The following is a 56,226-nucleotide window of genomic DNA, read 5'->3' as shown; positions in this document are numbered from 1 at the left end:
CCGCGGTATTGATGCCCATGTTTTGCAGGCGATAGTTCATCGCCGCGACTTCGACGATGACGGCCAAGTTACGTCCCGGACGGACCGGGATCGTGAGGAGCGGTACTTCGCTGTCGATAATCTTCATCGTGTTATGGTCGAGCCCGACACGGTCATATACTTTCCCCGCATCCCAGTTCTCGAGGTTGACGATGAGACTTATCTTCTTGTGCGAGCGAACGGCCCCGGCTCCGAAGAGCGTCATGACATCGATGATGCCGATTCCGCGAATCTCGAGCAAGTGCCGGATGAGTTTCGGTGCCGACCCGACGAGCAGTTGGTCGCCCGTCTGGCGAATCTCGACCGAGTCATCGGCGACGAGACGATGGCCGCGCTTGACGAGCTCGAGCGCCGTCTCGGATTTCCCGACACCGCTCTGGCCTTTAATCAAGACACCGACGCCGTAAATGTCGACGAGCACGCCATGCATCGCCGTCATCGGTGCGAGCTCCATCTCGAGGAAGTTCGTGATTTGTGACTCGATGGACGTCGTCACCGCGTTCGTCTGCATGAGCGGCACGTTCGCCGCCTCGGCCTGTTCTTGAATCTCTTTTGGGATATCGAAGCCGCGCGTGATGAGAATGCCCGGTGTCAGCTCGGTGCAAAGAATCTTCGCGCGTTCGCGGCGACTCTCCTCGGACAGGCTCGCGTAGAACGTGAGCTCCGTCTTCCCGAGCACTTGCAGGCGGTTCTTCGCATAGTGCGTATAGTAGCCGGCGAGGACGAGCCCCGGACGACTGAGGTCAGGTGTGACGACAGGACGGTGGAGTCCTTCTTCACCTGCAACGACTTTCAACTTGAAGCGTTCAACGAGTTGAGCCGTACGTACGATATTTTGCATGAGTATCTGCCCCTTTCACGCTCATTATTGTATCATAACTCTCTACGATTGGCGTCAGCGAAAGTGAGTCGTGGCGTGTCAGAAAAAATGAAACAAATTCGTCTCGGCATCGTAAATAGGGTATAGACCACTAGGAGGAGGTGAAATTCATGAACTCACTATTTTTGATTGCCGTCATCTTTATCTTCATCGTCGCGATTGCGGCACTCGTCTATCTCATCAAGTCGCTTGTCGACATGTGGCGTGAGTACGCTGCGACGAAAAACGAAACGGTCCTGTTATTATTCATCTTGAACATCGTCGGCTTCTTCTTATCCGGCTCGCTCATCTCGATGATCGTCGCCATCATCTTCTACTGGAACCGGTCGAAAAAGATGCGCAACCTCGGGATTATTCTGCTTATCGCCGGACCGATTCTGTTCATCTTGTTGATTATCGGCTCGTTCACGTTATACGACGCACCGATGATGGACTGGGAACAGATGGAGTATGAGATGAACCTGTGACCAGACGGCACAAACGTCAAACAAAGGAGCGTCGTCCCACTCGGGATGATGCTCCTTTGTTTGATCGTCCTTTAGCCACCCTGGCCGCACGCCGCTTTCCTGAGGGGCGGGCTTTCGGGCGGCGCTGTACGTCTTTCCCGTTACGGACTAAACAGGACGTAACCGACTCAATGGAAAGGGCAATCCTGATGATGTCCGACTTGGACTCGAGGTTTTCGATGATTCTGTCATTCACCCGGCATATAGCCGACCACGGTGTCCGACTCCGGCTCGACTAAAATTGTCGGGACACCAACGACACTGTCCGGTTCAGACGCGAACGACACTGCGAGCACCTCGCTCCCAAAATACGTATCATCTAACAGTTCATAGCCGTGATCGACCGTGACACGCTGTACCTCAGCACTTCCTCCCGCATTGATTGCAGGTTCTTCCCAGTTTCGAGCGGTTACATACGCCCAAGCGACGGCGATGGCTTCGTCGTCAGCCGGCTCATTTCCGTTGACGACGCGCTGCTCCTCGTCACATCCGACGAGCAACAGCACCGCGATCATCATCCATCCGGACACTGAAACAAATCGTCGCATCTCATCCCCCCTCTATAAAAGAACCCGGGGCATCGCCTCCGGGTCGTGTATCACTTCTGATGGAACGGATTGTTCAAGTCACCCGGATTGACCGGGTCGACCGGGTCCACCGGTTCATGCTTGTCTTCTTCGAGGAACGTCGACGGCGTATGCTGCGAGCCGTGCTCGAGGTCGATCGTTCCGGTACGCGTTCCGGCCTCGACCTCGATGCGCGGCGTCTGGCCACGGCCCGAGATGAATTCGAGGCGTCGCTGGGCGACGTCTTTCCGGTCGCGGACGATCTCGAGTTCGTCCAAGTTGCAGTGGAGTCCTCCGAAGTTCGTCTCGAGCTCCCCTTCGACCTCGGCGCCGTGCGGCAAGACGAGACGGATGTTCCCCGCGAGCGAGGCGAGTTCGAACTTGGCCGGACGTGCCGTCGCCAGTTCGGCCCGGATGTTGCCGTTGCCGGTCTTGAGCGAGGCTTTGTCATACTTCCCGCTCACGATGACCGCACCGTTGCCGGTCCGGGCGTGGACGAGCTCGGTCTCGACACCGTCGACCTCGACCGTGCCGTTCCCTGTGTTGAGGAGGAGTTCCGAGGCATGGACCTCATGGAGCACGACGCGACCGTTCGCCGTCTGGACGCGCACACTCTCGACATCGAGCCCGTCGGCACGGACTTCCCCGTTGAGCGTCTGGACGTGCAGGTGGTCGAAATGATGATGCGGGACGTATAGCTCGACGTGCGCCCGGACGAGTTTGTCACGGAGCGAGACGACGAGACGGTCCCCGATGACCGAGTGTTTCACGGCCGATTGCAGCTGTTCGAGCGCCTTGTCCGCATCTTGCTGGCGGAGCGGACGGCCGGTGACGATGAGTTCACATTCGTCGTTGTCCGACGAGACGATCGTCGCCGAGGCGTTGAACAAGTCGAGCGCGATGTCAGTCCCGGTGAACGGGAACGACTTCGAGTACGTCACTTCCGGCCCGAAGTTCGAGCTGAACGAGAAATCGCTGTCCCGCAGTTTCGTGACGAGCCCTTCGACCGCCGACGTCAATTTCGTCGTCAGCGACTCGACCGAGTAGGCGTCGACCTTCTCTGTCTCTTGTTGCGCCTCAAGCGCTTGGACACGCTCGGGCTCTAACCGTTCGAGCCGTTCGAGTTGGGTCATGCCTTCCTCGATCGTCAACTTGCCGTCTTTCACTTGCTGGAGAATCAGTTCACGCATTTCTTGTTTCACGTTCATTTCCCCCTTCGAATTGGATACACGTCAATCATGTTCCCGTTTCTCATCATTTCTATACCTTACTTCCGTTTTCCTGCTTTCGGTTTCGCCCGGGCCGCATCCCGTACTAATACCGGCTTCAAATACTTTCCGGTATACGATGCCGCCACTTCGGCGACCTCTTCTGGTGTCCCCGTCGCGACGATCGTCCCGCCGCCGTCACCGCCTTCCGGACCGAGGTCGATCAAGTAGTCGGCCGACTTGATGACGTCGAGGTTGTGCTCGATGACGAGCACCGTGTCCCCGTTCTCGACGAGGCGCTGCAGGACTTTCAACAGCCGGGCGATATCGTCGACATGGAGTCCCGTCGTCGGTTCATCCAAGATGTAAATCGTCTTCCCGGTCGAGCGTTTATGGAGCTCCGAGGCGAGCTTGACGCGCTGCGCCTCCCCGCCCGACAGTTCTGTCGCCGGCTGGCCGAGCTTCATGTAGCCGAGACCGACGTCAAAGATCGTCTGAATCTTGCGCTTAATTTTCGGAATTTTGTCAAAGAAGTCGAGCCCTTCCTCAATCGTCATGTCGAGGACGTCGGCGATCGTCTTCCCTTTATACTTCACTTCGAGCGTCTCACGGTTATAGCGTTTCCCGTGACACACCTCACACGGCACGTACACGTCCGGAAGGAAGTGCATCTCGATTTTGATAATCCCGTCGCCGCGGCACGCCTCACAGCGCCCACCTTTGACGTTGAAACTGAAGCGGCCTTTCTTATAGCCGCGCATCTTCGCTTCGTTCGTCGAGGCGAACACGTCGCGGATATCATCGAACACGCCCGTGTACGTCGCCGGGTTCGACCGCGGTGTCCGTCCGATCGGGGACTGGTCGATGTCGATGACTTTGTCAATCTGGTCGAGCCCTTCAATCTTCTTGTGTTTCCCTGGCTTCGCTTTGGCCCGGTTGATGTGATGGGCGAGCGACTTGTACAGAATCTCGTTGATGAGCGTCGACTTCCCGGACCCGGATACCCCGGTGACGGCGATAAACATGCCGAGCGGGATCGACACATCGACCCCTTTCAAGTTGTTCTCTTCCGCCTTCAAAATCTTGAGGAAGCGCTCGTCCGGTACTTTTCGTTCGGTCGGCAGCGGGATGAACTTTTTGCCCGCTAAGTATTGACCGGTGAGCGATTTCTTATTTTTCATGAGCTGCTTCGGCGTCCCGGCGGCGATGACTTCCCCGCCATGTTCTCCGGCCCCAGGCCCGATGTCGATCAAATAGTCGGCTTCCATCATCGTGTCTTCGTCGTGTTCGACGACGATGAGCGTGTTGCCGATATCGCGCATCTGTTTGAGCGTCGCGATCAAGCGGTCGTTGTCACGCTGGTGTAGCCCGATGGACGGCTCGTCCAAGACGTACAAGACGCCTGTGAGGCGCGACCCGATTTGCGTGGCGAGTCGAATCCGTTGCGCCTCGCCGCCTGAGAGCGTCCCGGCTGCCCGTGACAGCGTCAAATAGTCGAGTCCGACGTTGTTCAAGAAGCTGAGCCGCTCACAAATCTCTTGCAAGATGAGGCGGGCGATGGCGATGTCTTTCTCACTCAACTCGTTCGTGATGGCGTCGAACAAGTTGATCGCGTTGACGACCGACAGCTCGGTCACTTGCCCGATATGGTGGCCCGTGATTTTCACGGCGAGCGTCTCTTCTTTCAACCGGTAACCGCTACACGTCGGACAGGCGTGCGTCGCCATATACATCTCCATCTGTTCGCGGATATAGTCGGACGTCGTCTCTTTGTAGCGGCGCTCGATGTTTCGGAGCACCCCTTCGAAGAAAATCGTGTTCGTCCGGACTTGGCCGAAATCGTTCTCGTAGCGGAACAGGAACGACTCTTCGTCCGTCCCATTCAAAACGAGGTCCTGGTCGCGTTTCGACAACCGCTCGAACGGGACGTCCATGTCGATTTCGAAATGGTTGCACATCGCCGCGAGCAGTTGTGGGTAATATTGCGAACTCGTCGGCTGCCACGCGGCGACCGCGCCTTCTTTCAACGTCTTCGTCGCGTCGGGGATGACGAGTTCCGGGTCGACGTCGAGTTTCGTCCCGAGTCCGTCACACGTCGGGCATGCGCCGAACGGTGAGTTGAACGAGAACATGCGCGGTTCGAGTTCCCCGATCGAGAAGCCGCAAATCGGACAGGCATGATGCTCGCTGAAGAGGAGCTCCGTCCCGTCCATCTTGTCGATGATGGCCCGGCCGTCCGCGAGGCGGAGCGCCGTCTCGAGCGAATCGGCGAGCCGTCCTTCGACGTCAGGTCGGACGACGAGACGGTCGACGACGACTTCAATCGAATGTTTCTTGTTCTTGTCGAGCTCGATCTCGTCCGTCAGTTCGATCGTTTCCCCGTTGACGCGGACACGGACGAACCCTTCTTTCTTGAGCGAGTCGAACACTTTCACATGCGTCCCTTTTCGTCCGGAGACGATCGGGGCGAGAATTTGCAGGCGCGTCTTCTCCGGTAGCTCCATCACTTGGTCGACCATCTGCGAGATCGTCTGGCTCGAGATCTCGATGCCGTGGTTCGGACAGACCGGTTTCCCGATCCGGGCGAACAAGAGCCGTAAGTAGTCGTAAATCTCCGTCACCGTCCCGACGGTCGAGCGCGGGTTCCGGCTCGTCGTCTTCTGGTCAATCGAGATGGCCGGACTGAGACCCTCGATCGTGTCGACGTCCGGTTTGTCCATCTGCCCAAGGAACTGCCTTGCATACGCGGACAAGCTCTCGACGTAGCGGCGCTGCCCTTCCGCGTAAATCGTATCGAAGGCAAGCGAAGACTTCCCGGAACCGGACAGACCCGTCAAGACGACGAGTTGGTCCCGAGGAATCTCGATATCAATGTTTTTCAAGTTGTTGACGCGCGCCCCTTTGATGACGATCGCATTTTTCTTCTCAGCCATTTAACTCCCTACCTTCAACTCCAAGATTAAGTCACGCAATTCGGCCGCCCGCTCGAACTGGAGGTCGCGGGCCGCTTGTTTCATTTCTTCTTCTAGTTTGGCGATTGCCGCCTCGCGCTCGGCCGGCTTCATCGAGCTGAGCGACTCGAGCACTTCCTCCTCGGCATCGACCGTCGCCCGGATGACACCGCGTACTTCTTTTCGAATCGTCTTCGGGGTGATGCCGTGTTCTTCATTATAAGCCAATTGGATCGTCCGCCGTCGGTCGGTCTCATCGATAGCGCGTTGCATCGAATCGGTCATCTTATCGGCGAACAAGATGACATGTCCGTTCGCGTTTCGGGCCGCCCGGCCAATCGTCTGGATGAGTGACCGGTCCGAACGGAGGAACCCTTCCTTATCGGCGTCAAGGATCGTGACGAGACTCACTTCCGGGATGTCGAGCCCTTCCCGGAGCAAGTTGATTCCGACGAGCACGTCATACTTGCCGAGACGGAGGTCGCGGATGATTTCGATCCGTTCGAGCGTCTTGATCTCCGAGTGCATGTAGTTGACCTTGATGCCGGCCTCACGAAGATAGTCAGATAAGTCCTCGGCCATCTTTTTTGTGAGCGTCGTCACGAGGACACGTTCGTCCCGTTTGATGCGCTCGCGGATTTGATCCATCAAGTAGTCAATTTGCCCTTTGATCGGATGAATCTCAATCGTCGGGTCGATGAGGCCCGTCGGACGGATAATCTGTTCGACCATGTGCGGCGTATGTTCGAGCTCATACGGACCCGGCGTCGCCGAAATGAAGATCGCCTGGCTCAACTTCTTCTCGAACTCCTCGAACTTGAGCGGACGGTTGTCTTTCGCCGACGGCAAACGGAAGCCGTGGTCGACGAGCACTTGTTTCCGCGCCTGGTCGCCGTTGTACATCCCGCGCACTTGCGGGAGCGTCACGTGCGACTCGTCGGCGACGAGCAGAAAGTCTTTCGGGAAGTAGTCGATGAGCGTGTACGGTGTCGCGCCCTCGGGCATCAGGTTCAAATGCCGGGAATAGTTCTCGATCCCGGAACAGTAACCCATCTCGCGCATCATCTCGAGGTCGTAGTTCGTCCGTTGTTCGAGCCGTTGCGCCTCGAGCAGTTTTCCTTCCTCGCGGAACTTCTCGAGCTGTTCTTCGAGCTCGGCTTCGATGTTGACGATTGCTTTTTGCAATTTCTCGTCACGCGTGACGAAGTGGGACGCCGGGAAGATGGCGACGTGCTCACGGTCGGCGATAATCTCGCCCGTGAGCGGGTCCATCTCGCGAATCCGGTCAATCTCGTCACCGAAAAACTCGACGCGCATACAATGCTCGTCACGCGACGCTGGGAAAATCTCGACGACGTCGCCGCGGACACGGAACCGTCCGCGCTGGAAATCGATATCGTTCCGTTCATATTGGATGTCAATCAACTTCCGAAGCATCTCATCGCGTCCCATCTCTTTTCCGACACGGAGACTGAGGACGAGACTGCGGTACTCTTCCGGGTTACCGAGACCATAGATGCACGACACCGAGGCGACGATGATGACGTCGTCCCGCTCGAACAAGGCGGACGTGGCCGAGTGACGCAATTTATCGATCTCATCGTTAATCGACGCGTCTTTCTCGATGAACGTGTCCGTCGACGGAACGTACGCTTCCGGCTGGTAATAGTCGTAATAACTGACGAAGTATTCGACGGCGTTGTTCGGGAAGAACTCTTTGAACTCCGAGTAGAGCTGGCCGGCGAGCGTCTTGTTGTGGGCTAAGACGAGCGTCGGCTTCTTCACTTCTTGGATGACGTTCGAGACGGTGAACGTCTTGCCGGTGCCGGTCGCCCCGAGCAACGTCTGGTAGCGGTCGCCACGGTTGACGCCTTCGACGAGCTGTCGAATCGCTTCCGGTTGGTCACCTCCCGGCGTATATTCCGATTGTAATGCGAACGGGATCGATTCCATGATGATTCCTCACTTTCTGTTCCTACATAATTGATTTGATTATAGCACATACACGAACAAATATTCGCTTCTGACATGTCGCCCATTCCGTTATGATAAAGGATGAATCTATGTAGAAACGAGTTGGTCGACATGTGGTCTCTCCTCTTCATCCCGCTCGGCGCCGTCGTCGGCGCCTTGTCCGGGTTCTTCGGCATCGGCGGCGGGGTCATCATCGTCCCGGTGCTGTTGTTCAGCGGTTATACGGCGGCCGAGGCGGTCGCGACGTCTCTGCTCTTCGTCGTCGGCACGAGCCTCGCCGGTGCGAAGCGGCATACGTCGCTCGGCAACGTCTCCTGGACGACCGGGCTCCTCATCGGACTGACTGGTGCCGTGACGGCCCAACTGTCGAGCCGGCTCGTCCTCGCCTTCTCCGGTACGAGTGATTGGCTGCTGAACGTGTTCTATCTCGCTATCCTATCTTATTTTGCCGTTACGCTCTTAAAGAAAACATCGAAACGCCGACCGAAAGAAAACACGACCGTCGCCGCGGGTGTCATCGGGGCGATCGCCGGGCTGTTGTCTGCGCTCCTCGGCATCGGCGGCGGCTTCATCATCGTCCCGCTCCTCGTCAGCTGGCTCGGCTACTCGACGCACCGGGCTGTCGGGACGAGCCTCGCCGCCGTCTTGTTCATCGCGTTCGGAGGACTCGTCAGCTATTTGCCGTCGCTCACGCTCGACTTCCTTGTCCCGGCCGCGCTCATCCTCGGCGCGTTCATCGGGGCCCCGCTCGGCGCGACGGTGACGAGCCGTTATCGTGAGAAAGAGATTTCACGCCGCCTCGCCTTGTTGTATGGCGTGGTCATCGTCTCGATCACACTCGACTTGATGACGCAACTTTGGATGCCGTTCACGTATATGAGTCTAGGCGTCCTTTTCGTTTTTATCGTCGGTATCACCGCCGATTTCATCGGGCGTTTTACCAAGTGAAAGCCACTTTGAAAATAAAAAAGTGGTTTTTTTGAATATCTTTGTTTTGAAGCGCTTTCAATTGGGGGATATAATGAAGTGGTAAGTCAAAATTCAATATGGGAGAGGGGAGTATCACATGTCAGCATTCGTCAGCGAAATTATTGGTACAATGCTACTCATCTTGCTCGGTAACGGTGTCGTCGCCGGCGTCGTCCTCCGTCATTCGAAAGCGGAGAACGCAGGTTGGGTCGTCATCACGTTCGGTTGGGGCTTCGCCGTTATGATCGGGGTATACGCAGCCGGAATCTACGGAGGGGCGCACTTGAACCCTGCCGTCACGGTCGGGCTAGCGACAGCAGGCTCATTCCCTTGGGCTGATGTGCCAGCCTACATCTTGGCACAGTTTATCGGGGCGTTCATCGGGGCCGTCCTCGTGTTCGTGCACTACAAACCGCACTATGATGTGACCGACGATCCGGGTGCCAAACTGGCCACCTTCTCGACCGCACCAGGGATTCGTAGCACGCCGTTCAACTTGATCGGGGAAATCATTGGTACGTTCGTTCTCGTCTTCGGAATTTTGTCATTCGGGGCCAACACGTTCACGGACGGCTTGAATCCGCTCATCGTCGGTTTCCTCGTTGTCTCGATCGGTCTCTCACTTGGTGGTACAACGGGATATGCCATCAACCCGGCACGTGACCTCGGGCCGCGGATTGCGCATGCGATTCTTCCAATCAAAGGCAAAGGGACGTCGGACTGGGGCTATTCATGGATTCCGGTCGTCGGACCAATCATCGGGGCGGTCATCGCCGCCCTCGTCTATGGCATTCTCGTCCCATAATCTTTCTAATTTCTAAGGAGGCACTCTCATATGGAGAAAGAAAAACGTTATATCTTAGCACTTGACCAAGGAACGACAAGCTCACGGGCCATCATCTTCGACCATCACGGGAAAATCGTCACGACGGCGCAACGTGAGTTCAAACAATACTTCCCGAAACCAGGCTGGGTCGAGCATAACGCGAACGAGATTTGGGGTTCTGTCCTCGCCGTCATGGCCGAGGCGTTCGGGTCGGCTGATATCGATCCAAAAGAGATCGCGGCCATCGGAATCACGAACCAACGGGAAACAGCCGTCGTGTGGGAAAAAGAGACGGGACGTCCGGTCTATAACGCCGTCGTCTGGCAATCGCGTCAAACGGCCGACATTTGTGACGAACTGAAAGAAGCGGGCCACGCCGATTTGTTCCGTGACAAGACGGGGCTATTGATCGACGCCTACTTCTCAGGGACGAAAGTGAAATGGATCCTCGACAACGTCGACGGCGCCCGTGAGAAAGCGGACAATGGCGAGCTCCTCTTCGGGACGATCGACACGTGGCTCATCTGGAAACTTTCCGGCGGCCACGCCCACGTCACCGACTACTCGAACGCGTCACGTACGCTCATGTACAACATCTATGAGCAGAAGTGGGATGACGAGCTCCTCGACATCCTCACTGTACCGAAATCGATGCTCCCGGAAGTCAAGCCATCGAGTGAAGTGTACGCCCATACGATCCCGTACCACTTCTTCGGCTTCGAAGTACCGATCGCCGGCGCTGCCGGTGACCAACAGGCCGCCTTGTTCGGGCAAGCGTGCTTCGATTCAGGCGAAGGGAAAAACACGTATGGCACGGGTTGCTTCATGCTCATGAACACGGGCGAGGAAGCCGTCAAATCGGACCATGGCCTGTTGACGACGATCGCCTGGGGCTACGATGGGAAAGTCGAGTATGCGCTCGAAGGATCGATCTTCGTCGCCGGTTCGGCCATCCAATGGCTGCGCGACGGGCTCCGGATGCTCAAGTCAGCGAAAGACACGGAGCAATACGCGAACCGTGTCGAGACGACAGACGGCGTCTACGTCGTCCCTGCCTTCGTCGGGCTCGGTGCCCCGTATTGGAACTCGGACGTGCGCGGTGCCATCTTCGGCCTGACGCGCGGTACCGAGAAAGAACACTTTGTCCGGGCGACGCTCGAGTCGCTCGCCTATCAGACGCGTGACGTCTTGACGGCGATGGAACAAGACTCAGGAATCGAGTTGAAAACGCTCCGTGTCGATGGTGGCGCGGTCAACAACAACTTCCTCATGCAGTTCCAGGCTGATATCTTGGACGTCCCGGTCGAGCGGCCGGAAGTGAGCGAGACGACGGCACTCGGGGCCGCCTACCTCGCCGGTCTTGCCGTCGGATTCTGGAAAGACCAAGCGGAAATCAAGCAACAGTGGAAACTCGACCAACAGTTCGAACCGAGCATGGACGAGTCGCACCGCGAAAATCTTTACAAAGGCTGGCAACACGCCGTCGAAGCGACGATGGGCTTCAAACCATCGAAACTTGAATCGTAAGCACACGAAAGGGAGCCTCCGCGGAGGCTCCCTTTTTTCGAGCATTCATAACTTGCGCAGACGTAGCCGCGGGCTCATCGGCTCCCCGACGAACAAGATGCCGAGCTCATGCGGGTCGGTTTCATACATCGCCCGCTGGACGAACCGGATATCCCCGTTCAAGTTGAGTACCTCGAGCTTGATGTACGGTTTATGAAGCTGGAGCGCCTCATAGAAGCTGCTCCCGCCCGTGATGACCGTCCCGTTCACTTTATAAATCGACTCGCCCGGGATGAGTTGCATCGCTTCCCCTGGCGAACCCGGGAGCGTGTCGACGATGACCGCCCCACGGTTGCCGTTGATGAACACCGGCGTCGTCGCCCGGTTCTCACGTTTGATGAGCTGTAACGCGAGCTCATACAATACATAGAGCGCGATCAAGACGTAACCGGCGTACGGCACGTCAAGTGCGTAAGACGCTCCGAACAGACCGAGCGCGATGACGGCAAGGATGCCGCGATACGTGCTCAACTTTCCGAGGAGCGTCCGTGGCAACGCCCCGGTCGACAAGAGGCTCACCCCGATTGGAATCGGTAGGATGACTGGGACCATCCCGTCGAACCCGAACGACGGCGGCAAGAAGACGACGAGTGGGAAGAACCAGAGTCGTTTGACGACGTGACCGCCGATGAATTGACCACGTTTCGACAAGATGAGCGTCGGCGACGTCTCGACGTTCCCGTTCCACCGTAGCAAGACCGCCTCGGCGAGCGTGACGACGCCGAAGACGAGCGCATACACCGGCCAACCGACCTCGGCGAGCTGAGCGACCGTCTCGTCGAGCGGTCCGAACGAGATGACGTCACGAAGCGACACGGCCGCGAGCATGACGAGGAGCGGGAACGCCGGGCTGACGAAGCGCGGATGCATCGTCAAGACGACGAGGGCGTACAGGACGGTGAACGTGACGAGCCATTCGACGTTGACCGTCGTCTCGAGCCAGACGGTCGCGACCGAGGCGAGCACGCCGAGCAGAAGGCTTGGCCAGACGAAATGAATCCAGTCCGATTTTGGCGGGCGCCGGCGTGAGCGGAACATCGCCCGTTCCCGTTTGATGCGTGTCATGGATATGTAAGCGAGGGCGACGAGCGTCACCCAGAGCAGCGGACTACCAATCAAAGTCAATAAAGCGAGTACACTCATTCGTAGAACGTCCACACGTGTCCAATCCTTTCCCTAATCCTTATTTTGCGGCTTCTTCGAGCGCACGGTTCAACTGGGCGTCGTTCGCCTCGTCTTGAATGACTTCAAGTAGACGTGATTCGAGCGCCGATGCCGTCTCCTCGTTGACGATTCCGTCCGCCGTCAAGTTGTTGTCTTCTTGGAAAGCGGAGACGGCCCGCGCCATCGTATCGCCGTAATAGCCCGCCTGTCCGCCCGGCTCGTAGCCGAGGCCTTCTAAGACGGTATGCAAGTTCGAGACCGAATCGCCGTAGTCGCCGACTTCGAGCGTGTCCGCCTCGGCGAGGATGCGGTTGACGCTGAAATAGTCCGGTTGATTGACTTCGATGTCCGGTTCGATGCCTTTCTCGTTGATCCAGTTGCCGTCCGGCGTGAGCCATTTGCTCGTCGTCAGCTTCAAGTTGCTGCCGTCCGCCAAATCGAACGCCGTCTGGACGACGCCCTTGCCGAACGTCTTGTTGCCGATCACGGTCGCCCCGGCCCCTTCTTTGAGCGCACCGGCAAGAATCTCCGACGCCGAGGCCGAGCCTTCGTCCGTCAAGACGAAAAGGCCGTACGGCTTCGCCTCACGGGCGCGGCCGCTCTGCGACTCACGCTCCCCGTTGGCGTCCTCGATTTGGACGACAGGCGTGTCCGTCGGGACGAACCCTTCGACCATCGTGATGACGGACGGCAACAGGCCACCCGGGTTTCCGCGCACGTCGATGATGAGGCTATCAATGTCTTGACTCTCGAGTTCCTCGAGCTGTTCCAAAAATTCGTCGTCGGTCGGTTCGGAGAACTGGGTCACTTGCAGATAGCCGATCTTCTTGCCCGCTTCTTCCTTCACCTCTGACGTCACCGTCTCGATTGGAATCGTGTCCCGCGTGATCTCATAGTCGGCCTCTTGCCCGCCGCGGCGAATCGTCAACGTGACGACGGTCCCTTTCTCTCCGCGGATGAGACGCACCGCCTCTTCGACGGCCATCCCTTCAATCGACTCGCCGTCGACGGCCGTGATGACATCCCCTGGACGGAGTCCGGCCGCTTCGGCCGGAGCGCCTTTGATTGGAGCGACGATTAAGATGTCTTCTCCTTTCTTCTCCAAAGTCGCGCCGATTCCTTCAAAACTCGACTCAATCGAATCGGTGAATTGCGACGTCTCTTCCGCGTCGAGGAAGTCCGAATACGGGTCGTCGAGGGCGGCGGTCATCCCGTCGAGCGCCCCGATGAGGAGCGCTTCGTCTGATATATCTTTAAGTGAGTGGGCCTCGATGAGCTTGCGCACTTGTTCGACTTTGTCCCAGCCCTCGCTCCGCGGTTGGATGGCGGTCGGAAGAGCAGTCGTATCGGTAAACGCCATCGTCGCGAGCCCTGCACCGGCCCCAGCGACGAACGTGGCGCCGGCGAGTAGTCCAGCGGTTGAATTTTTCACGGGTAGTCCCTCATTTCTCTTGATCAGTCTTTCATTCAGTATAGCAAAAAGTTTAGAAGAAAAGACGCGTTCCACACATTTGGGACGCGTCTCTCCGTCAATAGCCGATATAAGGACCTGGGTCGACCGCGTTCGGTTGCCCCGGGGCCCATTCGCCACGGTGAAGTTCGAAATGTAAGTGCGGCCCCGTCGACCAGCCCGTGTTGCCGAGCGTTCCGACCGTCTGGCCGGCCGCGATCGTCTGGCCCGGTGTGACCGTGATTGAGTCGAGATGGCCGTACACCGTCGTCCACACTTGGCCGCCTAACACGTGCGAGACAAAGACGACGTTGCCGTAGCCCGTCGCCGGCGCCGCCTTGATGACGATGCCGGGTGCCGCCGCCACGATGGGCGTGCCGGTCGCGTTGACGATGTCGATGCCGCGATGCGACTCCGGCGCCCCGGTGAGCGGGTTCGCCCTCGGGCCGAACCGGCTCGAGACGTACCCGGAGACGGGACGGACGAACGTCGACACAGGTTGCGTCACGTTCTCAGCCGCTTCGACTGGCGGAACCGGTGGCGCGACACGTGCTGTGCCCGGCGACGACTCCGTCTTCGCTTTCGCCTCGGCTTCTTGGCGTGCTCGCGCCTCTGCATCTGCCTTCGCTTGGGCGTCCGCCTTCGCCTGTGCCTCGGCTGCTGCTTTCGCTTCCGCTTGTCGTCTCGCTTCCGCTTCGGCCGCCTCGCGTTCGGCGGTTGCAATCGCCTCGAGCTGACCGGCGATGATGCGGCGCTGTTCGTCCATGAGCGCCTGTTCTTCCTCGCGCGTCATCTGTTCGAGCTCGAGTAGCTCGACTTGTTCGTTTAGTTCGGAAAGGAGCGACTGCTTCTCCTCGGCTGCACGGTCGAGCGCCTGCTTCGTGATGACGAGTTCACGCTCTTTTTGTTTGACGAACGACAGCTGGGTCCGTTGCGTCGTCTCGAGCGACTCGAGCCGCTCGACTTCTTCCATGAAGCTATGTATGAGGTCCCGGTCCTGCTCCGCGATCGACTGCGCCGTCATGAGACGCGTGACGAAATCCCCGAACGTGCGGGATTCGAAGATGACTTGGAGATAGGACCGGTCCTCGTTTACTTGAAGCACACGAAGACGCTCACTGAGGAGCGCCTTCTGGCCTTGGAGGTACTGCTCTTGGGCAGCGAGTTGGCGGCGTGTCGTCTCGAGCTCGGTGCGGGCCGCGTCGGCTTCAGCCTGCTGGACGGCAATCTGTTCACTGAGGCTATCGAGCCGTTCGTTGACGGCCTTCACCTCGGTCAAGACCGCGTCACGCTCCGCCTCGGTGATGTCAAGCTCGGCGTCCGTCTCGGCTTGCGCTTTCTTGGATGCCTCTAGCTGTTTGGATAGACGATCTTGTCGTTCCCGTAACGTCTCTTTCTCCGTCGCCATGACCGGCGCGGCAAGTAACGTCATACATAACCCAAGCGCAAGCGAACGTTTCATCCGCCAACTCCCCCTTATCTAAGTTAGACTTTCAAGAATCGACCGAGCGATGTCGTCGATCCCCAGATCCCGATGAACGCCCCGAGTGCCAACAAGACGAGTGACACTTGCGTCGTGAGCGTCGATGGATCAATCAACTTAAATATATCACCATTCAATTGATCTAGCGATGGTTGTAAAGCACTATATGCGACATCGTAGCCGAAGTAGACGACGGCGATCGGGATGAGCGCGCCGAGCACACCGAGGAGGAGTCCTTCGATGAAGAACGGCCAGCGGATGAAGCTGTTTTTCGCCCCGACGAGACGCATGATCTCAATCTCGCGGCGACGCGAGAAAATCGTCATCTTGATCGTGTTCGAGATGAGGAACATCGCCATGAGCGTGAGCCCGACGATCAATACGAGTCCGCCGATGCGAATCCCGTTGAAGAACGCGAACATCTTGTCGATATAGTCCTGTCCGTATGTGACTCTATCGACGTTCTCAAGCGACTGCACCACCTCGGCGACTTGTTCGGTCTCGAGCGGGTCTGACGCCTTGACGATGTAACGGTCGTGGAGCGGGTTGTCCTTCTCGACCGCACCGTATGCGTTCGCGTCTTCCCCTAACTGGTTGCGGAAGTTCTCGAGCTCATCGTCTTTCGAGCTGAACGTGACTTCGGCGACACCAGGAATCTGTTCGATGTTTTGTCCGAGCTGTTCGACGTCCGCCTCTTCGGCGGTCCGTGTGACGAACACTTGAATCTCGACGTCGTTCTCGACGTTTTGTGAGATCTCATTGACGTTGAACATGACGAGCGCGAAAATCCCGACGAGTAACAATGTGATGGTGACGGCACTGATGGCCGCAAACGTCATCCACCCGTTGCGAAGTGTTCCTTTGAACCCTTCCCGTAAGTGGCGGAGTCCACTTTTAAATATCATAGCCATACGCTCCTTTCTCTTCATCGCGGACGACTTTCCCGTTCTCAATCGCGATGACGCGATGGCGAATCTTATCGACGATGTCACGGTTGTGTGTCGCCATGACGATCGTCGCACCGCGGCGGTGAATCTCTTCAAATACTTCCATGATGCCCCACGCCGTGTCCGGGTCTAAGTTCCCGGTCGGCTCATCGGCGATGATGAGCTTCGGCTTGTTGACGATCGCGCGGGCGATCGAGACGCGCTGCTGTTCCCCACCCGACAGTTCGTCCGGATAGTTGCGGGCCTTGTTTTTGAGCCCGACGAGGTTCAACACGTCCATCACTTGCTTGCGCATCGTATTCGTGTCGGCTTGGACGACCTCGAGGGCGAAGGCGACGTTCTCGTACACGGTGAGCGACGGCAACAACTTAAAATCTTGGAAGATGACGCCGAGTTGGCGGCGAAGTTTCGGCACGTGGCGATTCTTCAGCTTGCCGACATCGATGCCGTCAATCAACAATTGACCGCTCGACGGCTTCTCCTCCCGATAAATCATTTTCATAAACGTCGATTTCCCGGCGCCGGATGGTCCGACGACGTAGAGGAACTCGCCGTCTTGGATTTCTATGTCGAGATCATCGACGGCGACGACGCCGTTCGGATATACTTTACTGACTTTTTGCATCGAAATCATAACGTATTCCCTACCCTTTTTAAATATTTTTCATGCATCTATGACGAAGTTTCATTGTTTTAGTAACTGTATATTTTTCGTCTAGCCTCTGTTCTACAGGAAACAGAACGTGCTGTCAAGGCACGTTGCTCGTACCCACGCCCTAGTCAATTAGACCGAAGACAGGACAAGGAGCGCTACCATTATATCAATCGGTTTTTTAAAACACCATTACAGGAGTGTTTCAGTTGGAGGGCGCACGGTGGGAAATTGTCACATCGAATGCTTACTTCACGCATTCGTCATATTTACTGAAATCGCGGTTCAAAAAAGGCGTCCTGTAATGAGGACGCCTTCCGATTTTACTCAGGGGGTTGGTCTTTCAACGCATCGAACGGCGACCGCTTTTTCTTTCGGTACTTGATGTGGATTGTCGGCGATTCGTACTCGTCCGAGGCGCGGATGTCCTTACTCGACACACGCATGAACGACCAGGCGAGCAGTAGCATGATGAAGATGAGCGGGAACCCGCCGACGATGCTCGCCGTTTGGAGCGTGTCGAGTCCCCCGAGGAACATGAGGGTAAGCGGCATGATACAGAGCGCGAACGCCCAGAACAAACGATTCCAAGCCGCCGGCTCCCCTTCGACATACTTTTGTGTCACCGATGCCAAAATATATGAGGATGAATCAAACGTCGTCGCGAGGAAGATGATGGCGAGGAACGTGAACACGGCGACGACGACCTTGCCGAACGGCAGCTGCCCGATGATGGCGATAATCGTCGCAGCCGGTCCGTACGTATCCATATAACCGATGACATCGAACGCGCCGCTCAAGTGGAGATAAAGCCCGAAATTCCCAAGAATTCCGAAGAAGAGGATACAACCGAACGTCCCATATACCATCGTCCCGATGATCATCCCGCGAATCGTCCGACCGCGTGAGATGCGGGCGACGAACAGTCCGACGAACGGCGCATAGACGAGCCACCACGCCCAGTAGAACACGGTCCATGCTTCCGGGAAGCCGGTCTCGGTGAATCCGCCGAGGTTCCCGAACGGTTCCATCCACGTCGCCATCTTGAAGAAGTTGTCGAGCAGGATGCCGACGGCGTTGAACGTCGTCTCGAGGATGAAGCGCGTCGGCCCGAGGATGAGGACGAAGGCGAGAATCGAGAGCGACAGCCAAATGTTCAAGTCACTGAGCACTTTGATGCCGCGCTTTAACCCGACGTACGAGCTGACGGCGAAGATGACCGTGCAGACGAGCATGATGACCGCCTGCATGCCGAGCGTCACCGGGATGCCGGTGATTTCGTTCACTCCTTCGGCGATCATCGGCGTGCCAAGGGCGAGCGTCGTCCCCGCCCCGCCGAGCAGGCCGAAGATGAACAAGATGTCAATCAGCTTCCCGACCGGACCGTCCGCCCATTTGCCGATGACAGGCCGGACCGCCTCGCTCACTTTGAGTACGGACTTGCGCCGGACGTAAAAGAAGTATGCAATCGGGAGCGCCGGGAGCGTATAGATCGCCCAGGCGATCGGACCCCAGTGGAACATCCCGTACGCCGTCGCCCACTGAATGGCCTCGGTCGATTCCGGTTCGACGCCGAACGGAGGCCCTTGATAGTAGTACACCCACTCGATGACCGACCAGTAGAGGATACTCGAGCCGATCCCGGCCGCGAACAGCATCGCCGCCCACGAGAACGTGCTGAACTCCGGCTCCTCGTCTTCGCGCCCGAGCTTGACGTGGCCGTTCTTGCTGAAGGCGACAAAAATCAAAAACCCGAACGCGCCGAGTCCCATCGCCAAGTACAGCATCCCGAAGTTTTGGGTCATGAACGTGTTCGCTACCCCGACCCATGTCCTGCCCGTCTCCGGGAACAAGACGAGCGGCAGCGTCACCGCGAGCAATAGGCAGAACGCGCCGATGAACGTGGGCCAATCAATCAATTTCGTTTTCAATGTACCCCACCCCTTGAAGTTGTTATTCTTTTTTACCAACATTTCATCGCGACGAAACAAAAAACCACGGGTCGCCCCGTGGTCTCCGTATTATTTCTTCTCAGCGAGCCAAGCCGCAACGGCTGCGATCTCGTCGTCATCTTGGATAACGTTCGCAGGCATATTTCCTTGACCGTTTCGAATGATTCCTTCGATGTCTTCAGCCGACAAGCGTGCCCCGACGTCTGTCAAAGCCGGACCGCTCATCCCTTCTAAGTTCGCGCCGTGACAAGCCGCACAGTTTTGCGCGTATACCGCTTCCGCGTCAATCGAGCCTGTCGTCGTCCCCGAATCGTTGCCTGACGTGTCTTCCTCGTCGCCGCCACCGCACGCACCGAGCGTGAGCATGGCGCCGAGGCCGATGGCCATCATCCACTTCTTCATATAGGGTTCCCCTCCTAAGTTGTAGAAATAACCTACAATTACCATTATAGCCGTTCTGAAGCGCTTTCTAACCTAATCTCATGAAAAGTACACAAAGATTACACATCTTACGGCACGTTGATGTAGCGTTTGTCCGACGTGAACCCTTGCCCCATTACCTCGTGCGCCTCGCTGAAGACGAGGAACGCGTCGGGATCGATGCGACGGATAATCTCCTTCAACCGGCTCACCTCATTCTGCCGGACGACGACGAGGAGCATCGGTCGGTCGAGTCGCGAGTAGGCCCCAATCGCCTGAATCTCAGTCGCCCCGCGGTCGAGCTCGTCGAAGACGGCCCGCGTGATGACGTCACGCTTCTCCGAGATGACGTACGCCATCTTGTCTTGCGTGAAGCCGAGCTGGACGAAGTCGATCATCTTGATCGTGATGAAAAGCGCGATGAGCGCATACAGTCCCGTCGTGAACGAGAACGTCACCGCCGCGACGAGGACGACCGCCCCGTCGAGGATGGCGATACACAGATAGAGCGGGATGTGCGTGAACTTATGTAGGATCTGCGCGATCAAGTCCATCCCGCCCGTCGAGGCGCGCCCCCGGAAGATGAGGCCGAGGCCAATCCCGACGCCCGCCCCGCCGAACACGGCCGCGAGCAACGTATCGTTCACTGCGGCACCGGCGTCAATCAACTCATAGAACAAGATCACGCCCGGCAAGAAGATCGAGCCGACGAGCGACTTGACGCCGAAGCCGAGCCCGAGGATCATCCAGCCGATGACGAGGAGGAGCACGTTCGCCACGAGCTGGAACGCCCCCGGCGAGATGCCGAACAGCTCGTACGTGATGATCGAGATCCCGCTGACGCCGCCCGAGGCGAGGTTGTTCGGGAGTAGAAACAAGCTGAACGCCGAGGCGACGAAGACGGACCCGGTCAGTAAATACATATAGTCTTTGACGATTTGCTTCATTAAAGGTTTTCTCCTCTACATACAACGTGGCCCAAAGACATCGGTCTTTGAGCCACATGCATCACATATTTGTCTTGCGGAGGTACGCGTCGATGAAGCCCATGATGTCCCCATCCATGACGCCGCCCGTGTTCCCGACTTCATAGCTCGTCCGGTGGTCTTTGACCATCGCGTACGGGTGGAAGACGTACGAACGGATTTGGCTACCCCAGCCGATGTCCGTCTTCTCGCCGCGAATCTCGTCGAGCTTACGTTGCTGCTCGTCGAGCTCGCGTTGATAAAGTTTCGCCTTAAGCATCTTCATCGCCGACTCACGGTTCTTGATCTGTGAGCGCTCGGTCTGACACGAGACGACGACACCCGTCGGCACGTGCGTGATCCGGACGGCCGAGTCGGTCGTGTTGATGTGCTGACCGCCGGCGCCTGACGCGCGGTACGTGTCGATGCGGAGGTCTTCGGTCTTCACGTCGACTTCGATGTCGTCATCGAACTCCGGCATGATGTCACATGAGACGAATGACGTGTGACGGCGGCCTGACGAGTCGAACGGCGAGATGCGCACCAAACGGTGAATCCCTTTCTCCGCTTTCAAGTACCCGTAGGCGTTGTGCCCGACGATGCGGAGCGTGACCGACTTGACGCCGGCCTCCTCGCCCGGAAGGTAGTCGACCGTCTCGACTTTCCAACCCTGCTTGTCGGCGAAGCGCTGATACATGCGAAGGAGCATCGATGCCCAGTCTTGCGACTCGGTCCCGCCGGCTCCCGGGTGAAGCTCGAGGATGGCGTTGTTCGCGTCATACGGCCCGTTCAAGAGGATCTCGAGCTCAAACTCGTCGAATTGACCTTTCAGCTCCGTCACCATCTCGGCGAGCTCTTGCTGCATCTCGGCGTCCGGCTCTTCCTTGATGAGTTCGAGCGTCACTTCGCCGTCCTCATGTCCGTCGGCGAGCGCCTGATATTTGTCGACCATCGCTTTCAAGCCGTTCGATTCGTCGATGACTTTTTGCGCCTTCTCTTGGCTGTCCCAGAAGTCCGGGTACGTCATCTCGTTCTCGAGCTCGGCGATACGTGCCTGCTTCTCCGTCAAGTTGAGGGAAGCCTTATAGTTGTCGAGGCGTTTGGCCATCGCCTCGAGTTCGTTCCGAATATCTGAAATTTCCATAGTGTGTATCACCTTTCCGTAGGAAAGAGGCGAGCAGGCTCGCCTCTTAAAAAATCAAGCTTGTTGTTTACCGTGGCAGTTCTTGAACTTCTTGCCCGATCCGCACCAGCACGGGTCGTTGCGGCCAAGACGTTGGTCTTCGGTGCGACGGACCGGCTTCTTCTTCACCGGGGCGTCGTCCTTGCCAGAGACGGCCACTTCTTCTTCGACGACTTTCTCACGACGGAGGTTGTCGCCGACCTCGGCGCGAAGGACGAATCCGGTCACTTCTTCCGAGATGGCCGCGTTCATCGCGTCGAACATGTTGATCCCTTCCGCCTGATACTCGCGGAGCGGGTCGTTCTGACCGTAAGCGCGCAAGTGAATCCCTTGGCGGAGCTGGTCCATATGGTCGATGTGCGACATCCAGTGCGAGTCGACGGCACGGAGGACGATGATCTTCTCGAACTCGTTGAACCGCTCTGGCGGCGCGAGTTGACGTTTCGCCTCGTACTGCGCGTTCGTGCGCTCGAGAAGAAGTTCGGTGATCTCTTCGCGTTCCTTGCCGAAGAAGTCTTTCCCTTCGACCGAATTCTCGAGCGCGAGCGTCTGGTTCGCCCAGTGCGCGAGCTCGTCGATGTTCCATTCTTCCGGCACGAGCTCGAGCGGCGTATACTGCGCCACGCCGGCCTCGACCGTGTCTTGCATCATCGAACGGACGATGTCAGACACCGACTCGTTCTCGAGGATGCTGGCCCGGTCCTTATACATGACCTTCCGTTGGTCGGCCATGACGTTATCGTAACCGAGGAGCTGTTTCCGCGCGTCGTAGTTGTTCCCTTCGACTCGTTTTTGGGCCGACTCGACGGCTTTCGAGACCATGCGGCTCTCGATCGGTTGCGTGTCGTCCATCCCGAGACGCTCCATCATGCTCTGGAGGCTGTCGGTACCGAAACGGCGCATCAGTTCGTCTTCGAGCGACAAGTAGAACTGGGATTTACCCGGGTCCCCTTGACGACCGGCACGACCACGGAGCTGGTTGTCGATCCGGCGTGACTCGTGACGTTCCGTCCCGATGATATACAAACCACCGAGATCGATGACGCCTTCTCCGAGCTTGATGTCGGTTCCGCGTCCGGCCATGTTCGTCGCGATCGTGACCGCGCCTTTTTGACCGGCGTTCTCGATGATTTCGGCCTCGCGGGCGTGGTTCTTCGCGTTCAACACTTCATGCTTGATCTTCTTCTTCGAGAGGAGCTTGCTCAAGTATTCAGACGTCTCGACCGCGACCGTCCCGACGAGCACCGGTTGGCCTGTCGCGTGCGCTGCCGTGATTTCTTCGACGACCGCCTTGAACTTGCCTTCCATCGACTTGAAGATGAGGTCGGAGCTATCCTGACGGAGAATCGGTTTGTTCGTCGGGATCGTCACGACCTGCATGTTGTAGATGTTCCGGAACTCTTCTTCCTCCGTCTTCGCCGTACCGGTCATCCCGGCGAGCTTCTCATACATGCGGAAGTAGTTCTGGTACGTGATCGTCGCGAGCGTCATCGATTCGCGTTGAATCTCGACGCCTTCTTTCGCCTCGATTGCCTGGTGCAACCCTTCAGAGTAACGGCGTCCGTCCATGACGCGGCCCGTGAACTGGTCGATGATCATGACTTGGCCGTCACGGATCATATAGTCGACGTCGTGGTGCATGACCGCGTTCGCACGGAGGGCGAGGCCGACGTGGTGGTTGACCGAAACGTGGTCAATCGCGAACAAGTTGTCGATGCCGAAGAACTTCTCGGCGAGGTCGACCCCTTTGTCCGTGAGGAGGACCGATTTTGTCTTCACGTCGACCGTGTAGTCGTCCTCGACTTTCAGTGTGCGGACGAACGCATCGGCGCGCGTGTAGAGCTCGGTCGACTTCTGGGCCGATCCCGAGATGATGAGCGGAGTACGCGCCTCATCGACGAGAATCGAGTCGACTTCATCGACGATCGTGAAGTAAAGTTCGCGCTGGACGCGGTCTTCCTTGTAGAGGACCATGTTGTCGCGCAAATAGTCGAACCCGAGCTCGTTGTTCGTCGAGTACGTGATGTCGCAGTTGTATGCCGCCTGCTTCTCTTCGCGTCCCATGTTCGAGACGTTCAAGCCGACCGAGAGGCCGAGCGCGAAGTAGAGCGGTTCCATCAACTCTTTGTCACGACGGGCCAAATATTCGTTGACCGTGACGACGTGGACGCCGCGGCCCGTGAGCGCGTTCAAGTAAACTGGGAGCGTCGCGACGAGCGTCTTCCCTTCCCCGGTCTTCATCTCGGAGATGTCGCCGTTATGGAGCACGTATCCCCCGATAAGCTGGACGCGGTAGTGACGCATGCCGAGCACGCGCTCCGACGCCTCGCGGCAGACCGCGAACGCTTCCGGGAGGATGTCGTCGAGCGTCTCGCCCTTCGCGAGACGACCGCGGAACTCTTCAGACTTCGCCTGCAACTGTTCGTCAGACAACGCTTTGATCGGTTCAGCAAACGACTCGACGAGGTCGGCCGCTTTCTCTGCTTTTTTCAATATCCGTTTCTGTGGAGCAAATAAATCTTTCAAAAAGTTCGCCATACTCATATCTCCTCAGCATTCCTATAAAATGCATGTTTTTTCCCTAATGTACAGTTTAACCGAAGTGACCCGCGCTTTCAAGGAAAGGCAAAACGAAACGGCCCCCCGTCGAGGGAGGCCGTGTGATAGTCGAGTTAAGATTATTCTGGTTCAATCAAGCCGTATTTGCCGTCTTTCCGACGGTAGACGACGTTCGTGTTGCCCGTCTCGGCGTCTGAGAAGACGAAGAAACTGTGGCCGAGCATATCCATCTGGAGGATCGCTTCTTCTGTGTCCATCGGCTTGAGCGTGAAACGCTTCGTCCGCACGAGTTCGAGCTCTGACTCTTCATCGTCATACACTGCCACGTCTTCCGGGCCTTCGAGCGCTTTGAAGTACTCGCCGATCCCGCCTTCTTTGGCGCGTCCTTTACGGTTGAGTTTCGTTTTGTGTTTACGGATTTGACGCTCCAACTTGTCGACGACAAGGTCGATCGCCGCGTACATATCGAGGTTCGTCTCTTCAGCACGAAGCAACAAGTTCGGCATCGGAATCGTGACTTCTACTTTTTGCTTTTCATTGTACACTTTCAAGTTGACGTAAGCCGTCTGTGCATCCGTAGGAGTTGTGAAATACCGAGTCAACTTCTCCAGCTTCTTCTCGACATAGTCTTGGATGGCTGGTGTGACTTCAATGTTTTCGCCGCGAATGTTATAAATCATCTGAACTCCTCCTTAAAATAACCGCTTGACCCAATGATTCGTCGCATGTGACGGAATCTCCTGCTTCATTTCTGAAAAGAAAGTGGAACCAGGTGGCTCATATTTAGTATACCCCGAATTCGTTTGCATTGAAAACGTTATCATCAGAAAATAATGACAATTTTGTTCCAAATGATCCGTCTCGTCGCTGAATCGGTTGGTATAAAGGTTTGTACCCGTTCCACAGATTTTTAAACGCGAAATTGACGAGTCAGACGTTATGTGAGAAAAACAAAAAAGCCGGCTCTACGCGAGAGCCGGCTCAGTTTGAAATTATAATTTTACAACGTTAGCCGCTTGTGGGCCACGCTCGCCATCAACGATTTCAAACTCTACCTCTTGACCTTCGTCAAGTGATTTGTAGCCGTCAGTTTGGATTGCTGAGAAGTGTACGAACACGTCTTTGCCGCCTTCTACTTCGATGAATCCAAAACCTTTTTCTGAGTTAAACCATTTTACTTTACCTACCATGTGTAAATCCATTCCTTTCACCATTGAAGAATACAGAGGCTTTCCCTCTACCGGTAATCTTACCACCTTATGGATGGCGTGACAAACACTTTCTCAATATTTTGCAAACGATTTACTTTTTGGCTTACATTGGAATTATATTTCCCTACTTTTCATATTGTCATATTGAGTTTACATTTTTTGTGATATATCATGGAAGAGATGATTTAGGTTTGTGCCGCTAACATTTAGCCGATCCTGAAAATCCAATATGAGGAGGATGGTGCAGCGTATGCGCCCCTACTATTCCGACGAAAAATATCGCATCACGAAACGAACCGTGGCGATTTTGCCTTGCTTCGACATGATGAAGCAGTCGCAAATCATTCTCGAGGATGGCACGGACATCTCGACCCCGCTCAGGCCGTATCAGTTGCTGCAGCTCTCTTGCCGCCAGTATAACAGCTCGATCGAGGAACGGATCTTCATCGCCAAGCGCGTCGCCGGCGTCAAAGGGAAAGTGCCCGTCGTCATCGAACCGACGAGCGGTCTCGTCTTCTTCCCGACGAAATCGCCGAAGCGCGAGGACTGCGAATGGTACGCCTGGTCCCACGTCCGTGAAATCGCCACGGTCGAAGGGAACCCGAACGGCATCATCGTCACGACCGACGGCCGCCGGATTCAGACGAACGCGACCGCGTACGTCTTGAAGAATCAAATCAAAGCGACGGGAGAACTCGTCGCCCGGTTCCAACAACTGAACATGAGCCCTGTGCTCGAATCTTGACCTGCCTTCCGTCATGTGACGGGAGGTTTTTTCTTATCTAATTTGCTTCACTTTTTTAAAAAGAGGTCGATATATTGGTCGAGGTGACAACTATGCAAATCCAAGCCCAACCGCTCGCCCTCGTGCAAGCGAGCGCCGGCATCCAGACGAACCGGGTCTATAAGGCCGAGCTCGTCAAACAGACCGGCCCCGATACGGCCATCGTCAAAATCAACGGCGAAGAAGTCGAGCTCACGTTCAAGGACGGCATGCCGAAGACGAACCCGTTCCACGTGACGCTCGCCGACCAAGACGGCACGCTCCTCGCGACGGTCTTCCCGGCAAAAGAAGAAGCGGAACCGGCCAGTCAGCCGGCGAAGCTCGAATCAAAGATTCAGACGCTCCTCGCCGCGCTCCCGCCCGAAGTGAGGAGCGCCGTCAGCCGCCTGCTCCAGACGGGGCGCCTGCCGATGAGCGCCGACACGGTCCGCTTGCTCGAGACGGCGATGAAAGGCGACCTGCGCGACGCGATCCTTCTATTGAAGACGGTCGACACCCCGGACGTCCCCCGCGACGTCCAGAACGCGATCGCCGCGTCGACGCTCTCTGAGGCGAGAGAGCGAATCAAGCCGCCCGCCCCTGACGCGCCGTACCCGCAGAAGGAACGCTTCGTCGAGCTCGTCAACTTGTCCCGCCCCGTGAGCGAACGCATGACGCCGACGCCCGAGACGGTCGACCGCATCATCCGCGACGTCCCGGTCCCGCAAAAATCGGTCGAGCAGCTTCACGTTCCAGTGAACCGCCCACAATTTGATACGGTGACGCTCCCGTCCGGACGGCAAGTCGTCGTCAAGGAAGTGACGAACCATCTCGCGACGGTGACGAACACGTTCCGGAACGAACAGGCGACCGTGACGAAACAGCTCGGCCAAGTCGCCGCGCTCGTCGAGACGAGTCCGCACACGGCCCGCCCCGCCCTCGAGACGGTATCGACCCGGTTGACGCAGCTCATCCAGAAGACCGACGCCTTGTTACATACGGACGCGACGCAAGAGAAAGCGCTCGTCTCGATGACGGCGAAACTCGATGTCGCGCTCGGACTGCTTTCGACGAAGCCGGCCGAGAGCGCCGCCCTCATCAAAGAAGTGCGCGCTGCGTTGAACGACTTCCGGTACGTGCCGAACCACGTCCGGCTCGAATATATCCCGCATGGTGCGACCCGTGCCGGTGAGATCGCGAAAGTCCCGCCGTTCAAGCTCGACCAACAGCTGTCGGGCCGCGTCATCCAAGAGACGGCACAGCGCGTCCAGGCGTCGGGCCTGTCCGTCAAGGCGGATGCGGCGAACCCGGAGGCCGCACGCCTCGCCTCGTTCTTCCAAGTCCAACAGACGCTCAACCGGCTCGACGGTGGCCAGTTGCATCAGCTCTTGCTCGCCTTGCCGGCAAAAGTGCAAGAGATCGACACAGGCATCCACGTCCATATCCAGAACCGGGAAGCCGGTGACGTCGTCGACTGGGAGAACAGCGTCCTCTACATCCGGCTCGAGACGCCGCGGCTCGGCGAGATCGCCGTCAAGCTCGAGGCGATCGACCGGAATCTGCGCCTGACGCTCGAGCACGATGACAAGCGCGTCGAGACGCTCGCCCGTCCGCTCCTCGGAAAGATCGAGACGACTTTGGAGGCGATCGGCTATAAGAGCGTCACGACGCAGTTTAGACCGTTGACGAAGACCGAGAAAGTCGAAGCCGAGCCGGTGACAACACCGACGAGCGGCTACGACTTCAAGATTTAGGAGGCCGACATGTATCAACGCATGGATTTGACGAAACGAAAGACGGCCGCCGTCGTCCGCTACGACGAGTCGACGGACCGGGCCCCGGTCATCGTCGCCCGCGGGACGGGCGCCGTCGCCGACAAGATTTTAGATGAGGCGAGAGCGCGCGGCGTCGCCATCGAGCATGACCACTCGCTCCTTGGCCACCTGCTCGATCTCGACCTCGGCGACGCCATCCCGCCCGAGCTGTATGACGTCATGGCCGAAGTATTGTTGTTGATTGAAGAACTCGACTCACTTAAAGGAGAACAAGGATGAACCAGAATCAACTATACGAGATGAGCGCCGAAGAGCTGACGCAAGCGATGCTTCACGCCCTCGCTTATCATTATGAACACGCATTGACAACGACGATCGCTGAACGAAACCGTCACCTCCGGCAGGCGCGCGAACTACTCGCGAAACTGCACCAAGGTTTGCACGACAACGGCGGCATCATCTCGGCCCAGCTCGATGAGATTTACTTGTATATGGCGAAATCGAGCCTCGAGGCATTGATTGAACAAGACCTGTCAAAAATTGAGGAGTTGCACAATCTCGCAAAAGACCTTGACCACACTTGGGGCGAAGCAATGGAACGGGCTCGACTCACCCCGCAACCGCTAGGAGGGAACCGCTATGAAAATTACCAATAACGTACAAGCCTTAAAAGCATACACGTCGCTCTCGATGAACCAGGCGACGATGAAGAAGACGATGGACCGCCTCTCAAGCGGTGTCCGCATCAATAAAGCGGCTGATGACGCGGCCGGTCTCGCCATCTCAGAGAAGATGCGGATGCGCCTCGACTCACTGTCGATGGCCGAGCGCAACACGCTCGACGGCATCTCGCTCACGCAGACGCTCGAAGGCGGCATGAACGAGACGCACGCCCTCCTCCAACGGATGCGCGAGTTGTCGGTACAGGCGTCGAACGGGACGCTCAGCGGCGACGACGCGAAAGCGATTCAAGAAGAGATCACCGCCCTCACCGCTGAAGTGACGCGCATCGCTGAGACGACCGAGTTCAACTCGAAGAAGATCATGAACGGCGAGTACACGCAAGGCGCGAAGGAGCTGTTCTTCCAAGTCGGGGCCGGGAGCGGTGAAGCCGTCATCTTGAACGTCGCCGACATGCGTGCGAGCGCGCTCGGCATCGACGGACTCAGCGTGTTGACGGCATCCGACGCCGGGGACGCCATCGCCAAGTTCGACGCCGCCATCAACGCCGTCTCGCTCGAGCGCTCGAAGCTCGGCGCCATCCAGAACCGGCTCGAGGCGAACGTCAGCGTCGTCACGATCGGTTCGGAGAACTTGACGGCGTCCGAGTCACGCATCCGTGACGCCGACATGGCCCGCGAGATGATGGACTTCGCCCGCCTCAATATCTTGAACCAGTCCGGCATGGCGATGATCGCCCAGTCGAACGCCCTGCCGCAAGGCGTGTTACAATTATTGAACTAACTTAAGGAAGGACGGATCCCTATGGACATTCGTCGCATCATGGAGACGCAGTCGCTCCTCGGCGCCGGCAAGGCGAAGAAACCGGACGTCGAGCCCGGTGTCTCATTCTCGAACGTCATCGGACAGAAACGAGAGGACCGCGAGCACGAGCGCTTCCAACGCCAAATCGCGGCCATCCACGAACAAGGCGAGCTCCTCGCCGAGAGTCAGACGGTCGAGTCACTCGCTGAATATAAACAACTGATTAAAGACTTTATGAAAGACGCCGTTGACGCGGCACTCCGTCTCGAGGACAAGCGCGGCTTCAACCGCCGCGGCCGGGCCAAGATTTATAAGATCGTCGAACAGGTCGACCAGAAGCTGCTCGCGTTGACGGACCAGGTCATCTCGGGCGAGGCGTCCCGCCTGTCGCTGCTTGACCAGGTCGGTGAGATTCGCGGGTTGCTCGTCAACGTGTACGTGTGAGGTGACCTATGGCTGAACATCTGTTTTCAAAGAAAGTGAAGTGCCCGTACTGTTTGAAAGAGAGCACGACGCCGCGCATCTTGTCGCGCCACATCCGCCCGCAAGAAGTCGCGAAGGACGGCTATACGACGTATGACGGCGAGAACCCGTACTTGTATGAACCGGCCGTCTGCGGCCACTGCCACCTCGTCTTCCATGATTCGTTTGATAAGGTGCGGAAGAACAACCGCGAGGCGCTCGAGACCGAGTACTTCCCGCGCGTGAACGCCGACGTCTTGGCCGGTGACCGGACGCCGGAGCAAGTCATCACGCTGTACAAGTTCGCCGTCATGACGGCCCAATTGAGCGGGCAGAAACCATCCGTCGTCGCCATGCTCGGCATGCGCCTCGTCTGGATGTATCGGTTGACGGGGAACGCGAAGGCGGAACGTGAATGGATGAAGCGGACGCTCGACAAATATAACGAAGTACAAGAAACCTACACCGATCAAGTCCGGACCGGCCTCCCGTACGACCAGCTCATGCTGCGGATTGCGGACCTTTCGGCCGCGCTCGGATTTTATGAAGAAGCGCGTCGTTGGTATGGGATCCTTCTCGGCAGCAAAGAAGTGTCGGAGCGGATTCGGAACCAAGCCCGGGACCATTGGGAAGATTTTCGATTGGAACACGCCTAAAGGGAGAGCCGCAGCTCTCCCTTTTCGCATACAAAAAACCGCGCTCATCCACTCACAGACAAACGCGGTCGGTTCTCTTTACGGGTGAACCCCTAAACCGAAAGGAGATAGACGCGACATGACTCACGTCAAAACCTAAACGAGGCATCCAAGAACCGATCGCGCGGTGGCGTCTTGCACGGTTCATTTCTATTATAAGTTGGAATTTACTATTTTACTATTATTTTTTATGCGATTGAGATTAGGGTATGAATCCAAAGGAGGTCATTTCATGTTTGAAGCCCGCTATATTGAAACGGTACGTTCGATTTTTCAGGAACAAAAGCAACTCGCCGAGGACGCCTTGAATCAAGTGAACGACGAGGACCTGCATCGTGTGCTTGCAAAAGACACCCTCTCGCTCGCCGTCATCGTGCAGCACATCTCGAATAATATGAAATCCAGATGGACCGACTTCTTGACGACGGACGGCGAGAAACCGGACCGCAACCGCGACGCCGAGTTTGAGGACCAGCAGTTGTCTCGTGAAGAACTCATGGCGACGTGGGACGCGCGCTGGCAGCTGTTGGACGATGTATTAGTGAGCCTCACGCCAGAAGACCTTGGTAAGACGGTCTTCATTCGTGGTGAGGAGAAGAGCGTCATCTGGGCGATCGAGAAACAAGTGTCGCACTATAGTTATCACGTTGGGCAAATCGTCTTTCTCGCGAAAGTATTCGCCGGGGATAACTGGAACGTGTTGACGATCCCGTTGCCGCATCAACGATAAAGAGAGGCATCCAAGCGGATGCACTCTCTTTATTTTGTGACGTCGATTTTATATTCGTAGCGGTCTTCAGCGATTTGCTCATAGTTCGCGTCGAACGGCCCGTCGACGATGAAGCGGACTTCCGTCAACTCCTCGGGCATCGCCTCGACGAAGAACAGCACATTCCCTTCCTTCTTCACTTTCCCGAGGAACTCGCCACCGACGTCGTCGGAGTGCCAGAGGTCGGCCGTCACCTGTTCGCCCGTGTTCGTCACGAGCGTCGCCTGGTTCGGGTGGAAGCTGACCGTGTCGTCAATCGTGTTCTCGACGATGACGTTCATCGCGACGACCGTCACCGCCTCTTTCCCATCGAATAGTTCACGGTACGCCTCTGCGACCGTGAGTCGTGACGTCTGGACTTTATCGATGGCGAACTGAATCGAACCGATCGTCTCGTTGACGTCGAGCGCCTTATTCTTCATGTAGATCTGGTTTGAGCCGAGCTCGCTCTCTTGCACGTCCGCCTCTTCTTTTGGTTCAGCCGTCTGTTGTTCCGTTTCAGCTGCCACGACTTCCTCCGTATCGGTCGCCGTCGTCTTCAGTTCGTCGGCTTCTCCGCATCCGACAAGTAGTGCCAAAGGCAACGCGAGCACCAATCCGTATCGTTTCATCTTCATCAAAAATCTCTCCTTTTCGTGTTGGTAGTGGTTGATAAGATGAGCATACGGGATTGTCTAGCCTGACCGGTGTAAGAAAAAGTTCAAGGTGCGTCCCCTGAACAAATAAAAGTCAAGGTCATGAATCTGACCTTGACTTCGGCTACATTATCCTCTTGATTTCAAATCCTCTTCCTCATACGGGTCGGGCCCGTCCTCGAGCGGGGCGTCGTCCTCGATATACGCCTCGAGCTTCGGGTCACGTTCCACGTATTCATCGTACGCTCCTTCTGGACCGTAGACGAAGTAACGACGTTTCTTGGCTGACTCGGGTTTCACTTTTTTCTCACTCATCTCGTTTCCCTCCTCATTCCAGAAAAGAAGCAACGGGTATAGTGGTATTTACCCGATTTTACCCGATAACAGACGTGTTTGCACCTGTCTCGAAAATCGATGAAACTTCTGAGCGGTCGTTTGCGTAGAATAGACCACTACATAAGCGGAAGGATGGGTTCGATGGATTTAGTGAAGAAAGGATTAAAGCGCGGGATTCTGCTGTTGGCAACGTCAGGCGTGCTCGCCCTATACAACGTATTAACCGGTGACATGGAAAGTGTCCGCCTCACTTTGACGTACGGCGGCATCGGCTTCTTCCTCGGCGTCACGAGCGTCATCTACGAAGTGAGAAGATGGTCGTTCCCGAAACAGATTTTCATCCACTGGGCCGTCATGCATGTGACGATTTTACCGCTCGTCTTTCTGTCGGGGCTCGTCCCCGTCAACTCTGTTCAAGACTTCGGTCGCTTATACGTGAACTTTAACGTGAGCGGGCTGATCTTGTTTGGCGTGACGCACCTCGTTTCTAGAGCCCGACGCCAACCGAAGACCCCGTGAACGACGAACAGCTCGAAGGCGCGCCTTCGAGCTGTTTTATGTCTGTTGGTCGAATAGTCCTGAGAAGTTTGAATCGAAGTCCTCGTACGGGTCGACGTACGTCTTGACGGCTTTCCGTTCTTGCCGGGCCGTCCCGAGCGTCATGCCGAGCCGTTGATGCTCGGCCTCGATCAAGCGAGCGATCTTTTGACTGTCGTCGACGAGTTGACGGATGACGGTCTGGTCGGCCGCCTCGAGGTCCGGTCCGTGCGCGGCGAGCAGTTGCTCACGGTCGTCCAACAGTTCATGGATTTGGTCCATCCACGTGTCGTACGTCGGCTCTTCCGGTACTTGCGCGAGTAGGTCCTTCAGCCGTTGCGTCTTTAAGATAATCTCGTCGATCGGTCTCATGCTTGCTTCGCGAGTTTCATCGCTTCTTTCCACGTGTCGCGGAGTTCGGTCGTGAAATCGAGCACTTCATCCAGAATCGTCGTGTCGTTCTTCACGTTCGCGTCCAACAGGCGGCGCCAGATGTACTCGTAGAGCGAGTCGAGATTCGCCGAGATGGCGATGTCTTTATTGAGCGTCAGGCGCATCTCCTGAAAGATGGCTTGTGCTTTTTGGATGTTCGTGTTCTTTAGGTCCGGGTTCCCTTGCTCGATGGCGAGTTTGGCGAGGCGCGTGAACTTGAGCGCCCCGTCATACAACATGAGCGTCAGTTCTTGCGGGTTCGCGGTCGTGACCGCGTTGTTTTGATAAGCTGCATATGGGTTGGCTACCATGTTCATTTCCTCCTCTTACATGCCTCCGCCTAAAAACTGTTGCAGTGAGGCGGCTTGCGAGTTCGCCTGGTTCATCGCCGTCTCCATCGCCGCGAAGCGACGGTAGTAGGCGTTCTCTTTATCGACGAGCAGTGCGTTCAATCGTTGGATGCGGGTATCGATTTGTGTCATCTCACGGCCCATCGAGTACGTCGGGGCACCGGCCCCGTCCGCCCCGGCGATCCGGGTGATGTTCGACCGCGATGCGGCCGCTGCGTCACGGATTTGCGGGAGCAGTCCGCTCTCCGCGTTCGTGAACAGTTGATACACTTGCTCCGGGTCTTTCTCGATGGCGGCTTTGAGCTTTTCTTCATTTAGCTCAATCTTACCACCGTTCGTGAAGTCGGCGCCGGTCGAGAGGCCGATTTGGAACAGTTGGCGCATCTCAGCGTCGTTCGTCGCCGAAGACGTGCCCGACCATTTGCCACGGAGCGAGTCCATGGCGCTACGTAAAATCGTGTCGCCTTTGAGCATCCCGCTCATCGCTTTTTCTTCCCACTTCTTGATCTCATCTTCTGACAGTTCGTCACGTTGGGCTTTCGTGAGCGGTGCGAATGAACGGAAACGTTCTTCTCGCACTTTCTTGTTCATCAGGTCGATCGTCTCATTGTATTTATCGACGAAACCTTTAATGTTGTCGAAGATTTTTTGGGTGTCGGTCGCGGCCGAGAGGGTGACAGGTCCGGCTGTAGGATTATCGGGTGTCGGGAACCTCGACTTCAACGTGAGCGTCATGTTGTCAATCGTGACAGTATTTGTCGCGCGTTCTACATCAATCCCGTTCACTTTGAATTGAGCGTTTTGACCGACAGGGTTCGTCTCACCTATCGCGAAGGCTGATTTGAATCCTAAATCAAAGTCGAGCGTCGCGGTTGCGCCCGTATCTTTTGTCGACAGTGAGATTTTCCCCGTCGATGACTCGAAGAAGGCGGATAAGCCCGTTTCTTTTTCATTTAATTTCGATACGAATTCTTGCACAGTCGCATTTGCACCGAGCTCAATTTTCTTGTATGTGCCAGTAGTGGATGACTTATATTGAATCTCAAAGCCGGTGCCGGAAATGAACTCCGCCGACACACCTTGAGGGATGACACCGTCAGGGTAAGCAGTCGTATTTGTTGCAGTAAGTTTTCCCGTCGACGCGTCATAACTAAAATCGGTTGGATTAAGCGTTTGTCCGGCAGCGTTTTTCAGTGTGACATTCGTGAAGTCTAAATCTTTCGGCAACGTCATCTCCGTTCCGGCCGTCTCTTGAATGACTCGCTTTTGACCAGCCACAAAACCATTCATATCCGAAAGTTTCGTTGCGCCTGTTAATTTTGCACCATTCTGATCGGTCGCACTTAAGATTGTCGTCGCCGATGTCGCGAGTTGCGTCACCGAGTCAATTCGAAGCGCACTGTTCCCGCTAGACGGCCCGGCCGTGACACTGATTTTTGAAGCGTCGGAGGAACTCGCCGTCTTCGCATAGAAGTTCCGGCTGAACATCAAATCGACGGCACTGTTACGGAGCGACATGAGCGAGCGGTTAATTTCACGGTATGCGTCACGTTTCCATTCAGTCACTTGCTTCTTTTGCTCAAGCTTGTCGACCGGGACACGCTCGACTTGCATCAATTGTTTAATAATTGTATCGGTATCGATCCCACTGGCGAGTCCGCCGAATCGGATTGGTGATGTCATGGTTGGCCTCCTTTACACGCGTTCATCGAACAATCGGTTGAACTCCATGAACGCGGCGAAAAAGTCGAGTGACTTCTTGCTTGGGATTTCGCGGATGACTTCATTGTTCGTATCCACGATTTGAATATAATAGTCGTTCAGTTTTTCATGTTTCATGAACTTCAAGCCGGTACGTTGTTGCTCGAGTACCAAGTTCGCCTTCTCGACAGCCGCCTCTAACTTTGTGACGTGTTGAGGCGTCGGCAGAATGACGATGCCTTCGTCGGCGAGTTTCGCTTGATTCGCTTCGACGAACACGTTTTTCGTTTGTTCATACGGCAAGACGGAAGAAGGTAGGTGAAGCCGGACTTCAGAAATGGTCGGGTTCATTTGCGTCTACTCCTCTAATCATTGTTCTCATGGACTATATCGGTAGAAATCAGGTCAATTTGTAGTGCTTTGACGAAATGGTTCTCGTTTCTTTGCTTTTAAATAGGTGACCCGGGCTTGTAAATCATGAAATTGTTCCTGTAACTGCACTCGTCTTTTATCTCCGCAAGTCGCCGCTTCAATCGCGATGGACCGCATCGTCCGCAATAAGTCTTCTAGTTCGTCTAATCGCTTTTGTTCGGTGTAGACGACCTCCAGCTCTTCTATCAAATCCTTGCCCATATAAACACCTTCTCTCTTCCTATGTATCGACGTGTCAATCAAAAACTTGAGATGGGCTGACGAATTATTGAATCAGGTCATTCCGATAAATCGGGAATGATTTCTGTAAGGAGATTACTACGTAAAGGGGAGAAGTGAGATGGACTGGGAAGGACTATCCGAGGAACAGGTAGCCATTTTAGTCGCTAGTATTTTAGGGGATGGTGAAATCACGAAGTGCTATCCATATGATCGACGTGTAAACAACAGTTACCGGGAGCATTTTGGGATGGGCCAGTTAAGTTATCGCCAATGGAAGCAAAAAAGCTCTCTGACATATTGTATTTACGAGGAAACAATCTTGTGTCGCGCTCCATTCCGTTGATGACGAAACTCTTCCCTCATTTTTATCCGGACAATAAGAAACACATTCCGTTCGAGTTGCTTGAAGACATTCATCATCCTTCATGTCTGCTCACACTCTATTTGGACGATGGCTCACTCCTCCTCAGTAAACGATTCAATCACAACAAGAAAGAGATTCAATTTACCCCGCATATCGCTTTCTACTTACAAGCCTTCTCGAGACAACAGTTGAAACAGTTAGCCATCTGGATGAAAGCACGTTATGACATCAATGTGCGAACAACGGGCACGCCGAGCGGTACAGGCTGTTATTTAAAAATGACGAAAGTGACTGACACGTTCGACATTTTGGATTTACTCGAGCCATATATCGCCGAACTACGAGAATTCACTTATAAACTGTCATGGGAAACACGTCTGAAGAACGAAATCGAGCTGTATAAGCAATCACACCCGGACTACACGATTCGCGTCTCCGTCCCCGCTAGGCCGTATAGTGACGAGGATATCGCTTTACTCATCAAATGGAAACAGCAGCGCGTGACGGATAAAGAGATTGCCCGACGGTTGAACCGTACGTATTGGTCGGTCGTTTATAAATGGCAAGACGTCAAAAACCGTGAAGCATAAGCTTCACGGTTTTTAGTATAACTTTTAAATAATCAATTGCTATATTAACGGAGCAATTGAAGCACAGCTTGTGGCTGCTGATTTGCTTGCAGATGCCCATATTTTTCAATATGGTCTAGACTATATCTTCACCCTTTTACAATATCAATATAAAAATCATTATTATTGTAAAATAGGGGCTGGGCACTTCCCTCGCCGTTGTCGAGGTACGGATCTCATAACCATGGACATTATGTCGGTAGGTCGTTCATCCTAGTCGTTGAACCTTCATCACAGTTTCCTGACAGATGCTTGGCTGCTGATTGTCCAATCCCTTCCTTTTTTCAAAACGTTCACGCTCACCGTTTCCAGTCACGTTGTCGTAAGGAGGGCTCTAAGGAGTCCCAGCAATTCACCCAGTTATACTCCTATCCGTTACCAGATAAGACGCCCGTCAATCATTACCGAAGAAGTTGTAGAACTGCTTGGGGTTGTGATTGAGATTGAGCCATCATTGCTTGCGCAGCTTGGTTGAGGATGTTGTTCTTCGTGAAGTTCATCATCTCTTTAGCCATGTCTACGTCACGTACACGTGATTCTGCAGCTTGAAGGTTTTCAGCTCCAACGTTCAAGTTGTTGATTGTGTGCTCGAGACGGTTTTGGTTTGCACCTAATTTCGAACGCTCCCCAGACACTTTTTCAATTGCAGTATTGATTTTTGAGATTGCTACTTGAGCAGAAGATGCTGACGTTAAATCAAGAGCATTAATTCCTAAACTAGAGGCACTCATATCACTGATTCCAAGTTTTGTTACTTGGCCTTCGTTTGCTCCAATTTGGAAAGTTTCTGCTTTATTAGTAACAGTACCAGCAAACAACGCTGTAGATGCTAGAGCAGCTTTCGATGCAAATGCTTCTGAGTTAAGTTCAATTTTGAAGTTACCAACCTCAAAAACTCCATTTTTTGAAACCGATCCCGAAGCAAGGGTCGCAACAGTTCCAGAAGCATCAGTTAATGTCAAAGCTGCTGCTGTTGTGGCTTCTAACTTAAAGTTTGCTTCACCAGTTGATGCTACGGCGTTAGCTGCAACTTTGAAAGTTACTCCACCCGCACCAGAGAGTGTCGCTGCAGCATTTGCTGCAACTGAAGCATTTGAAGCAACCACTTTACCGTTCGCATCTTGAAGTTCCAATTTAAAGTTTCCCGCACCAGCATCTGAAGAGATTAACTTATACTCACCTAGTTCAAGGTTTTCAAGATCTGCATCGGCTGCAAAAACAATATCAGCATCCGCATTGAATCCAGAAATTGTTGATGAAGTTACAGTTGCACCAAGAGTTACATCGCCTGCTGCCGCAGCTGTAATCGAGTAACTTCCAGCAACGACATTATCATTTTTCAACTCTACACCTTGAATTCCAGTAGTAGATGACGTAGCTTTAACAGCCATATCTCCATTTAAAAGTTTTTTTGTATTGAACTCTGTTGTATCTCGAATTCTATCAATTTCTTGCGTTAACTGAGAAACTTCTTTCTGAATCTCGTTTCGATCTGCATCTGTGTTAGATCCGTTTGATGATTGCACTGATAGTTCACGCATACGTTGAAGGATTGAGTGCGTTTCGTTTAAAGCGCCTTCAGCCGTTTGGATGAGAGAGATACCGTCTTGAGCGTTACGGGAAGCTTGATCAAGACCACGAATTTGTCCACGCATTTTTTCAGAGATTGCGAGACCAGCAGCATCGTCGCCAGCACGGTTGATACGAAGACCCGAAGACAACTTCTCCATCGCTTTACCCGTGTTTGTCGTGTTGAACGACATGTTACGGTGTGCATTCATCGCGTTTAAGTTGTGGTTAATAATCATTGTAATTTCCCTCCATAGGTTTGAGTTTTTTCCGCTCTTCCAAATCCATTTGTCCGAGCATACAAGGTTTAGGCCGGCCCCTCACCTTGTATTAGTTGGAACGTTTTATCGTTTCCATACTCTATATCGGAGTATTTTCTAATATGTTTAATGACAATTTAGAATTTTTTATTTCACCATCTTGATTCACTCTTATTTTTAAATGTCTTCCTTCTTCGCTCAAATATGTATTACTTTTTACATCAAGAGTTTTCAAAACAGGAAGCCTAATAGAGTCCATAACCGATTTTCTTGGATGCCATTTGTTCAAGGTAATCTCTTCTCCCTCATACAAAATTTTACAGAGCGATTCATGATCAACCCCAGCTGACAAATACCAAGTCGTATTGATTTGATTTAATCGGATTTCATTAAGAAAATCATCCAATGAACCAGCAAGACCTCCGTGATGAGGAACAACTACAGCCATTTCTTCTATCGACTCTAAATTTATGTATTCTAAGCATCTTTTCAAACTAAGATAATGATGATCACCACTAAACATTAATAATGTGTTAGCTATCTTTATGATTAAGATAAGACCTCCATTATTTCTACTTTGTGAATATGAAGTTTTGTACAGGCCTACATTGATTTTGCTACTGCTCAAATCCGGAAATAAAGGTGGTTCTTTTATGATATGCACACCCCCCGCAGCCCTGGGCGACTGTTTGATGCAACATAATTTATCCCCTAATATTTTGGACATCCATTTTATTACTTCTACGGAAGTTTTTGAAGTATGTGCTTCTGGTACAACTACTTTATCGAATAAATCTAGTTCTTCGTCTGCGAAGCTCTGTATGACTGAATAATGATCTAAATCCCAGTGACTGATTATTAGAAGTCTTTTAGTTTCTGAGCTTTTATTCGCTTTATAATTTACTAATGGTTCATTACCAATCACATTTTCAGGAGTGAACAAAGTTGAGACTCCATTTTTTGTGTAACAAATATTTTTCATTGAAAATCCAATGTCATATAAAATCTCGTAAGTAGTATTATCTATCTGAAATTTAATCTCACTCCAATTCCCTCTTCCTACGAAATTAATTTTCGCTTCTAACATTAGTTATCATCCTTGTCTAAATAATTTTCGATCAGATATAAAATTGTATGCTTTAGAGTATTTACGTGTCATTTTTCGTTTTCCAATAATATCTTCTTCGAGTACTAATTCTTTATAATCTCTCCTATCGTCGATACCACTAGCATAAATATCTACAACTCCAATGATCAGTTTATAAAAAATGTCATATTGATTTAACAACTCTTGAAACGCTTTACTATCCAAGCTGTTTTCAAAAAGAAGATTCACTACTTTTGAGGATAATTGAAATACTTCATCCTCCTCTAAATTTTCTCTAATTCCTCTAAGAAATATATGACTTGATTTCAATTCACGTACTCGCTTCTCTATTGCTTCTTCTATATTTACACCGAGTGTTTCTTGATTGGAAAGGAAGTCTACAAAATCACTTTCTACCACGAAATCAATAATATACAGGGTTTCAATCTGTTTCAAATTTTCGCTTTCAATCACTTTCTCAACCCGAAACAAATAGTATCCCGATTCGTTAATCATAGTTATCACCTCAATTAAAATGGGACGACCTTTTTTCAAAGATTGTCCCATCAATTTACGCTTCCACCTTCACTTGCTCCGTCTCATTCTGTAAACTTTCCGCGACACGCACGAGTTCCGTCATCGCCCCGTTCACTTCCCCGAGACTGGCTGCCTGCTGGCTCGCCGCCGACGTCACTTCTGTGGCGTAACGTGACGCCTCTTCGACCATTCCGACAATGCCCGCCGAGTTCGTGACGACCGAATCAATCTGACCGCGCGACTCATCTAAGAGCGCATCGACCGAATGGACGTGGCTGTACACTTCGTTCGCCGAGTTGTGAATCGTCGCGAACGCACCGCCCGCCTTCTCGACAAGACCGACCCCTGTCTCGACTTCCGCTTTCACGTTCGCCATCGAAGACGACGTGTCACCAACAAGACGTTTGACGTCGACAATCAAATCGGTGATCTCTTGCGTCGAGTTCGCCGTCTGTTCAGCGAGCTTTTTGACCTCGGCCGCGACGACCGCGAAACCGCGTCCGTGTTCGCCGGCCCGTGCCGCTTCAATCGACGCGTTCAACGCCAACAGGTTTGTCTGTGCTGAAATGTCACTAATGACGTCCGTGATCCGTGAAATCTCACCTGTCATCTCCGTCAACTTGCTGTTGAGCGTCGACGACTGCTCGACCTTGCCGGCAATCGCATGCATCGCATCGACCGACGACGAGGCGAGGCCTTTCCCGCTCTCGGCCTCGTGTTGCATCTCACTCGCCGCATTCAAAGCCGAGCCCATCTCGTTACGAATGTTTTCCATCGTCCGGGCAACAGCCCCAAGCAAGTCCATCGAGCTGTACGTCGCGTTGACGTTGTCTTCGAGCATCTTGTTCAATGCGTCCATCGCTTGGCGGATGTTCTCGCCGGCGACGTTCCCTTCTTGGACGGCCGCCGCGATTTCTTGCGCCGAACCCGTCAATTGGTCCGCCGTATAGCGCATGTTCGTTCCTTGCTCTCGGAGGTGTCCGACCATGTTGTCCATCGACAGGAGCAGACGCCCCATCTCCGAGCGGTCGTTCGTCGACTCGTTCGCAAATTCGACCGTCAAGTCACCGTTACCGACTTGGACCGCCTTATCCGACGCCGACTCGATCGCTTTGAGCGGACGGCGCGCAATCAAGTAGATGACGATACTGCCGATAGTTGAAATGAGAAGCGACACGGCCGTCCCGACGAGCATGACTTGACCTTTTTCCATCTCGAGCTCCGTAAGTAATAGAAGCGTGATGTACCCGACCGAACCGCCCGTCACGATCGATGTGACCAAAATCCACGCGAGTAGCTGCGTCGTAAAGTTTTTGAAAATCTTCACTGTAAGTTCCTCCTCTGTGTAATTCATCACCTTCTATATCGTCTCATTGGAAGCTTTTGTATAGCGTTTTCAGTTGAACGTTTGGTCAATGAAAAAACGCCCTCCATATGGAGAGCGTCGATTCAAAATGGATCTTCTTTTGTCGACACACGCGACCGTTCCCGCGTCGTCGTGAGCGCATCGATTGCGAGTGCGATCGCCGCCGCCCAGTGGAGCAGCATCCCGACAATCGGGATAAAGCCGAGCACCGACGCCGTGATGCCGACGATCGGACCGAACGACAATCGGTTCAGCCGGGTGAGCGACAAGACGAGCACGACGATATGGAACGCGAGCATGAAGCCGAGCGGCGAGTAGCCCATGCTGATGATGAACAGACCGCCGAGGATTGGGATTCCAAGGAACGCCTCAAACGCCGCCCCGAGCCATTTCAAATTTCTGACCATGATGTTCACCTCACAGTTCTAATAGGTAAAACTCATATCCGCCATTCTCCGCGAAACCGGCCCGCTTGTAAATCTCGAGCGCGGCCTTATTCTCCGTCTCGACATCGAGTTCGAGCTTCGTCCGGCCCATGCGGAACAGCTGCTGGACCATCTGCTTCAACATCTTCGAGCCGTAGCCTTTGCCTTGCTCGCTCGCCCGGACACCGAACGCGTGGATACTGCCCGCGTCGTCGCCTGAGAGGAGCGCGCGGATGACGCCGACCGGACGACCTTCGACCTCGCCGATATACGTCACGCGGTCCGGCGTGTCGATTTGCCGATAAATGTTTTCCGTCACATCAATCGGGTCACCGAACGCCTCAGATAGCGTCTCGATGATGAGCGGACGGTCGGCGTCCGTCGCCTCGCGGAGCGACACCTCGTTCGGCTTCAAGAACAGCTCTGCCTTTTTCAAGACGAGGTTGTACTCGGAGAACCGATACGCCGCACCAAGGTGGTCGACGACCGCCTTGCCGGACTTCGACTTCCGGTCGATGACGAACGTGAATGCCTCGCAGCCGTTCGCTTTCGCGTCCCGCTTCGCCGTCTCCAAGAGCGCCTTGAACACACCTTGCTTCCGGTAATCCGGATGGACGAGCGCGTTCACTTCATATTCGTTCTCGAGATACGGGAACAACATCAAATACCCGACGAGCAAATCGTCCGCGTAAACCGCGTAGTCGTTCTGTCCGACCGCCTCGTGGCCGACTTTGACGTCAATTCCGTCAAAAGTGTTGACCGCTGCTTCGAGCGCTCGCACGTCTTCTGGTTGTCTCACTTCTTCTACTGTATAGTTCATACCATCACCTCGCCTTTATTGTAGCACAACAAAAAGCCCGCCGAAGCGGGCGGACTCATAACGTGCGGAACTCGAGCTCCGGGAGCGTCTCAAGGAGCTCCGTGATCTCGTCCGTGTGCGCCTCGGCACCCGGCACGGCTTCGGTCGGTTCGACCCAGAAGAACGTCTTGTCGCTCGCACCGAGGTAGTTGCCGTAGCCGACTTCCTCCGCGAACGCCTCTTCTGACAACTCGCGGTCGACGAGGTCCAAGTGGAACAACAACTGGTCGTCGCCGCCCTCAAGATTGTAGTAGAGGTCGAACGTGCCGTAGCTCGCCTTGTCGCCGATATCAGTCACGTCTTGCGACTTCTCGATGTAGACGTCTCCGCGCTCGATCGCCTCGGCGATCTTCGACGGGAGAATGATCTCATAGCCGAGGGCACGGTCCCGAATCGTCTGCGACGTGTCATCGGTCCGTCCCCGGGACGAGACGACACCGACCGTTGCGACAAGGGCCCCGGTCACGCCAAGCGCGACGGCCCACTTCAATGTTTTGTTCATGTTGATCCACTCCTCTTTATTCCTGCCATGAGACGATTATCGCACAAAATGCAGGCAAATCATTAAATATTCTGAAAAAATGTTTCGGGATGCGTTGACGCACGTTCCCCAATCCCATACGATAAAAGTATCGCATTATAGAAAAGAGGAACCGACATGTCTAACGAATCCCAATTATCACGGGCGCAACTCGACGCGCTCTTAAAAAACGTCTTCGCCCTTCAAATCCCGGTCATCGAGAAATTCATGACCGACTTGTTCAAACAGTACGTCTCGACGGCGTCCACGTTCAAGCAGGACATGGACACGATGAAAGCGACGGACTGGCATAAACAGTTCTTCGGCCAAAAGGCGATGCCGCACCTCTTCATCGAGAACCTCGGCTTCGGCGCCTCGTTCCGTCACCAGGAGCAGGACAAGCTTGTCAAGATCCCGGAAAACATGACGATCGTGAAACCGGACTCGGACGCGCAAATCGAAGAGATCTTGCAGAACTTAGAGAAGACGCTCGCATCGATGCCAGCCATCAAAAACAAAGGGCTCGTCAAGAAGTTCTATAAAGAGACGCTCGAACTCGTCTGCCAGCTCGGCAGCCGTACGGGTATGATGGACGATTTCTACGCCAAAGTCAAAGGCAGCCTCACAAAATCGTAACTGACAAACCCACGTCCGCGGACGTGGGTCTTTTAATACGTTCCTTTCGGCTCAAACGTCACCATCTGTTCGACACTGGCCAAGATCGGCTTCGCCTGATCGATCAATCGCCTTGTCACCGGAAGCGCGAGCGACTGTTGGTGGGCGGCCTCGCTTGCCCACACTTCATAGACGACGATCGCGTCGTCGTCGAGCGAGACGCTCACCCGATACGCCTCGCACCCCGCTTCCTGTTCCATCGACGTGGCGGCCTCAAGCAATATCGCCAGCAACGTCTCCCGCTCTCCTTGCATCGCGGTCAACTTGCCGATTATCCCATACGCCATCTTCATCCCTCCTTCCCATATCGGTCAATCGCAACTGGCTTCTCCATCACCTTGAGTGAGGCTCGGCTATGCAACGTCACCCCAATCATGACAATCCCGATCCCCACGAGCGACAGCCCTGACGGCAGTCCCGCCTGTAAAATCAACATCTCGCCGACGAGCGCGAACAGCACCTCGAGCGCCTGTGTCGCCTCGACCGTCGCGAGCCGGCCCATGTCGTGTTTGACGAGATCGGTCGCCTTGAAGAAGAGCACCGTCGCGATGACACCGGAAAGTAACGCGACGAGAAGCGTCTGCGACACTTGCGCCCCCGATGGCGTCCCGGTCGTCAGCCCGTAACCGAACAACAACAACCATACCGGGAGCGAGCCGACGCACATGCCGAGGATGCGCTCGAACACGTCGAGGTCGGTGTGGGCCATCATCTTCCGGTTGCCGAGCGGATAGGCGAACGCGGCGACGAGCACCGGCAAGACGCCGATCAGCAGGAAGCGCGGCTCGAACGTCTGTAAAAACTCGACTTGCATGAGGACGACCCCAAACAAAATGATTCCGGAGAAGCGGAGCGCCGTCCACGGAATCTGTTCGCGTGTCCCGTCCGCTCGTTTAAAGAGCGGCGACAAGAGCGCCCCGGCGAGGATCGTCACTTGCCACGTGCCGGCGATGAGCCAAGGCGGTGCCTCGACAGCGGCGATACAGATCGGGACGTAAAACAGGCCGAACCCGACCGTCCCCCAGACGAGCCACGGCACCGGGTCGTCTGCGAGTGCCTTTCGCACTCGCCCCAATCCGCCGCGCATGGCGACGACGAGGACGAGGAGCGGGATCATGAACAAGAAGCGGAGCGAGGCGCTATACGCCCAGTGGCCGCCCCCGATATGCATGGCTTCATTTAAGACGAACGTGCTCGCGAAAAAGAGTGCGGCGAACACGCCGAGGATGAGCGGACGCATCGCATCCCTCCTTTCTGAATCCCCACTAGTTCCATACGTTGTGTCAGATTCCCTGCCTCGACTGCTTAAAACGCTATGAGATTTGTTATACTGTTTAAAAAAGGAAAGGGGCGGATGTCTATGCAGCGTCCACCGATGCCTTCCCCGTCACCGGAGGAAGTGACGCGCTTGAAGCGCGAACATAACCCGATCAAACGGACGGAACTCGTCGCCAAAGGACTCCTCCTCTTGTTTGGCGCCCTCATCTTCGCCATCGGGCTCGAGGCGTTCCTCGTCCCGAACCAAATCATCGACGGCGGCATCGTCGGGGTGTCGATTATCGTCTCGTACTTGTCCGGCACGAAACTCGCCATCTGGCTCGTCCTCTTCAACTTGCCGTTCATCTACTTCGGCTATCGTCAAATCGGGAAGACGTTCGCCGTCGTCACGTTGACGGCGATCCTCCTCATGTCGGGTTTCACGATTCTGCTACATAACATCGAACCGTTCACGGACGACCTGCTCTTGTCGACCGTCTTCGGCGGCTTCTTGCTCGGCGTCGGCATCGGCCTCGTCATCCGCGCCGGCGGTTCGCTCGACGGGACGGAGATTTTGGCCGTCGCCTTCACGAACCGATTGCCGTTCTCGGTCGGCGAGATTGTCATGTTCTTCAACATCTTCATCCTCGGGACGGCCGGTTTCGTCTTCAGCTGGGACCGGGCGATGTACTCGCTCCTCACGTATTTCATCGCCTTCAAGACGATTGACGTCGTACTCGAGGGACTCGACCAATCGAAGGCGGCGTGGATCATCACGACATCGCCTGAAGACGTCGGCCAGGCGATCATGGACCGGCTCGGCCGCGGCGTGACGTACTTGCACGGGGAAGGGGCGTACACGGGCGACGGGAAGAAAGTCGTCTTCACGGTCATCAGCCGACTCGAGGAGACGAAGCTGAAAGACATCCTCGACGACTATGACGATAAGGCATTCCTCGCCATCGGCAATATTCACGACGTCCGGGGCGGACAGTTCAAGAAGAAAAATATCCACTAAAAAAATCGGCCACGGCCGATTTTTTGTTTACCCGATTTTCACTTGGTCGCGACCATCCGCCTTCGCTTGATAAAGTGCGGCATCGGCTCGCTCGAAGACGACCGTCCCCGGTTCTGCGTTCGCAATCGACACCCCGACCGAGATCGTCATCGGAATCGGTTGGCCTTCGAACGTATACGTCGTCTCACGGACCGCACGGACGAGCCGTTCGGCGAGTTGTTCGGCGTCATGCGCGTTCTCGGTCACCATGACGAGCTCTTCCCCACCGTATCGTCCGACGAATCCAGCTTCCGGGCAATGGTCGCGGAGCGTCGTCCCGATTCGACGCAACACCGCATCCCCGGCCCGGTGGCCATATGTATCGTTCAACTGTTTGAACCGGTCGACGTCGATGACGAGGAGTGCCCACGGAAGACCGGACGCCTCGACGTCGTTCAGCCGCTCGAGCGTCATATACCGGTTCGGCAGCCCCGTCAACTCGTCGACGGTCGCTCGCTGCGTGTGGAGTCGGAACATGCGCAAATGCGTCTCGATTTGCTTCGCGACCCAGTAGCACATCCAGCCGCCGAAGAATGTGATGACGAAATACGGCAGGAACACATTCGTGAACGCGTGCATCGGAATATTCCCGGCGATGCGGAATAAGACGAGCACGGCCCCAAACACGAGATAGGCCGAGTATAAGTGACCGCGCCGCAGTGACAATCGATTCAAGACGAGCGATAAGACGAAGAACAGGCCGAGTGTGCCGAACGAGCGGATGAACTGATCGGTCATGCCGTCGAGCCCGAAGCGACCAAGAAGTGTCAGCCCAATCGTGACTGCGACCCCGATCGGTCCGGCGTACGCCGCCGCCAAGGCGAGCGGGATGATGCGGAGGTCGATGCGCGCCTCCCCGACCGAGAACGAATTGACGGTCAACAAGACGGCCGCGAGCCCCATCGCGAGCCCGAACCATACCCGGACAGCGAGCGGCGACGCCACTTGCACCGGCAACACGTGTCGCATCAAGTAGAGCGTGAGCGACAAGACGAGATAGATGATACTGATATTGATAAAGAAGATATTGACAACTTGACCCAAACGACCGCACCCTTTCCCCGAAATTCCCATCCATCGTAACGCATGATCAGGGCGACTGTCATCCGTTAATAAGCTACACCAATGAAAAAAGCCGAAAGCTCACGCTTCCGACTTGTTTTGCATCATCTGTCGCATCAAGTTGGCGCTGTCCCGGGCCGACTCGTTCTCGGCCTGCATCTGGACGTACACTTCATGGCGATGGATGTCGATATGGCGCGGTGCGTCAATCCCGAGCTTCACTTGGTCGCCCTCGATCGCGAGCACCGTCAGCGTCACGTCGTCGCCGATATGAATCGCCTCGCCTTGTTTTCGTTTCAATACGAGCATCAGCGCACCTCGCTTTTCTGGCCGCCGAGCGGGAAGCGCGCCGGGTAGGCATCGTCTAGGATGACTTGTTTGCCGCGGCGCTCGTTCGTCTCGATGACGATCGGGGCCTTCAAGTTGAGCGTCGACGTCTCGAACGGTTCGCGGAGCGTGACGATGGCATACACCGACACGTGTTCCGCCTCGTCGATGCCGAGCTGGTCTTTCGCCCCGTCCGTCAACTCGAACGCGTAATCCGGCTTATGCCAGAACGGGTTCGTCACGACGAAGGCGCACGCCTTGTCCTCGAGCGACTGGAGCGACCAAAACGGCAGGTCGTCGCCGTACGGGATGAGCGCGAACGTCTTCGATTCCGGGAAGCCCGGGATCTCACTGACGAACGAGATCGTCTCTTCTTCTTTCACTTCGATCTTGCCAAAATAATCTGTCTCAATGAACATGGATCTTCCTCACTTTCAACGCGTCTCATCATACATCCCACCGACCGCCCACATCTCGAGCGACGCCTGTTGACGGAGCGAGATGTCCGTCGTCCATGGCGTGAACGAGAAATCGGTCGGGGTGAGCGATACATCAATCTGTGCCGGTGTCACGTTCCACTCGATTTTGACATCCGCCGGCGTGTACGTCAACTTGACGCGGTCAATCGACTTCGGCATGAATTCGAGGTCGACGACCGGATACGGGTCGTTCACTTTGCTGGCGGCGATCTGTGGAATCGGGTTGCCGTTCTCGATCCGCATGAGCTGGTCGCCTTCGCGGGCGGCCATGCTCGTCGCCTCGCGCGCCCCTTGTTCACCGAGCCCGCCGAAATGGCGGCCGAGTTCGAGCGCGCCTTTTAAGTTGCTCTCGCTCCGGGCGACCGACGAGTCGACCTCGAGCGTCCCTGGTGTCGTCCGCTGCGTCATCTCGGCCTTCCCTTGCGTCATCGTCATGTCGGCCCGGCCTTGTCTCATCTCGAGCACGGGCCGGTTCGACGTCATCTGGATGGCAGCATGCGTCTGCCGCATCTCAAGCCTCGCGAGATTCATCCGCCGTTACCGAAGGAAGTCGAGGAGCGTCGGCTGGATGATGCGGGCACCGGCCGAGAGTGCGGCCCGGTGCACCGTCTCATGTGACTTGAGTTCCATGATGACGCGCTCGATGTCGATGTCCTCGTTGTCCGACATGATCGTCTTCGCGATGATTTCGTGGTCTTGCAGGCGATTGTCGACGAGCTCGAGTCGGTTCGCGCGCGCGCCGAGTTCGGCCCGCTCCGTGATCAAGTTCTGCCCGAGCGTGTCGAGCGTCGCGAGCTGTGCCGACAAGTCGGCCCCGCCCGTATCCGGTTTATTTAACATTGTACTCAATTTATGGAGTCCCTCGAACAGCTCTTTTCCAAATATCGTTTCTGGTTGCATATTCACTTGCATCGTAATACCTTTTGACACCTCGAAGGAAATCTTGCCGCTGTCCGTCGGCACACCGCCCGTATAGATCGAATCGACGTCCGCGTCCGGGTCGGCGAGGAACGCCTTCAGCGCGGCCATGTCGATGAGCGGCTGGTCCGTCTTCGTGCCGTTATAGATGTACTTCTCGCCCGATTTCGCGTTCGCGAGCGAGCCGATATGCTCGACGAGCTGGTCGATTTCACTCTTGATGATTTGACGTTGTGACGACTCATACGTGTCGTTTGCCGCCTGCGTCGTCAATTCGCGAATCCGTTTGACGGCTTCCGTCACTTCGTTCAGCGTCGAGTCGGTCAAGTCCATCCAACTCGTCGCCTCGCTGACGTTACGGCGGAATTGGTCGACCTCGCGCACCTCGGTTCGGTAGCGGATGCCTTGCATCGCGACGACCGGGTCTTCCGACGCTTTTTGAATCCGCTTTCCGCTAATCAATTGTTCTTGAACACGGGCAAGTGTGTTATAGCTACTTGATAAGTGTTTCAAGTTTGTCTGTGTAAGCATCGTCTGTGTGACACGCATCAATCATTACCTCCCTACAATTCCCATGCCGTTAATGATTTTATCGAGCATCTCGTCGACGGCGGTAATATTCCGGGCCGCCGCATTATAAGCGTGTTGATACTGGATCATCATCGTCATTTCCTCATCAAGCGACACGGCGCTCACCGACATGCGTCGCTGATCCGAGCTCGCCATGAGGGCAAAGGTACTCTTAGCAAGACTACCGTTTTGACTTGCCTCGACAGCCATGTTCCCAATAACGTTTTGATAATATTTCCCAATCGAAGTCGACGTCGTAACAGAGCCATCAAAACTAAGTGAGAATTCTTTCAAGCGAGCGAGTGCTAGCGCCCCGCTGCCATCGCCGATGTTGCCGTCCTGTGACGCGGCAATCAAATCAAGGTTCTTCATAAAGTCATCGCTCACTTGGATGGTCGAGGCTTTTATCCCTACATTCGTACCTGATACAGAATCAATAAAGAAATCGTCTCGCCCTTCCACACCTGCCGCATCTTTGTTTAACTTATGGGTATTGTTGAACGCTGTCGCGAATACGCTTGCCATTTCATCTAAGTCTTTCAGCATTTTCGTGAAGGCCCCGTCATGCATATCGACAAGTGCTTTCAACTTTCCATTCGGCATATCGTCAAACGTCATTGGAAGCATTGGGTCTGCCGCAAGCGCCCCCGCATCTTTATAACCAGAACTCCCAATTGAGCCAACCTTTCCATTAGCTGCATCCACTAACGTTACCGGTGTTTTTGTCGGAGTCGTATTCAAGTTAATGACAATATCAATACGCCCTTCCGCCATCCGTTGCGAGTTCCCGCGCGTCTCGCCGTTCAAATAGTCGATTGGTTTGCGCTCGAATTCGATATATCGGGCAAGTTCGTCCATGTAACGGTCACGTGCGTCATACAATTCGTTCGGTAACACGCCGAGCGGTTCCGCATCTCCGATTTGACGGTTAACATCACTGATTTTTGTTAAAAGATCGTTCACTTTCTTGACGACAACGTCCGCTTCTGCTTTTAAATCGTCCTGCACTTTAGTAAGTGAGGAGGACATATAGTTGAACGTACTGGCTAGCGTCATCGCCCGTTGGCGCACGACGCTACGCGCGCCCGTGTCGTCCGGGTTGACCGACAAGTCCTGAAGCGACGCCCAGAACAAGTCGAGCGACTTGGCGAGCCCGTTCTCAGAAGGCTCGTTGATGATGTCTTCCATTCGTCCGAAGGCCGCTTGCTTCGTCGCATAAAACGAATTCTTTACCGTCTCATCTCGATACTGCTGGTCAATCATCAAGTCGCGAATCCGAGCGAGCGTCTCGCCGCGGACACCGGTCCCGAACTGTCCGGCCTTCGTGCCGCCGAAGTTGACGCTCAGTTGTTCGGTCATGCCGATCGTCAGGCGTTGGCGTGAATAGCCCGGGTTAGAGGCGTTGGCGACGTTGTTGCCGGTCGCCTGGAGCGCCCATTGGTGTGTCGAGAGGCTCCGCCGTGCCGTCTCCAATCCCATAAATGTTGAACCCATCAATCTTCCCCCTTATACGTCGCGGCTGAACGAGCGTGTCTCGAACGCTTGTTGGCCGTAAGTGAAATCGTCTGCGTCTGGCATGAGCATGTCGAGGTGCCAGTTGATATAGTTGAGCGACTGTTCGAGTAGCGCGGCGTTCAATTCGTTCTGCCGTTTCAGTTCGAACAGGACCGGTCTGAGTGCTTCTTTCTCTTCATCGTCCAAAATGAGCAAACCTTGAAGTCGTTCCGCTTCTTTTTGTGCGATTTGCCGGACGAGTTTCGCTTCTTCCTTGACGAGCGTCGTGAAGGCGGGCATGTCGCCTTTGATCAAGAGCTGTTCTTTCTCGTAGGCGAGTTCGAGCAAACGTGTATGTAATGCGAGCATAAGTCTCTCCTTTTTCCAAAAAAAGAGCCGACTAAAAAGGGGTCCCCTCTAGTCAGCTTCCGTGCCGTGTTATCCGTGCGAAGGCCTCAAGCGGACCTTGCTTCCATTCATCCTTGTAGAAAGCGTTTGGCGATGTCGCGCGCGTCCCGTGAATACGTCCCTGCGTCAATCTCGGCCTTCAAGGCGTTGATCTTCTCAAGGCGTTCCGGATGTTTCACCGGTTCTTCAAACCGGGCGCGGGCTTCCGCCGATATCGATAGTCGGTCCGTTTGGCGTGTTGGCTCGGGCTTCGTCTCGGCTTGCGTTTTCTTCTCGTACGTGTGTGGTAAATGTACCCACTTGGCAGAATCGATGCGCATGCGTATCCCCCCTCTTGATGTTAGTCCAAACGATAAGCGCGAGCGCTTGGTTTCGTGATGCTTTGTTGTAAACTGTGCAGTTCTTGCTGCATGTCGGTCTGGCAACTCGTACAAACTTTTCCGGCGTTCGTCGGTTCCCCGCACCGGACACAGCTGATGGCGAGACCTGGGTTGTCCTTGATGATCAGGCGTCCTTCATGGATATATCGCGTGATATCAAGCTCGGAGACGCCTGTCGCTTCGACGAGGGCCCCGATCGTGGTCTCTCTATTGTCTGGTTCACGGATGAAGTCGCGCACTTTCAAGAAGTTTTGAAAGTCGACTTCCCCGCAGGACGGGCAGTAAGGCGAGCGGCCTTGTTTCATGAACAGGCGTCCGCACTTTTGACACGTTGTGGCTTCCATTGTCCTTCACCTCTGCCTTTTATATCGGACGCGTTTTTGATTTGTTTAGCGCCCGGAACAAGCAAACGGCAGAAACTTCTCGGTAGCCCGCATGTTTCAACGTGAGCGCCGCCTGATGGAGCGTCGTCCCTGTCGTATAGACGTCGTCGACGAGAACAATTTTCTCACATCGGACTTCGGTTTGTATAGCGAACGGGTTTTGACGGTGCCGCCTTTCTCCTTTCCCAAGTTCGCGTTGACTCAAAACCTCTGTCTTTTGAAGTAGCGGCCGCATCGGTCCGATGGCACGGGCGAGCAGTTCCGCCTGATTGAAGCGTCGCTGCTTTAATCGCTCCTCGCCGAGCGGAATCGGTACGTACCACACGCCTTTCTCACGACACGCCCGGAGGACCGGCTTCACGTGTTCGACGAGCGCCACGTCCCCGCCGAACTTGTACCGGTGGAGCCAGTTCGCCCCGGCCTCGTCATAGGCGTAGAGCGAGCGCACGGTCAAGTCGAGACCGAGGGCGAGCCAGCGGATGCAGTCCGGGCACGTCTTCTCGTCCTCGGTCGGATGCCCGCATCTCGGACAGCCCGGCACGAGCGGGGTGAGTGACGTCTCGCAGTCCGAACAGACCCAGTCACGTTTGAACAACGTCGACGGCGTCCATTTGACATTGAGCGGTTTCCGACAGACGAGGCAGTTCATCGGCGATTCGCCCGTTCAATCGCTTCGATGGCCCGGTCTTGACGCCACGTCCGCTCGTTGTAGAAGAAGACGACGTCCCCGGTCGGCGCGTCCGGTTTTCGTCCGGCCCGCCCGGCCATCTGGATGAGACCGCGCGAGGTGAAGAGCATATGTTCACTCTCGATCACGGCGACATCGACCCCGCGCACCGTCATGCCCCGCTCCCAAATCGACGTCGCGAGCACGATGCCGTTCGTCGAGGCGAGCCACTCGAGCGTGTCCGTCCGCTCGTTCGTGTCGGCCGAGACCATGCGGACCGTGAAGCCGGCATCGGTCAAGCGTGCCCCGTAACGGACGAGGTCGGCCTTCGTCGGCACGAACAAGAGCCGCGGCGTCTCTCTTTGGCAGAACGCGATGATCGCCTCATCCGTCTGTCTGACGAGCGTCGGGACGGGCAAGTCATGCCCGTGATAGCGCCGGGACAAGTGGACGGTCGGGAACTGACGCTGCCAGACGGTCGGGGTCGCCGTCACGAACAAGAAGACGCCTTTCCCGGCGCGTCGAATCGTCCACCAGAGCGACAAGTCAAAGGCGAACGGGAACGCGTCCGACTCGTCGACGAGCACGTAGTCGAAGACGTGTTTCAAATTCAATAGGAGCGGTGCCGTCGCGACGGTGATCATCCCGACCGTGTCTTTCTCCCCACCGCCGTAACGCCTTGTGATCGGGACGGAGAAGGCGCGCTCGAGTCGGTCGGCCCATTCGATGGCGACATCGCGACGCGGCGAGACGATGAGGACACGCTTCCCAACGTTTACGACGCGTTCGATGACCGGGAACGCCATCTCCGTCTTGCCGGACCCACAGACGGCGTGGACGAGGCCGGACGTCTTCGTCTCCCACCACTTCAGGAGCTGTTCGCTCACATGTTCTTGGCCGTCGCTCAAGTCGAACGGCATGACGAGCTCGGTCGGCTCGACCGGCGTCGTGACGTCGAGTTCTTTTAAGAAGTCACAGCGGCATACCCGACCGAGGTGGAGACAGTTGCGGCAATAGCTGCAGCTCCCGTGAAGACACGTGAAACCCCGGACGTCGGTACTCAGGCAGCGTTGGCACATGCCGAAACGGATGGCGCGTTGCCCGTCTGGATGGATGACAAGTTGTCCCATGAAATCAGTCCTTTTTCTCTGACGCTATCAGGTTGACTGGTTACATGACACACGAGTTATCGTCCGTAAGTCGACGCCTTTCGTTCTTTAAGCGGATGTGTTCAAATACGCAATCGATTACGATAATGGAAGAAACAGACTTTTTTAGTGAGGAAGTGGTATGTATGCGGCGTTTTCTCGGGACGCTGATCGGAGCCGGGCTCATCCTGTACGGGGTCGGTACGCTCCTATCACACACATTGTTCGGTGACCCGCGAGATGAACAGCGAGCAATCGCGACGGCGGAACAATACGTCACGACGTACTATCCACATATCGAGGTATCGGCGGTACACGCTGGGCTACAGATTTGGGGGAGCGATGCGTACGTCGTCACATTTGCATCACAAACGAGCGAGGACACACAGTTTGATGTGGTCGTAAACGGGGATGGCGCGATTATCAACGATTACTATGATGACGTCCTGTCCGGGACGGTGACGTTCAATCGGCTACATGCAGAATATCATCCGCTCGTGGAAACAGCCCTCCGCTCGCTCCCTTTCGACTATGAGTTGTATGAAGAAGTGTTGACCATCTATGAAGGCGAAGGTTCGGCCGAGGAGGCGCTCGACCCGGCGACGCTCATCCTCGACCACCCGTACGACATCAAACAAATCGGACGCGATCACGGTTCCCTCGTCATCTGGATTGAAGGCGAAGATGCAACGGCGCAACATGCGAGTGAACGGATGCGTGACGTCAAGCGCGTGCTCGACGAGGCCGACGTGCCGTTCCGGACACTTCTCATCTCGATTCAAGACGGGAACAAGTCATTCTATTCCGGACGCGTCAACGCGGAAGACATCGATCAGGAAGGTTTGGTTGAACGACTGCAACGAAATCATAAAGAATGGATGGAGATGGAATGACCGACGGGTAGACTAAACCTCCTCGCTTCAGAAACATCGTCGCCCCGCATTGATGGAACGACAAAAGGTTCATCCGCAACACACGCGGATGAACCTTTTGTTATGCCTCTTTGACGTCAGGATGGACGATGAGACGGACCCGTTCGACGTGATGCTCTGTCATCTCGAGGATGGTGAGCATGTAGCGGTCGAACTCGAACGTCGTCCCGACGCTATTCTCGTCCCGGTTGACTTGGAGCCAACCGCCAAGCGTATCGATCTCCTCGGCGTTCTCGAACATGAGGCCGAAGCGTCCTTCGAGCTCGTCGAGGCGGACGCGTGTGTCGATGTCGTACGTCGACGCATCGACCGTATGGATCGGGTCGACCTCGTCCTCATCGAACTCGTCACGAATCTCGCCGACGATCTCTTCAAGCAAATCTTCGAGCGTGATGAGGCCCGATGTGCCGCCATATTCGTCGAGGACGATAGCGATATGCGTCCGCACCTCGCGCATCTGTTTCAATGTATCTTCTAACGGTGTCATCTCGTGGACGACAGGCAACTCTTTCACGTACGCCTTCAAATCGACAGAAGGTTGCATCGCCAAGCCCATGAGCACTTCCTTGACGTTAATGTAGCCGATTAAATGGTCCTTGTCCCCGCCTTCCATGATCGGATAACGGGTGTACTGGCTGTCGGCGAACGTCGCGAGCACTTCGGCGCGCGTCGCCTCGATGTCGATCGCCTCGACTTTCGTCCGCGGCACCATGACGTCTTTCGTGACGTGCTGGTCGAACGAGAAGATGTTTTGCATCGATGAATTATAAAATTAAGTGCAACACCCA

62 protein-coding genes (1 of these 62 only partly in view) are annotated in these 56,226 nt (G+C 55.2%); 17 read left to right on the top strand and 45 right to left on the bottom strand.

Translation table 11 applies throughout. The annotated features are described in order from the left end of the window. Positions 1-880, bottom strand: partial view of an HPr(Ser) kinase/phosphatase gene (gene hprK / locus RT52_RS06435; protein ID WP_034816022.1) — the 5' portion only. Its footprint begins 59 nt before the window's first position; the window shows 880 of its 939 coding nt (coding positions 1-880); its start codon is at positions 878-880; the stop codon falls past the left edge of the window. A gap of 149 nt (positions 881-1,029) precedes the next feature. Between hprK and RT52_RS06430 the strand changes: the two genes are divergently transcribed. Then, positions 1,030-1,386: a hypothetical protein gene (locus RT52_RS06430; RefSeq protein ID WP_034816020.1), complete on the top strand. Its 357-nt coding sequence runs from the start codon at positions 1,030-1,032 to the stop codon at positions 1,384-1,386. Positions 1,387-1,613: 227 nt separating this feature from the next. Here the strand turns inward: RT52_RS06430 and RT52_RS06425 are convergent, their stop codons facing one another. From RT52_RS06425 to uvrB, 4 genes are read right to left on the bottom strand one after another with little or no spacing between them, the layout of a single operon-like run. Beyond that, the gene (locus RT52_RS06425; protein ID WP_034806831.1) at positions 1,614-1,973 is read right to left on the bottom strand and encodes a hypothetical protein; all 360 of its coding nucleotides are present in this window, start codon (positions 1,971-1,973) and stop codon (positions 1,614-1,616) included. Between the two features lie 50 nt (positions 1,974-2,023). Next, positions 2,024-3,199: a DUF4097 family beta strand repeat-containing protein gene (locus tag RT52_RS06420; RefSeq protein WP_245175481.1), complete on the bottom strand. Its 1,176-nt coding sequence runs from the start codon at positions 3,197-3,199 to the stop codon at positions 2,024-2,026. Positions 3,200-3,258: 59 nt separating this feature from the next. After that, positions 3,259-6,132 (bottom strand): excinuclease ABC subunit UvrA, encoded by a 2,874-nt coding sequence (gene uvrA, locus RT52_RS06415; RefSeq protein WP_034816017.1) that lies wholly within the window; start codon positions 6,130-6,132, stop codon positions 3,259-3,261. Next, positions 6,133-8,103: an excinuclease ABC subunit UvrB gene (gene uvrB / locus RT52_RS06410; RefSeq protein ID WP_034816013.1), complete on the bottom strand. Its 1,971-nt coding sequence runs from the start codon at positions 8,101-8,103 to the stop codon at positions 6,133-6,135. 132 nt (positions 8,104-8,235) lie between these two features. On the opposite strand from uvrB, the gene RT52_RS06405 reads away from it, so the two are divergent. The 3 genes from RT52_RS06405 (at position 8,236) to glpK (ending at position 11,446) form a co-directional block, all read left to right on the top strand. Further along, positions 8,236-9,072, top strand: coding sequence for a sulfite exporter TauE/SafE family protein (locus RT52_RS06405; RefSeq protein ID WP_034816010.1), 837 nt, complete (start codon positions 8,236-8,238; stop codon positions 9,070-9,072). A 118-nt stretch (positions 9,073-9,190) separates the two neighbouring features. Next, positions 9,191-9,898 carry an MIP/aquaporin family protein gene (locus tag RT52_RS06400; RefSeq protein WP_029334585.1) on the top strand — a complete coding sequence of 236 codons (708 nt, stop codon included), beginning with the start codon at positions 9,191-9,193 and terminating at the stop codon, positions 9,896-9,898. Between the two features lie 30 nt (positions 9,899-9,928). Continuing rightward, positions 9,929-11,446: a glycerol kinase GlpK gene (gene glpK / locus RT52_RS06395; RefSeq protein WP_034816007.1), complete on the top strand. Its 1,518-nt coding sequence runs from the start codon at positions 9,929-9,931 to the stop codon at positions 11,444-11,446. 45 nt (positions 11,447-11,491) lie between these two features. On the opposite strand, the gene RT52_RS06390 is transcribed toward glpK, so the two are convergent. The 12 genes from RT52_RS06390 to cspD form a co-directional block, all read right to left on the bottom strand. Further along, a complete protein-coding gene (locus tag RT52_RS06390) occupies positions 11,492-12,628 on the bottom strand; it encodes a PDZ domain-containing protein (protein ID WP_034816005.1) in 1,137 nt (378 codons plus the stop codon). A gap of 40 nt (positions 12,629-12,668) precedes the next feature. Next, the gene (locus RT52_RS06385) at positions 12,669-14,081 is read right to left on the bottom strand and encodes a S41 family peptidase (RefSeq protein ID WP_034816002.1); all 1,413 of its coding nucleotides are present in this window, start codon (positions 14,079-14,081) and stop codon (positions 12,669-12,671) included. A gap of 97 nt (positions 14,082-14,178) precedes the next feature. Beyond that, positions 14,179-15,561 (bottom strand): murein hydrolase activator EnvC family protein, encoded by a 1,383-nt coding sequence (locus tag RT52_RS06380; RefSeq protein WP_034815999.1) that lies wholly within the window; start codon positions 15,559-15,561, stop codon positions 14,179-14,181. A 23-nt stretch (positions 15,562-15,584) separates the two neighbouring features. Beyond that, positions 15,585-16,487, bottom strand: coding sequence for a permease-like cell division protein FtsX (gene ftsX, locus RT52_RS06375; protein WP_034815996.1), 903 nt, complete (start codon positions 16,485-16,487; stop codon positions 15,585-15,587). Then, a complete protein-coding gene (ftsE, locus tag RT52_RS06370) occupies positions 16,477-17,163 on the bottom strand; it encodes a cell division ATP-binding protein FtsE (RefSeq protein WP_034806846.1) in 687 nt (228 codons plus the stop codon). Before ftsE ends, ftsX begins: the two co-directional genes overlap by 11 nt. 341 nt (positions 17,164-17,504) lie before the next feature. Next, positions 17,505-19,112 carry a BCCT family transporter gene (locus tag RT52_RS06365; protein ID WP_034815993.1) on the bottom strand — a complete coding sequence of 536 codons (1,608 nt, stop codon included), beginning with the start codon at positions 19,110-19,112 and terminating at the stop codon, positions 17,505-17,507. Between the two features lie 90 nt (positions 19,113-19,202). After that, positions 19,203-19,535, bottom strand: a complete 333-nt coding sequence (gene cccB / locus RT52_RS06360) for a cytochrome c551 (RefSeq protein ID WP_034815991.1) — start codon at positions 19,533-19,535, stop codon at positions 19,203-19,205. A 107-nt stretch (positions 19,536-19,642) separates the two neighbouring features. Further along, the gene (locus RT52_RS06355; RefSeq protein ID WP_034803916.1) at positions 19,643-20,500 is read right to left on the bottom strand and encodes a YitT family protein; all 858 of its coding nucleotides are present in this window, start codon (positions 20,498-20,500) and stop codon (positions 19,643-19,645) included. Positions 20,501-20,561: 61 nt separating this feature from the next. Beyond that, positions 20,562-21,662 carry a peptide chain release factor 2 gene (gene prfB, locus RT52_RS06350; RefSeq protein WP_034803918.1) on the bottom strand — a complete coding sequence of 367 codons (1,101 nt, stop codon included), beginning with the start codon at positions 21,660-21,662 and terminating at the stop codon, positions 20,562-20,564. Positions 21,663-21,716: 54 nt separating this feature from the next. After that, on the bottom strand, positions 21,717-24,239 hold the full coding sequence (secA, locus tag RT52_RS06345) for a preprotein translocase subunit SecA (protein WP_034815988.1): 2,523 nt from the start codon (positions 24,237-24,239) through the stop codon (positions 21,717-21,719). A 140-nt stretch (positions 24,240-24,379) separates the two neighbouring features. Beyond that, on the bottom strand, positions 24,380-24,940 hold the full coding sequence (hpf, locus tag RT52_RS06340) for a ribosome hibernation-promoting factor, HPF/YfiA family (protein WP_034803921.1): 561 nt from the start codon (positions 24,938-24,940) through the stop codon (positions 24,380-24,382). A 312-nt stretch (positions 24,941-25,252) separates the two neighbouring features. Then, a complete protein-coding gene (cspD, locus tag RT52_RS06335) occupies positions 25,253-25,450 on the bottom strand; it encodes a cold-shock protein CspD (protein ID WP_024370455.1) in 198 nt (65 codons plus the stop codon). Positions 25,451-25,709: 259 nt separating this feature from the next. On the opposite strand from cspD, the gene RT52_RS06330 reads away from it, so the two are divergent. The 8 genes from RT52_RS06330 to RT52_RS06295 all read left to right on the top strand — a co-directional run bounded on the left by RT52_RS06330 (position 25,710) and on the right by RT52_RS06295 (position 31,381). Beyond that, the gene (locus RT52_RS06330; protein ID WP_245175480.1) at positions 25,710-26,216 is read left to right on the top strand and encodes a competence protein ComK; all 507 of its coding nucleotides are present in this window, start codon (positions 25,710-25,712) and stop codon (positions 26,214-26,216) included. A 92-nt stretch (positions 26,217-26,308) separates the two neighbouring features. After that, on the top strand, positions 26,309-27,988 hold the full coding sequence (locus RT52_RS06325; protein WP_245175479.1) for a hypothetical protein: 1,680 nt from the start codon (positions 26,309-26,311) through the stop codon (positions 27,986-27,988). Between the two features lie 9 nt (positions 27,989-27,997). After that, positions 27,998-28,288 carry an EscU/YscU/HrcU family type III secretion system export apparatus switch protein gene (locus tag RT52_RS06320; RefSeq protein WP_034815980.1) on the top strand — a complete coding sequence of 97 codons (291 nt, stop codon included), beginning with the start codon at positions 27,998-28,000 and terminating at the stop codon, positions 28,286-28,288. Then, on the top strand, positions 28,285-28,665 hold the full coding sequence (locus RT52_RS06315) for a flagellar protein FliS (protein WP_034815978.1): 381 nt from the start codon (positions 28,285-28,287) through the stop codon (positions 28,663-28,665). The genes RT52_RS06320 and RT52_RS06315 overlap by 4 nt, the downstream gene beginning before the upstream one ends. Next, entirely contained in the window at positions 28,649-29,473 is an 825-nt protein-coding gene (locus RT52_RS06310) for a flagellin N-terminal helical domain-containing protein (protein ID WP_034815975.1), read from the top strand. Before RT52_RS06315 ends, RT52_RS06310 begins: the two co-directional genes overlap by 17 nt. A 21-nt stretch (positions 29,474-29,494) precedes the next feature. Continuing rightward, a complete protein-coding gene (locus RT52_RS06305; protein ID WP_029334571.1) occupies positions 29,495-29,938 on the top strand; it encodes a YaaR family protein in 444 nt (147 codons plus the stop codon). A gap of 8 nt (positions 29,939-29,946) precedes the next feature. Further along, positions 29,947-30,612: a DUF2225 domain-containing protein gene (locus RT52_RS06300; RefSeq protein ID WP_034815973.1), complete on the top strand. Its 666-nt coding sequence runs from the start codon at positions 29,947-29,949 to the stop codon at positions 30,610-30,612. 271 nt (positions 30,613-30,883) lie between these two features. Beyond that, positions 30,884-31,381 carry a DUF1572 family protein gene (locus RT52_RS06295; protein WP_034815971.1) on the top strand — a complete coding sequence of 166 codons (498 nt, stop codon included), beginning with the start codon at positions 30,884-30,886 and terminating at the stop codon, positions 31,379-31,381. 29 nt (positions 31,382-31,410) lie between these two features. Here RT52_RS06295 and RT52_RS06290 read toward each other — a convergent pair whose 3' ends face one another. Beyond that, a complete protein-coding gene (locus RT52_RS06290) occupies positions 31,411-32,037 on the bottom strand; it encodes a DUF4352 domain-containing protein (RefSeq protein WP_034815968.1) in 627 nt (208 codons plus the stop codon). Positions 32,038-32,184: 147 nt separating this feature from the next. Further along, on the bottom strand, positions 32,185-32,370 hold the full coding sequence (locus tag RT52_RS06285; RefSeq protein ID WP_034815965.1) for a hypothetical protein: 186 nt from the start codon (positions 32,368-32,370) through the stop codon (positions 32,185-32,187). A gap of 162 nt (positions 32,371-32,532) precedes the next feature. On the opposite strand from RT52_RS06285, the gene RT52_RS16000 reads away from it, so the two are divergent. Beyond that, a complete protein-coding gene (locus RT52_RS16000; RefSeq protein ID WP_051690294.1) occupies positions 32,533-32,910 on the top strand; it encodes a DUF3021 family protein in 378 nt (125 codons plus the stop codon). Positions 32,911-32,946: 36 nt separating this feature from the next. Here RT52_RS16000 and RT52_RS06275 read toward each other — a convergent pair whose 3' ends face one another. The 5 genes from RT52_RS06275 to RT52_RS06255 are packed head-to-tail and all read right to left on the bottom strand — an operon-like array spanning position 32,947 to position 36,044. After that, positions 32,947-33,300 carry a flagellar protein FliT gene (locus RT52_RS06275; protein ID WP_034815963.1) on the bottom strand — a complete coding sequence of 118 codons (354 nt, stop codon included), beginning with the start codon at positions 33,298-33,300 and terminating at the stop codon, positions 32,947-32,949. Further along, positions 33,297-33,671 carry a flagellar export chaperone FliS gene (fliS, locus tag RT52_RS06270; RefSeq protein ID WP_034815960.1) on the bottom strand — a complete coding sequence of 125 codons (375 nt, stop codon included), beginning with the start codon at positions 33,669-33,671 and terminating at the stop codon, positions 33,297-33,299. The genes RT52_RS06275 and fliS overlap by 4 nt, the downstream gene beginning before the upstream one ends. Before the next feature lie 15 nt (positions 33,672-33,686). Further along, positions 33,687-35,393: a flagellar filament capping protein FliD gene (gene fliD / locus RT52_RS06265; RefSeq protein WP_034815958.1), complete on the bottom strand. Its 1,707-nt coding sequence runs from the start codon at positions 35,391-35,393 to the stop codon at positions 33,687-33,689. A gap of 12 nt (positions 35,394-35,405) precedes the next feature. Then, positions 35,406-35,762, bottom strand: coding sequence for a flagellar protein FlaG (locus RT52_RS06260; protein WP_034815955.1), 357 nt, complete (start codon positions 35,760-35,762; stop codon positions 35,406-35,408). Positions 35,763-35,816: 54 nt separating this feature from the next. After that, positions 35,817-36,044, bottom strand: a complete 228-nt coding sequence (locus RT52_RS06255) for a hypothetical protein (protein ID WP_034815953.1) — start codon at positions 36,042-36,044, stop codon at positions 35,817-35,819. 342 nt (positions 36,045-36,386) lie between these two features. On the opposite strand from RT52_RS06255, the gene RT52_RS06250 reads away from it, so the two are divergent. Next, positions 36,387-37,019 carry a DNA endonuclease gene (locus tag RT52_RS06250; protein ID WP_245175478.1) on the top strand — a complete coding sequence of 211 codons (633 nt, stop codon included), beginning with the start codon at positions 36,387-36,389 and terminating at the stop codon, positions 37,017-37,019. Between the two features lie 440 nt (positions 37,020-37,459). Here the strand turns inward: RT52_RS06250 and RT52_RS06245 are convergent, their stop codons facing one another. From RT52_RS06245 to RT52_RS06215, 7 genes are all read right to left on the bottom strand, one after another. Beyond that, positions 37,460-38,866, bottom strand: a complete 1,407-nt coding sequence (locus tag RT52_RS06245) for a flagellin N-terminal helical domain-containing protein (protein ID WP_034815951.1) — start codon at positions 38,864-38,866, stop codon at positions 37,460-37,462. Positions 38,867-38,987: 121 nt separating this feature from the next. After that, positions 38,988-39,974, bottom strand: coding sequence for a hypothetical protein (locus RT52_RS06240; RefSeq protein WP_034815948.1), 987 nt, complete (start codon positions 39,972-39,974; stop codon positions 38,988-38,990). Between the two features lie 6 nt (positions 39,975-39,980). Further along, the gene (locus RT52_RS06235; RefSeq protein ID WP_156028787.1) at positions 39,981-40,541 is read right to left on the bottom strand and encodes a hypothetical protein; all 561 of its coding nucleotides are present in this window, start codon (positions 40,539-40,541) and stop codon (positions 39,981-39,983) included. Positions 40,542-40,545: 4 nt separating this feature from the next. Beyond that, the gene (locus RT52_RS06230) at positions 40,546-41,838 is read right to left on the bottom strand and encodes a methyl-accepting chemotaxis protein (RefSeq protein WP_034815942.1); all 1,293 of its coding nucleotides are present in this window, start codon (positions 41,836-41,838) and stop codon (positions 40,546-40,548) included. Positions 41,839-41,960: 122 nt separating this feature from the next. Continuing rightward, the gene (locus tag RT52_RS06225) at positions 41,961-42,284 is read right to left on the bottom strand and encodes a hypothetical protein (RefSeq protein ID WP_034815939.1); all 324 of its coding nucleotides are present in this window, start codon (positions 42,282-42,284) and stop codon (positions 41,961-41,963) included. A gap of 10 nt (positions 42,285-42,294) precedes the next feature. Continuing rightward, positions 42,295-43,122, bottom strand: a complete 828-nt coding sequence (locus RT52_RS06220; protein ID WP_034815936.1) for a GNAT family N-acetyltransferase — start codon at positions 43,120-43,122, stop codon at positions 42,295-42,297. 55 nt (positions 43,123-43,177) lie between these two features. Beyond that, entirely contained in the window at positions 43,178-43,663 is a 486-nt protein-coding gene (locus RT52_RS06215) for a hypothetical protein (RefSeq protein ID WP_024370476.1), read from the bottom strand. 156 nt (positions 43,664-43,819) lie between these two features. Here RT52_RS06215 and RT52_RS06210 point away from each other — a divergent pair, with 156 nt between their 5' ends. Then, positions 43,820-44,317: a hypothetical protein gene (locus tag RT52_RS06210; RefSeq protein ID WP_034815933.1), complete on the top strand. Its 498-nt coding sequence runs from the start codon at positions 43,820-43,822 to the stop codon at positions 44,315-44,317. 32 nt (positions 44,318-44,349) lie between these two features. On the opposite strand, the gene RT52_RS06205 is transcribed toward RT52_RS06210, so the two are convergent. Together RT52_RS06205 and RT52_RS06200 are read right to left on the bottom strand one after the other, a co-directional pair. Next, the gene (locus RT52_RS06205) at positions 44,350-44,643 is read right to left on the bottom strand and encodes a putative quinol monooxygenase (protein ID WP_034815929.1); all 294 of its coding nucleotides are present in this window, start codon (positions 44,641-44,643) and stop codon (positions 44,350-44,352) included. Between the two features lie 2 nt (positions 44,644-44,645). Further along, positions 44,646-45,596, bottom strand: a complete 951-nt coding sequence (locus tag RT52_RS06200; protein ID WP_034815926.1) for a DMT family transporter — start codon at positions 45,594-45,596, stop codon at positions 44,646-44,648. Positions 45,597-45,716: 120 nt separating this feature from the next. Between RT52_RS06200 and RT52_RS06195 the strand changes: the two genes are divergently transcribed. Beyond that, positions 45,717-46,631, top strand: a complete 915-nt coding sequence (locus tag RT52_RS06195) for a YitT family protein (RefSeq protein WP_034815923.1) — start codon at positions 45,717-45,719, stop codon at positions 46,629-46,631. Between the two features lie 27 nt (positions 46,632-46,658). On the opposite strand, the gene RT52_RS06190 is transcribed toward RT52_RS06195, so the two are convergent. The 11 genes from RT52_RS06190 to RT52_RS06140 all read right to left on the bottom strand — a co-directional run bounded on the left by RT52_RS06190 (position 46,659) and on the right by RT52_RS06140 (position 54,488). After that, the gene (locus RT52_RS06190; protein WP_034815920.1) at positions 46,659-47,714 is read right to left on the bottom strand and encodes a GGDEF domain-containing protein; all 1,056 of its coding nucleotides are present in this window, start codon (positions 47,712-47,714) and stop codon (positions 46,659-46,661) included. A 99-nt stretch (positions 47,715-47,813) separates the two neighbouring features. Beyond that, a complete protein-coding gene (gene csrA, locus RT52_RS06185) occupies positions 47,814-48,041 on the bottom strand; it encodes a carbon storage regulator CsrA (protein ID WP_024370483.1) in 228 nt (75 codons plus the stop codon). After that, positions 48,041-48,478, bottom strand: coding sequence for a flagellar assembly protein FliW (gene fliW / locus RT52_RS06180; RefSeq protein WP_024370484.1), 438 nt, complete (start codon positions 48,476-48,478; stop codon positions 48,041-48,043). The genes csrA and fliW overlap by 1 nt, the downstream gene beginning before the upstream one ends. A gap of 15 nt (positions 48,479-48,493) precedes the next feature. Further along, positions 48,494-49,048, bottom strand: a complete 555-nt coding sequence (locus RT52_RS06175; RefSeq protein ID WP_245175477.1) for a DUF6470 family protein — start codon at positions 49,046-49,048, stop codon at positions 48,494-48,496. 27 nt (positions 49,049-49,075) lie between these two features. Continuing rightward, positions 49,076-50,005, bottom strand: coding sequence for a flagellar hook-associated protein FlgL (gene flgL, locus RT52_RS06170; protein ID WP_034815915.1), 930 nt, complete (start codon positions 50,003-50,005; stop codon positions 49,076-49,078). Between the two features lie 6 nt (positions 50,006-50,011). Beyond that, complete coding sequence (gene flgK, locus RT52_RS06165) at positions 50,012-51,520, bottom strand: flagellar hook-associated protein FlgK (RefSeq protein WP_034815913.1); 1,509 nt, start codon at positions 51,518-51,520, stop codon at positions 50,012-50,014. A 12-nt stretch (positions 51,521-51,532) separates the two neighbouring features. Next, a complete protein-coding gene (gene flgN, locus RT52_RS06160) occupies positions 51,533-51,889 on the bottom strand; it encodes a flagellar export chaperone FlgN (RefSeq protein WP_034815910.1) in 357 nt (118 codons plus the stop codon). Between the two features lie 107 nt (positions 51,890-51,996). Continuing rightward, positions 51,997-52,248: a flagellar biosynthesis anti-sigma factor FlgM gene (locus tag RT52_RS06155; RefSeq protein WP_034815907.1), complete on the bottom strand. Its 252-nt coding sequence runs from the start codon at positions 52,246-52,248 to the stop codon at positions 51,997-51,999. 20 nt (positions 52,249-52,268) lie between these two features. Beyond that, positions 52,269-52,652 carry a flagellar protein gene (locus RT52_RS06150; protein ID WP_034808221.1) on the bottom strand — a complete coding sequence of 128 codons (384 nt, stop codon included), beginning with the start codon at positions 52,650-52,652 and terminating at the stop codon, positions 52,269-52,271. A 19-nt stretch (positions 52,653-52,671) separates the two neighbouring features. Further along, positions 52,672-53,340, bottom strand: a complete 669-nt coding sequence (locus RT52_RS15995) for a ComF family protein (RefSeq protein ID WP_051690292.1) — start codon at positions 53,338-53,340, stop codon at positions 52,672-52,674. Continuing rightward, entirely contained in the window at positions 53,337-54,488 is a 1,152-nt protein-coding gene (locus RT52_RS06140) for a DEAD/DEAH box helicase family protein (protein ID WP_034815903.1), read from the bottom strand. The genes RT52_RS15995 and RT52_RS06140 overlap by 4 nt, the downstream gene beginning before the upstream one ends. Before the next feature lie 164 nt (positions 54,489-54,652). Here RT52_RS06140 and RT52_RS06135 point away from each other — a divergent pair, with 164 nt between their 5' ends. Next, positions 54,653-55,399, top strand: coding sequence for a hypothetical protein (locus RT52_RS06135; protein ID WP_034815900.1), 747 nt, complete (start codon positions 54,653-54,655; stop codon positions 55,397-55,399). 100 nt (positions 55,400-55,499) lie between these two features. Here the strand turns inward: RT52_RS06135 and RT52_RS06130 are convergent, their stop codons facing one another. Beyond that, positions 55,500-56,195 carry a hemolysin family protein gene (locus RT52_RS06130; RefSeq protein WP_051690291.1) on the bottom strand — a complete coding sequence of 232 codons (696 nt, stop codon included), beginning with the start codon at positions 56,193-56,195 and terminating at the stop codon, positions 55,500-55,502. Positions 56,196-56,226: the final 31 nt, after the last annotated feature.

Origin of the sequence: Exiguobacterium alkaliphilum 12/1 (genome assembly GCF_000714435.1) — a bacterium.
GTDB lineage: Bacteria > Bacillota > Bacilli > Exiguobacteriales > Exiguobacteriaceae > Exiguobacterium > Exiguobacterium alkaliphilum.
This window is presented reverse-complemented; position numbering and strand designations above follow the sequence as displayed.

Coding starts and splice junctions, on each gene's coding strand:
- RT52_RS06430 (WP_034816020.1), top strand. CDS start 1,030: ATGAACTCACTATTTTTGATTGCCGTCATCTTTATCTTCATCGTCGCG.
- RT52_RS06425 (WP_034806831.1), bottom strand. CDS start 1,973: ATGCGACGATTTGTTTCAGTGTCCGGATGGATGATGATCGCGGTGCTG.
- RT52_RS06420 (WP_245175481.1), bottom strand. CDS start 3,199: ATGAACGTGAAACAAGAAATGCGTGAACTGATTCTCCAGCAAGTGAAA.
- uvrA (WP_034816017.1), bottom strand. CDS start 6,132: ATGGCTGAGAAGAAAAATGCGATCGTCATCAAAGGGGCGCGCGTCAAC.
- uvrB (WP_034816013.1), bottom strand. CDS start 8,103: ATGGAATCGATCCCGTTCGCATTACAATCGGAATATACGCCGGGAGGT.
- RT52_RS06405 (WP_034816010.1), top strand. CDS start 8,236: ATGTGGTCTCTCCTCTTCATCCCGCTCGGCGCCGTCGTCGGCGCCTTG.
- RT52_RS06400 (WP_029334585.1), top strand. CDS start 9,191: ATGTCAGCATTCGTCAGCGAAATTATTGGTACAATGCTACTCATCTTG.
- glpK (WP_034816007.1), top strand. CDS start 9,929: ATGGAGAAAGAAAAACGTTATATCTTAGCACTTGACCAAGGAACGACA.
- RT52_RS06390 (WP_034816005.1), bottom strand. CDS start 12,628: ATGAGTGTACTCGCTTTATTGACTTTGATTGGTAGTCCGCTGCTCTGG.
- RT52_RS06380 (WP_034815999.1), bottom strand. CDS start 15,561: ATGAAACGTTCGCTTGCGCTTGGGTTATGTATGACGTTACTTGCCGCG.
- ftsX (WP_034815996.1), bottom strand. CDS start 16,487: ATGATATTTAAAAGTGGACTCCGCCACTTACGGGAAGGGTTCAAAGGA.
- ftsE (WP_034806846.1), bottom strand. CDS start 17,163: ATGATTTCGATGCAAAAAGTCAGTAAAGTATATCCGAACGGCGTCGTC.
- cccB (WP_034815991.1), bottom strand. CDS start 19,535: ATGAAGAAGTGGATGATGGCCATCGGCCTCGGCGCCATGCTCACGCTC.
- RT52_RS06355 (WP_034803916.1), bottom strand. CDS start 20,500: ATGAAGCAAATCGTCAAAGACTATATGTATTTACTGACCGGGTCCGTC.
- prfB (WP_034803918.1), bottom strand. CDS start 21,662: ATGGAAATTTCAGATATTCGGAACGAACTCGAGGCGATGGCCAAACGC.
- secA (WP_034815988.1), bottom strand. CDS start 24,239: ATGGCGAACTTTTTGAAAGATTTATTTGCTCCACAGAAACGGATATTG.
- hpf (WP_034803921.1), bottom strand. CDS start 24,940: ATGATTTATAACATTCGCGGCGAAAACATTGAAGTCACACCAGCCATC.
- cspD (WP_024370455.1), bottom strand. CDS start 25,450: ATGGTAGGTAAAGTAAAATGGTTTAACTCAGAAAAAGGTTTTGGATTC.
- RT52_RS06330 (WP_245175480.1), top strand. CDS start 25,710: ATGGTGCAGCGTATGCGCCCCTACTATTCCGACGAAAAATATCGCATC.
- RT52_RS06325 (WP_245175479.1), top strand. CDS start 26,309: ATGCAAATCCAAGCCCAACCGCTCGCCCTCGTGCAAGCGAGCGCCGGC.
- RT52_RS06320 (WP_034815980.1), top strand. CDS start 27,998: ATGTATCAACGCATGGATTTGACGAAACGAAAGACGGCCGCCGTCGTC.
- RT52_RS06315 (WP_034815978.1), top strand. CDS start 28,285: ATGAACCAGAATCAACTATACGAGATGAGCGCCGAAGAGCTGACGCAA.
- RT52_RS06310 (WP_034815975.1), top strand. CDS start 28,649: ATGAAAATTACCAATAACGTACAAGCCTTAAAAGCATACACGTCGCTC.
- RT52_RS06305 (WP_029334571.1), top strand. CDS start 29,495: ATGGACATTCGTCGCATCATGGAGACGCAGTCGCTCCTCGGCGCCGGC.
- RT52_RS06300 (WP_034815973.1), top strand. CDS start 29,947: ATGGCTGAACATCTGTTTTCAAAGAAAGTGAAGTGCCCGTACTGTTTG.
- RT52_RS06295 (WP_034815971.1), top strand. CDS start 30,884: ATGTTTGAAGCCCGCTATATTGAAACGGTACGTTCGATTTTTCAGGAA.
- RT52_RS06290 (WP_034815968.1), bottom strand. CDS start 32,037: ATGAAGATGAAACGATACGGATTGGTGCTCGCGTTGCCTTTGGCACTA.
- RT52_RS06285 (WP_034815965.1), bottom strand. CDS start 32,370: ATGAGTGAGAAAAAAGTGAAACCCGAGTCAGCCAAGAAACGTCGTTAC.
- RT52_RS16000 (WP_051690294.1), top strand. CDS start 32,533: ATGGATTTAGTGAAGAAAGGATTAAAGCGCGGGATTCTGCTGTTGGCA.
- RT52_RS06275 (WP_034815963.1), bottom strand. CDS start 33,300: ATGAGACCGATCGACGAGATTATCTTAAAGACGCAACGGCTGAAGGAC.
- fliS (WP_034815960.1), bottom strand. CDS start 33,671: ATGGTAGCCAACCCATATGCAGCTTATCAAAACAACGCGGTCACGACC.
- fliD (WP_034815958.1), bottom strand. CDS start 35,393: ATGACATCACCAATCCGATTCGGCGGACTCGCCAGTGGGATCGATACC.
- RT52_RS06260 (WP_034815955.1), bottom strand. CDS start 35,762: ATGAACCCGACCATTTCTGAAGTCCGGCTTCACCTACCTTCTTCCGTC.
- RT52_RS06255 (WP_034815953.1), bottom strand. CDS start 36,044: ATGGGCAAGGATTTGATAGAAGAGCTGGAGGTCGTCTACACCGAACAA.
- RT52_RS06245 (WP_034815951.1), bottom strand. CDS start 38,866: ATGATTATTAACCACAACTTAAACGCGATGAATGCACACCGTAACATG.
- RT52_RS06240 (WP_034815948.1), bottom strand. CDS start 39,974: ATGTTAGAAGCGAAAATTAATTTCGTAGGAAGAGGGAATTGGAGTGAG.
- RT52_RS06235 (WP_156028787.1), bottom strand. CDS start 40,541: ATGGGACAATCTTTGAAAAAAGGTCGTCCCATTTTAATTGAGGTGATA.
- RT52_RS06225 (WP_034815939.1), bottom strand. CDS start 42,284: ATGGTCAGAAATTTGAAATGGCTCGGGGCGGCGTTTGAGGCGTTCCTT.
- RT52_RS06220 (WP_034815936.1), bottom strand. CDS start 43,122: ATGAACTATACAGTAGAAGAAGTGAGACAACCAGAAGACGTGCGAGCG.
- RT52_RS06215 (WP_024370476.1), bottom strand. CDS start 43,663: ATGAACAAAACATTGAAGTGGGCCGTCGCGCTTGGCGTGACCGGGGCC.
- RT52_RS06210 (WP_034815933.1), top strand. CDS start 43,820: ATGTCTAACGAATCCCAATTATCACGGGCGCAACTCGACGCGCTCTTA.
- RT52_RS06205 (WP_034815929.1), bottom strand. CDS start 44,643: ATGGCGTATGGGATAATCGGCAAGTTGACCGCGATGCAAGGAGAGCGG.
- RT52_RS06200 (WP_034815926.1), bottom strand. CDS start 45,596: ATGCGTCCGCTCATCCTCGGCGTGTTCGCCGCACTCTTTTTCGCGAGC.
- RT52_RS06195 (WP_034815923.1), top strand. CDS start 45,717: ATGCAGCGTCCACCGATGCCTTCCCCGTCACCGGAGGAAGTGACGCGC.
- csrA (WP_024370483.1), bottom strand. CDS start 48,041: ATGCTCGTATTGAAACGAAAACAAGGCGAGGCGATTCATATCGGCGAC.
- fliW (WP_024370484.1), bottom strand. CDS start 48,478: ATGTTCATTGAGACAGATTATTTTGGCAAGATCGAAGTGAAAGAAGAA.
- RT52_RS06175 (WP_245175477.1), bottom strand. CDS start 49,048: ATGCGGCAGACGCATGCTGCCATCCAGATGACGTCGAACCGGCCCGTG.
- flgL (WP_034815915.1), bottom strand. CDS start 50,005: ATGCGTGTCACACAGACGATGCTTACACAGACAAACTTGAAACACTTA.
- flgK (WP_034815913.1), bottom strand. CDS start 51,520: ATGGGTTCAACATTTATGGGATTGGAGACGGCACGGCGGAGCCTCTCG.
- flgN (WP_034815910.1), bottom strand. CDS start 51,889: ATGCTCGCATTACATACACGTTTGCTCGAACTCGCCTACGAGAAAGAA.
- RT52_RS06155 (WP_034815907.1), bottom strand. CDS start 52,248: ATGCGCATCGATTCTGCCAAGTGGGTACATTTACCACACACGTACGAG.
- RT52_RS06150 (WP_034808221.1), bottom strand. CDS start 52,652: ATGGAAGCCACAACGTGTCAAAAGTGCGGACGCCTGTTCATGAAACAA.
- RT52_RS15995 (WP_051690292.1), bottom strand. CDS start 53,340: ATGAACTGCCTCGTCTGTCGGAAACCGCTCAATGTCAAATGGACGCCG.
- RT52_RS06140 (WP_034815903.1), bottom strand. CDS start 54,488: ATGGGACAACTTGTCATCCATCCAGACGGGCAACGCGCCATCCGTTTC.
- RT52_RS06135 (WP_034815900.1), top strand. CDS start 54,653: ATGCGGCGTTTTCTCGGGACGCTGATCGGAGCCGGGCTCATCCTGTAC.
- RT52_RS06130 (WP_051690291.1), bottom strand. CDS start 56,195: ATGCAAAACATCTTCTCGTTCGACCAGCACGTCACGAAAGACGTCATG.